58 protein-coding genes and 1 riboswitch (2 of these 59 running past the window's edge) are annotated in these 55,573 nt (G+C 73.0%); of the genes, 23 read left to right on the top strand and 35 right to left on the bottom strand.

Going from position 1 to position 55,573, the window contains the following annotated elements; all coding sequences use genetic code 11:
- The 4 genes from G443_RS09650 to G443_RS09635 form a co-directional block, all read right to left on the bottom strand.
- Nucleotides 1-1,273, bottom strand: partial view of a xanthine dehydrogenase family protein molybdopterin-binding subunit gene (locus G443_RS09650; RefSeq protein WP_026418408.1) — the 5' portion only. 839 nt of this gene lie to the left of the window's left edge; the window shows 1,273 of its 2,112 coding nt (coding positions 1-1,273); the start codon lies at nucleotides 1,271-1,273; its stop codon lies beyond the left edge, outside the window.
- The gene (locus G443_RS09645; RefSeq protein ID WP_026418409.1) at nucleotides 1,270-2,262 is read right to left on the bottom strand and encodes an FAD binding domain-containing protein; all 993 of its coding nucleotides are present in this window, start codon (nucleotides 2,260-2,262) and stop codon (nucleotides 1,270-1,272) included. Before G443_RS09645 ends, G443_RS09650 begins: the two co-directional genes overlap by 4 nt.
- Nucleotides 2,259-2,774, bottom strand: a complete 516-nt coding sequence (locus G443_RS09640; RefSeq protein WP_026418410.1) for a 2Fe-2S iron-sulfur cluster-binding protein — start codon at nucleotides 2,772-2,774, stop codon at nucleotides 2,259-2,261. Before G443_RS09640 ends, G443_RS09645 begins: the two co-directional genes overlap by 4 nt.
- Before the next feature lie 400 nt (nucleotides 2,775-3,174).
- Nucleotides 3,175-4,152, bottom strand: coding sequence for a helix-turn-helix transcriptional regulator (locus tag G443_RS09635; protein ID WP_026418411.1), 978 nt, complete (start codon nucleotides 4,150-4,152; stop codon nucleotides 3,175-3,177).
- A gap of 75 nt (nucleotides 4,153-4,227) precedes the next feature.
- Between G443_RS09635 and G443_RS09630 the strand changes: the two genes are divergently transcribed.
- On the top strand, nucleotides 4,228-4,575 hold the full coding sequence (locus G443_RS09630) for a YybH family protein (protein ID WP_026418412.1): 348 nt from the start codon (nucleotides 4,228-4,230) through the stop codon (nucleotides 4,573-4,575).
- Nucleotides 4,576-4,693: 118 nt separating this feature from the next.
- Here the strand turns inward: G443_RS09630 and G443_RS09625 are convergent, their stop codons facing one another.
- From G443_RS09625 to G443_RS09600, 6 genes are all read right to left on the bottom strand, one after another.
- Entirely contained in the window at nucleotides 4,694-5,551 is an 858-nt protein-coding gene (locus G443_RS09625) for a phosphogluconate dehydrogenase C-terminal domain-containing protein (RefSeq protein WP_026418413.1), read from the bottom strand.
- Nucleotides 5,551-6,345, bottom strand: a complete 795-nt coding sequence (locus G443_RS09620; RefSeq protein WP_026418414.1) for a sugar phosphate isomerase/epimerase family protein — start codon at nucleotides 6,343-6,345, stop codon at nucleotides 5,551-5,553. The genes G443_RS09625 and G443_RS09620 overlap by 1 nt, the downstream gene beginning before the upstream one ends.
- A gap of 37 nt (nucleotides 6,346-6,382) precedes the next feature.
- Nucleotides 6,383-7,174, bottom strand: coding sequence for a triose-phosphate isomerase family protein (locus tag G443_RS09615; RefSeq protein ID WP_026418415.1), 792 nt, complete (start codon nucleotides 7,172-7,174; stop codon nucleotides 6,383-6,385).
- The gene (locus G443_RS09610) at nucleotides 7,175-7,645 is read right to left on the bottom strand and encodes a ribose-5-phosphate isomerase (protein WP_026418416.1); all 471 of its coding nucleotides are present in this window, start codon (nucleotides 7,643-7,645) and stop codon (nucleotides 7,175-7,177) included.
- A 39-nt stretch (nucleotides 7,646-7,684) separates the two neighbouring features.
- Complete coding sequence (locus G443_RS09605; RefSeq protein ID WP_026418417.1) at nucleotides 7,685-9,406, bottom strand: dihydroxyacetone kinase family protein; 1,722 nt, start codon at nucleotides 9,404-9,406, stop codon at nucleotides 7,685-7,687.
- Nucleotides 9,407-9,479: 73 nt separating this feature from the next.
- A complete protein-coding gene (locus tag G443_RS09600) occupies nucleotides 9,480-10,859 on the bottom strand; it encodes an MFS transporter (RefSeq protein ID WP_035275495.1) in 1,380 nt (459 codons plus the stop codon).
- Nucleotides 10,860-11,183: 324 nt separating this feature from the next.
- Here G443_RS09600 and G443_RS09595 point away from each other — a divergent pair, with 324 nt between their 5' ends.
- The gene (locus G443_RS09595) at nucleotides 11,184-11,972 is read left to right on the top strand and encodes an HpcH/HpaI aldolase family protein (protein ID WP_016699718.1); all 789 of its coding nucleotides are present in this window, start codon (nucleotides 11,184-11,186) and stop codon (nucleotides 11,970-11,972) included.
- Nucleotides 11,973-12,042: 70 nt separating this feature from the next.
- Nucleotides 12,043-12,798, top strand: coding sequence for a FadR/GntR family transcriptional regulator (locus G443_RS09590; protein ID WP_016699719.1), 756 nt, complete (start codon nucleotides 12,043-12,045; stop codon nucleotides 12,796-12,798).
- A gap of 54 nt (nucleotides 12,799-12,852) precedes the next feature.
- On the opposite strand, the gene G443_RS09585 is transcribed toward G443_RS09590, so the two are convergent.
- Nucleotides 12,853-15,114, bottom strand: a complete 2,262-nt coding sequence (locus G443_RS09585) for an MMPL family transporter (RefSeq protein WP_035291818.1) — start codon at nucleotides 15,112-15,114, stop codon at nucleotides 12,853-12,855.
- A 254-nt stretch (nucleotides 15,115-15,368) separates the two neighbouring features.
- On the opposite strand from G443_RS09585, the gene G443_RS09580 reads away from it, so the two are divergent.
- A complete protein-coding gene (locus tag G443_RS09580) occupies nucleotides 15,369-16,103 on the top strand; it encodes a TetR/AcrR family transcriptional regulator (protein ID WP_016699721.1) in 735 nt (244 codons plus the stop codon).
- 313 nt (nucleotides 16,104-16,416) lie between these two features.
- Here the strand turns inward: G443_RS09580 and G443_RS09575 are convergent, their stop codons facing one another.
- A complete protein-coding gene (locus tag G443_RS09575; protein WP_016699722.1) occupies nucleotides 16,417-16,845 on the bottom strand; it encodes a hypothetical protein in 429 nt (142 codons plus the stop codon).
- 297 nt (nucleotides 16,846-17,142) lie between these two features.
- On the opposite strand from G443_RS09575, the gene G443_RS09570 reads away from it, so the two are divergent.
- Nucleotides 17,143-18,039 carry a helix-turn-helix domain-containing protein gene (locus tag G443_RS09570; protein ID WP_155886089.1) on the top strand — a complete coding sequence of 299 codons (897 nt, stop codon included), beginning with the start codon at nucleotides 17,143-17,145 and terminating at the stop codon, nucleotides 18,037-18,039.
- The gene (locus tag G443_RS09565) at nucleotides 17,990-18,208 is read left to right on the top strand and encodes a DUF397 domain-containing protein (RefSeq protein WP_016699724.1); all 219 of its coding nucleotides are present in this window, start codon (nucleotides 17,990-17,992) and stop codon (nucleotides 18,206-18,208) included. The genes G443_RS09570 and G443_RS09565 overlap by 50 nt, the downstream gene beginning before the upstream one ends.
- A gap of 229 nt (nucleotides 18,209-18,437) precedes the next feature.
- Here the strand turns inward: G443_RS09565 and G443_RS09560 are convergent, their stop codons facing one another.
- The 10 genes from G443_RS09560 to G443_RS09515 all read right to left on the bottom strand — a co-directional run bounded on the left by G443_RS09560 (nucleotide 18,438) and on the right by G443_RS09515 (nucleotide 28,506).
- A complete protein-coding gene (locus G443_RS09560; protein ID WP_026418419.1) occupies nucleotides 18,438-19,277 on the bottom strand; it encodes an alpha/beta fold hydrolase in 840 nt (279 codons plus the stop codon).
- 118 nt (nucleotides 19,278-19,395) lie between these two features.
- Nucleotides 19,396-21,135, bottom strand: coding sequence for a class I adenylate-forming enzyme family protein (locus G443_RS09555; RefSeq protein WP_026418420.1), 1,740 nt, complete (start codon nucleotides 21,133-21,135; stop codon nucleotides 19,396-19,398).
- A gap of 109 nt (nucleotides 21,136-21,244) precedes the next feature.
- A complete protein-coding gene (locus G443_RS09550) occupies nucleotides 21,245-22,222 on the bottom strand; it encodes a zinc-binding dehydrogenase (RefSeq protein WP_026418421.1) in 978 nt (325 codons plus the stop codon).
- A 79-nt stretch (nucleotides 22,223-22,301) separates the two neighbouring features.
- Nucleotides 22,302-23,150 (bottom strand): ABC transporter ATP-binding protein, encoded by an 849-nt coding sequence (locus G443_RS09545; protein ID WP_026418422.1) that lies wholly within the window; start codon nucleotides 23,148-23,150, stop codon nucleotides 22,302-22,304.
- Between the two features lie 27 nt (nucleotides 23,151-23,177).
- Nucleotides 23,178-23,957, bottom strand: a complete 780-nt coding sequence (locus G443_RS09540; RefSeq protein WP_026418423.1) for an ABC transporter permease — start codon at nucleotides 23,955-23,957, stop codon at nucleotides 23,178-23,180.
- Complete coding sequence (locus G443_RS09535; RefSeq protein WP_026418424.1) at nucleotides 23,954-24,796, bottom strand: ABC transporter permease; 843 nt, start codon at nucleotides 24,794-24,796, stop codon at nucleotides 23,954-23,956. Before G443_RS09535 ends, G443_RS09540 begins: the two co-directional genes overlap by 4 nt.
- A complete protein-coding gene (locus tag G443_RS09530) occupies nucleotides 24,793-25,809 on the bottom strand; it encodes an ABC transporter substrate-binding protein (protein ID WP_051313820.1) in 1,017 nt (338 codons plus the stop codon). Before G443_RS09530 ends, G443_RS09535 begins: the two co-directional genes overlap by 4 nt.
- Before the next feature lie 65 nt (nucleotides 25,810-25,874).
- The gene (locus G443_RS09525) at nucleotides 25,875-26,747 is read right to left on the bottom strand and encodes a VOC family protein (protein ID WP_051313821.1); all 873 of its coding nucleotides are present in this window, start codon (nucleotides 26,745-26,747) and stop codon (nucleotides 25,875-25,877) included.
- Nucleotides 26,748-26,988: 241 nt separating this feature from the next.
- Nucleotides 26,989-27,100: riboswitch (SAM riboswitch) on the bottom strand.
- Nucleotides 27,101-27,207: 107 nt separating this feature from the next.
- On the bottom strand, nucleotides 27,208-27,672 hold the full coding sequence (locus G443_RS09520; RefSeq protein WP_211237500.1) for a PaaI family thioesterase: 465 nt from the start codon (nucleotides 27,670-27,672) through the stop codon (nucleotides 27,208-27,210).
- Nucleotides 27,673-27,951: 279 nt separating this feature from the next.
- Nucleotides 27,952-28,506: a hypothetical protein gene (locus tag G443_RS09515; protein ID WP_051313843.1), complete on the bottom strand. Its 555-nt coding sequence runs from the start codon at nucleotides 28,504-28,506 to the stop codon at nucleotides 27,952-27,954.
- A gap of 315 nt (nucleotides 28,507-28,821) precedes the next feature.
- Between G443_RS09515 and G443_RS09510 the strand changes: the two genes are divergently transcribed.
- Together G443_RS09510 and G443_RS09505 are read left to right on the top strand one after the other, a co-directional pair.
- Nucleotides 28,822-29,781, top strand: a complete 960-nt coding sequence (locus G443_RS09510; RefSeq protein WP_245588751.1) for a FecCD family ABC transporter permease — start codon at nucleotides 28,822-28,824, stop codon at nucleotides 29,779-29,781.
- Nucleotides 29,778-30,887 (top strand): FecCD family ABC transporter permease, encoded by a 1,110-nt coding sequence (locus G443_RS09505; RefSeq protein WP_026418428.1) that lies wholly within the window; start codon nucleotides 29,778-29,780, stop codon nucleotides 30,885-30,887. The genes G443_RS09510 and G443_RS09505 overlap by 4 nt, the downstream gene beginning before the upstream one ends.
- Nucleotides 30,888-30,949: 62 nt before the next feature.
- Here G443_RS09505 and G443_RS09500 read toward each other — a convergent pair whose 3' ends face one another.
- Both G443_RS09500 and G443_RS09495 read right to left on the bottom strand, forming a co-directional pair.
- Nucleotides 30,950-31,999, bottom strand: coding sequence for an ABC transporter substrate-binding protein (locus G443_RS09500; protein WP_026418429.1), 1,050 nt, complete (start codon nucleotides 31,997-31,999; stop codon nucleotides 30,950-30,952).
- 146 nt (nucleotides 32,000-32,145) lie between these two features.
- On the bottom strand, nucleotides 32,146-33,006 hold the full coding sequence (locus G443_RS09495) for a (2Fe-2S)-binding protein (RefSeq protein WP_026418430.1): 861 nt from the start codon (nucleotides 33,004-33,006) through the stop codon (nucleotides 32,146-32,148).
- Nucleotides 33,007-33,398: 392 nt separating this feature from the next.
- Between G443_RS09495 and G443_RS09490 the strand changes: the two genes are divergently transcribed.
- A complete protein-coding gene (locus G443_RS09490) occupies nucleotides 33,399-33,656 on the top strand; it encodes a hypothetical protein (protein WP_026418431.1) in 258 nt (85 codons plus the stop codon).
- A gap of 132 nt (nucleotides 33,657-33,788) precedes the next feature.
- On the opposite strand, the gene G443_RS09485 is transcribed toward G443_RS09490, so the two are convergent.
- A complete protein-coding gene (locus G443_RS09485) occupies nucleotides 33,789-33,944 on the bottom strand; it encodes a hypothetical protein (protein ID WP_155886090.1) in 156 nt (51 codons plus the stop codon).
- 418 nt (nucleotides 33,945-34,362) lie between these two features.
- Complete coding sequence (locus tag G443_RS09480; RefSeq protein WP_051313822.1) at nucleotides 34,363-34,692, bottom strand: hypothetical protein; 330 nt, start codon at nucleotides 34,690-34,692, stop codon at nucleotides 34,363-34,365.
- Nucleotides 34,693-34,938: 246 nt separating this feature from the next.
- Between G443_RS09480 and G443_RS09475 the strand changes: the two genes are divergently transcribed.
- From G443_RS09475 to G443_RS09465, 3 genes are all read left to right on the top strand, one after another.
- Nucleotides 34,939-35,496, top strand: a complete 558-nt coding sequence (locus G443_RS09475; protein WP_016700496.1) for an AbrB family transcriptional regulator — start codon at nucleotides 34,939-34,941, stop codon at nucleotides 35,494-35,496.
- Nucleotides 35,493-36,038: an AbrB family transcriptional regulator gene (locus tag G443_RS09470; RefSeq protein WP_051313823.1), complete on the top strand. Its 546-nt coding sequence runs from the start codon at nucleotides 35,493-35,495 to the stop codon at nucleotides 36,036-36,038. The genes G443_RS09475 and G443_RS09470 overlap by 4 nt, the downstream gene beginning before the upstream one ends.
- A gap of 100 nt (nucleotides 36,039-36,138) precedes the next feature.
- Nucleotides 36,139-36,936: a Rossmann-fold NAD(P)-binding domain-containing protein gene (locus G443_RS09465; protein WP_051313824.1), complete on the top strand. Its 798-nt coding sequence runs from the start codon at nucleotides 36,139-36,141 to the stop codon at nucleotides 36,934-36,936.
- A 66-nt stretch (nucleotides 36,937-37,002) separates the two neighbouring features.
- Here G443_RS09465 and G443_RS09460 read toward each other — a convergent pair whose 3' ends face one another.
- The 4 genes from G443_RS09460 to G443_RS09445 all read right to left on the bottom strand — a co-directional run bounded on the left by G443_RS09460 (nucleotide 37,003) and on the right by G443_RS09445 (nucleotide 39,958).
- Nucleotides 37,003-38,205: a nitric oxide synthase oxygenase gene (locus G443_RS09460; protein ID WP_081715356.1), complete on the bottom strand. Its 1,203-nt coding sequence runs from the start codon at nucleotides 38,203-38,205 to the stop codon at nucleotides 37,003-37,005.
- Nucleotides 38,206-38,399: 194 nt separating this feature from the next.
- Entirely contained in the window at nucleotides 38,400-38,798 is a 399-nt protein-coding gene (locus G443_RS09455; RefSeq protein ID WP_026418432.1) for a PPOX class F420-dependent oxidoreductase, read from the bottom strand.
- Between the two features lie 216 nt (nucleotides 38,799-39,014).
- Nucleotides 39,015-39,770, bottom strand: a complete 756-nt coding sequence (locus G443_RS25435) for a peptidoglycan recognition protein family protein (protein ID WP_026418433.1) — start codon at nucleotides 39,768-39,770, stop codon at nucleotides 39,015-39,017.
- The gene (locus G443_RS09445) at nucleotides 39,767-39,958 is read right to left on the bottom strand and encodes a twin-arginine translocation signal domain-containing protein (protein ID WP_155886091.1); all 192 of its coding nucleotides are present in this window, start codon (nucleotides 39,956-39,958) and stop codon (nucleotides 39,767-39,769) included. Before G443_RS09445 ends, G443_RS25435 begins: the two co-directional genes overlap by 4 nt.
- Nucleotides 39,959-40,460: 502 nt before the next feature.
- On the opposite strand from G443_RS09445, the gene G443_RS09440 reads away from it, so the two are divergent.
- A complete protein-coding gene (locus G443_RS09440) occupies nucleotides 40,461-41,960 on the top strand; it encodes an MFS transporter (RefSeq protein WP_051313825.1) in 1,500 nt (499 codons plus the stop codon).
- Nucleotides 41,961-42,137: 177 nt separating this feature from the next.
- Nucleotides 42,138-42,884, top strand: coding sequence for a hypothetical protein (locus G443_RS09435; RefSeq protein ID WP_026418435.1), 747 nt, complete (start codon nucleotides 42,138-42,140; stop codon nucleotides 42,882-42,884).
- A gap of 37 nt (nucleotides 42,885-42,921) precedes the next feature.
- Here G443_RS09435 and G443_RS09430 read toward each other — a convergent pair whose 3' ends face one another.
- The gene (locus G443_RS09430; protein ID WP_026418436.1) at nucleotides 42,922-43,959 is read right to left on the bottom strand and encodes an NAD(P)-dependent alcohol dehydrogenase; all 1,038 of its coding nucleotides are present in this window, start codon (nucleotides 43,957-43,959) and stop codon (nucleotides 42,922-42,924) included.
- A 271-nt stretch (nucleotides 43,960-44,230) separates the two neighbouring features.
- Between G443_RS09430 and G443_RS09425 the strand changes: the two genes are divergently transcribed.
- Both G443_RS09425 and G443_RS09420 read left to right on the top strand, forming a co-directional pair.
- Nucleotides 44,231-44,557 carry a hypothetical protein gene (locus tag G443_RS09425; protein ID WP_253860198.1) on the top strand — a complete coding sequence of 109 codons (327 nt, stop codon included), beginning with the start codon at nucleotides 44,231-44,233 and terminating at the stop codon, nucleotides 44,555-44,557.
- Complete coding sequence (locus G443_RS09420) at nucleotides 44,452-45,258, top strand: iron-containing redox enzyme family protein (protein WP_253860197.1); 807 nt, start codon at nucleotides 44,452-44,454, stop codon at nucleotides 45,256-45,258. The genes G443_RS09425 and G443_RS09420 overlap by 106 nt, the downstream gene beginning before the upstream one ends.
- A gap of 314 nt (nucleotides 45,259-45,572) precedes the next feature.
- On the opposite strand, the gene G443_RS09415 is transcribed toward G443_RS09420, so the two are convergent.
- Complete coding sequence (locus G443_RS09415) at nucleotides 45,573-45,818, bottom strand: CDGSH iron-sulfur domain-containing protein (RefSeq protein WP_030106531.1); 246 nt, start codon at nucleotides 45,816-45,818, stop codon at nucleotides 45,573-45,575.
- Nucleotides 45,819-46,021: 203 nt separating this feature from the next.
- Nucleotides 46,022-46,699 carry an MBL fold metallo-hydrolase gene (locus G443_RS09410; RefSeq protein ID WP_026418439.1) on the bottom strand — a complete coding sequence of 226 codons (678 nt, stop codon included), beginning with the start codon at nucleotides 46,697-46,699 and terminating at the stop codon, nucleotides 46,022-46,024.
- A 267-nt stretch (nucleotides 46,700-46,966) separates the two neighbouring features.
- Here G443_RS09410 and G443_RS09405 point away from each other — a divergent pair, with 267 nt between their 5' ends.
- Nucleotides 46,967-48,289, top strand: coding sequence for an acyltransferase family protein (locus tag G443_RS09405; RefSeq protein ID WP_245588752.1), 1,323 nt, complete (start codon nucleotides 46,967-46,969; stop codon nucleotides 48,287-48,289).
- Nucleotides 48,290-48,557: 268 nt separating this feature from the next.
- Nucleotides 48,558-48,938, top strand: coding sequence for a VOC family protein (locus tag G443_RS09400; protein WP_026418440.1), 381 nt, complete (start codon nucleotides 48,558-48,560; stop codon nucleotides 48,936-48,938).
- Nucleotides 48,939-49,165: 227 nt separating this feature from the next.
- Here the strand turns inward: G443_RS09400 and G443_RS09395 are convergent, their stop codons facing one another.
- The gene (locus tag G443_RS09395; protein WP_051313826.1) at nucleotides 49,166-49,966 is read right to left on the bottom strand and encodes a maleylpyruvate isomerase family mycothiol-dependent enzyme; all 801 of its coding nucleotides are present in this window, start codon (nucleotides 49,964-49,966) and stop codon (nucleotides 49,166-49,168) included.
- A 500-nt stretch (nucleotides 49,967-50,466) separates the two neighbouring features.
- On the opposite strand from G443_RS09395, the gene uvrA reads away from it, so the two are divergent.
- Nucleotides 50,467-53,343, top strand: coding sequence for an excinuclease ABC subunit UvrA (gene uvrA, locus G443_RS09390; RefSeq protein ID WP_026418441.1), 2,877 nt, complete (start codon nucleotides 50,467-50,469; stop codon nucleotides 53,341-53,343).
- 117 nt (nucleotides 53,344-53,460) lie between these two features.
- Here uvrA and G443_RS09385 read toward each other — a convergent pair whose 3' ends face one another.
- Nucleotides 53,461-53,820 (bottom strand): DUF1844 domain-containing protein, encoded by a 360-nt coding sequence (locus G443_RS09385; protein WP_051313845.1) that lies wholly within the window; start codon nucleotides 53,818-53,820, stop codon nucleotides 53,461-53,463.
- 246 nt (nucleotides 53,821-54,066) lie between these two features.
- Between G443_RS09385 and infC the strand changes: the two genes are divergently transcribed.
- The 4 genes from infC to G443_RS09365 all read left to right on the top strand — a co-directional run.
- Nucleotides 54,067-54,660, top strand: coding sequence for a translation initiation factor IF-3 (infC, locus tag G443_RS09380; protein WP_081715358.1), 594 nt, complete (start codon nucleotides 54,067-54,069; stop codon nucleotides 54,658-54,660).
- A 103-nt stretch (nucleotides 54,661-54,763) separates the two neighbouring features.
- Entirely contained in the window at nucleotides 54,764-54,958 is a 195-nt protein-coding gene (gene rpmI, locus G443_RS09375) for a 50S ribosomal protein L35 (RefSeq protein WP_026418443.1), read from the top strand.
- A gap of 134 nt (nucleotides 54,959-55,092) precedes the next feature.
- Nucleotides 55,093-55,476, top strand: a complete 384-nt coding sequence (rplT, locus tag G443_RS09370) for a 50S ribosomal protein L20 (protein WP_016700250.1) — start codon at nucleotides 55,093-55,095, stop codon at nucleotides 55,474-55,476.
- 62 nt (nucleotides 55,477-55,538) lie between these two features.
- On the top strand, nucleotides 55,539-55,573 hold the 5' end (the start) of the coding sequence (locus G443_RS09365) for a TrmH family RNA methyltransferase (RefSeq protein WP_081715370.1). The gene runs 787 nt beyond the window's last position; the window shows 35 of its 822 coding nt (coding positions 1-35); it begins with the start codon at nucleotides 55,539-55,541; its stop codon lies beyond the right edge, outside the window.

Genomic DNA, 55,573 nt, shown 5'->3' with positions numbered 1-55,573 from the left:
GGCCCTGCCCGGCGGGCGGGCGGTCGGCCCAGCCGAACCGGGTGGCGCCCTCCCGCAGGCACCGCGCCAGGTGCCGGGTGGAGAAGGGCAGTCCGCTCTCCGGGTCGGCGTCGGGTTCGTTGCGGATCCGCAGTTCCACGGGGTCCATGCCCAACGCGACGGCCAGTTCGTCCATCGCGGACTCCAGGGCGAACATGCCCGGCGCCTCCCCGGGTGCGCGCATGATCACCGGTGCCGGGACGTCGAGCGGGACGAGGCGGTGGGTGGTCCGGCGGTGCTCGGCGGCGTACATGGTGCGGGTGGCGACGGCGGTCTGCTCCGCGAACTCCTTGAACCGCGCGGTGTGTTCGACGACGTCGTGGGCGATGGCCGTCAGCCGTCCCCGCCGGTCGGCGCCCAACCGCACCCGTTGGATGGTGGGGGTGCGGTGCCCGGCGTTGCCGAACATCTGCTGCCGGGTGAGCGCGCACTTCACCGGGCGTCCGGGGACGAGGCGGGCGGCGAGCGCGGTGAGCACGTGGTGGGCCTTCGGGGAGGCCTTGGAGCCGAACGCGCCACCCACGTGCGGCGAGTGGATCCACAACTGCTCGGGGTCCAGGTCGAGCAGTGGGGCGAGGACCTTCCGGATGGGGGACACCCCCTGGTTGGAGTCGTACATGGCGACCGCGCCGAGGTCCGCGGCGCCGGGCCAGCGGACGACGGTGGTGTGCGGCTCCATCGGCACGTGGTGCTGGACGGGTGTCCGGTAGGTCTGGTCGACGGTGGCGGCCGCGTCGGCGAGCGCCCCGTCGACGTCGCCGTGCGAGGTGTCGGTGTCGAAGCTCGGGTTGACGTGGTCGGGTCGGTAGCGCTCCGGGTGGTCGGCGCGGAGCACCACGTCGTGCCATTCCCGCTGGTACTCGACCTTCACGAGGCTCGCCGCGTGCCTGGCCACCTCGGGCGTCCCGGCGATGACGGCCCCGACGAACTGGCCGTGGTGGCGCACCTCGTCGTCCTGCAACACCCACAGTTCCAGGTCGTCTCGGGAAGCCAACCGGGGCGCGTTGAGGTGGGTGAGGACCGCCACCACCCCGGGCACGGCCTCCGCCTCCTCGGTGTCGACCCACCGCACCCGGCCCCGGGCGATCGTCGACCGCACCGGGAACAGGAACAGCGGGTCCTCGACAGGCTGTTCGTAGGCGTAGGGGGCCCGGCCGGCCACCTTCGCCGGGCCGTCGAGCCGTTCCCGGGGCCGCCCCGACTCGGCGGGGGCCGGCGGGGGCGTGCCGGTCATCGCGCTCCCTCCTCGGCGAGGCCGGTCAGCACGGAGACCAGCGCCTCGCGGGCCATCGTCGTCTTGAACGCGGATCCCGGGAGTGGTTCGGCCTCGGCGAGTTCGGCCTCGGCGGCGGCCCGGAACGACGCCGGCCGTGCGTCGGCGCCCCGGAGGGTTTCCTCGGCGCGGGTGGCCCGCCACGGTTTGTGGGCCACGCCGCCGAGGGCGATGCGCACGTCCCGGACGACGCCGTCGGTGACCGTCAGCGCGGCGGCGACGGAGACCAGCGCGAACGCGTAGGAGGCCCGGTCGCGGACCTTGCGGTAGGCCGACCGGGTGGTGGGCGGCAACCGGGGCAGGTCGACGGCGGTGATGAGTTCGCCGTGTTCGAGGACGGTGTCCCGCCGCGGTTCGTCGCCGGGGAGCCGGTGGAAGGCGGTGAGGGGGACTCCCCGATCCCCGTGGGCACCGGTGAGCCGGACGGTGGCGTCCAGCGCGGCCAGTGGCACCGCCATGTCCGAGGGGTGGACGGCGACGCAGTGTTCGGAGGCGCCGAGGATGGCGTGGTGGCGTTGCCAGCCGGCCAGCGCCGAACAGCCGGAGCCCGGTTCCCGTTTGTTGCACGGGGTCGCCGGGTTCTGGAAGTAGGCGCAGCGGGTGCGCTGGAGCAGGTTGCCTCCGGTGGTGGCGAGGTTGCGCAGCTGCCAGGACGCGCCGGCGAGGAGGGCGGCGGCCAGCATCGGGTAGTCGCGGCGGATGGTGGGGTGCGCGGCGAGGTCGCTGTTGCGGACCCCGGCTCCCACCCGGACGCCGCCGTCGGGCAGCGGGTCGATGTCGTCGAACGGGAGCCGGGACACGTCGACGAGCAGGCTGGGGGAGGTGATGCCCAGCCGGAGGTGGTCGACGAGGTTGGTGCCGCCGGCCAGGTAGGTGGCGTCCGGTCGGGACGTGGCGGTGCGCACGGCGTCCTCGACGTCGGTGGCCCGGTGGTAGTCGAAGGGGATCACGGCGCCTCCTCCGCCAGGGTCTGGCGCACGGCGGCGACGATGTTGACGTAGGCGCCGCAGCGGCAGAGGTTCCCGCTGAGCCGTTCCCGGATCTCCTCGTCGGTCAGTTGGACGGGGCCGGTGAGTTCGCCGGTGACGTGGCTGGGACGGCCGTCCGTGGCCTCGGCGAGCATGCCGACGACGGAGCAGACCTGGCCGGGGGTGCAGTAGCCGCACTGGAAGGCGTCCTGGTCGAGGAAGGCCCGCTGCACGGGGTGGAGCGTGTCGCCGGGGGCGAGGCCGTCGGCGGTGGTGACCTCGGCGCCGTCGTGCGAGACGGCCAGGGCGAGACAGCTGGTGATCCGCCGGCCGTCCAGCAGGACGGTGCACGAACCGCACTGCCCGTGGTCGCAGCCCTTCTTGGGGGAGGTGTTTCCGAGCCGGTCGCGGAGCGCGTCCAGCAGGGACGTGCGGGTGTCCACCCGCAGCGTGTGCGTGGTGCCGTCGACTCGCAGCCTGATCTCGGCTTCCATCCGCCACCCCACCTCCGCCGCTGTGCGCCGCCGAGCCCACGGTAGGGCGGGTGGGCCGGCGTCGCCCGGTGGAAGGGCCGCGCTCCTCCATGCGCTGGCGCCGGGTCGTGGTCGGGCGGGTGGACGATTACCCGCTCGGACCGGGACGGGGTGCCGCCACGGCGCCGTGGTGCTCGGGGGTGGTGCCCGTGGACGGCCTGGACTCCTAGGTGGCCTCGGTGGAGGTCGTCGATGCCCAGCGCTGCTCGATCGCGCGTCGAGACCCTCCACCACCGGGTGAGTGCGCGCCGCGTTCGGCCGGGACGCGGGCGACGTCCGTTCCAGGCCGGGAGGGTGCCGTGGGGGCGTTCGAGCTGACCGGCGGGGGTTGCGCACGTTCGGGCGGCGAGGCCGGCGGTGCTCAGGACGGCGTGGCGTAGCGGGCGGCGAGGGTGGCGGCCCGGTCTCGCAGGGAGGTCCGCAACCACTGGGGCTCCAGGGCTTCCGCGTCGGCGGCGAGCCGCCACAAGGCCCACTCGGCGTGCCTGGCGTCCTGGAAGGACACCTCCAGTCGAGGCCAGCCGTCCGGGCCGGTGTCCTCGGAGTGGACGGCCACCGCGGTGCCCACCAACTCGGCGCGCCGCGCCGGGTTCACCCGTACCAGCACGGTGATCTGCTGCCCGCCGGCGCGGAACCGCCTGCCGCGTTCCCGCCAGACCCCGGCCAGGTCGACCCGGTCCGGTCGCCGCGCCGGTTCGGGGAGCGCCTCGGCGGCCAGGACCCGGGACAGCCGGTAGGTGCGGTCCGCGCCGGACCTGGTGGCCAGCAGGTACACCTGGTCCCGGGCGGTGACCAGGCCGATCGGGTCCACCGTGCGCCACGCCGGGGGCTGCTCCGCCGCCGCGTAGTGGATGCGCAGCCTGCTCCCGGCGAACACCGCCCGCCGGACCTCGGCCACCACCGGGGTGGGCACCACCTCCTCGGCGACGAGCCGGCGTTCGAGGAGATCGGTCTCCGGGTCGACGAGCAGCCGTTGGACCGCGCCGGCCGCGCTGGCCCGGGAACCCTCGGGGAGCGCGTCGACCACCTTGCGCATCGCCGAGGCGAGCGCCGGCCCGAGGCCGAAGGCCTGCGCGCCGCGCCGCGATCCGACGACCAGCAGGGCGAGCGCCTCGTCGTGGTTCAGCCCGGTGAGTTCGGTCCGGAAACCGGGCAGCAGGGCGAAACCGCCGTGCCGGCCGCGTTCGGCGTAGATCGGGACCCCGGCGGTGGACAGCGCCTCGACGTCGCGCAGCACGGTGCGGGTGGACACCTCGAGTTCCCGGGCCAGCGCGGACGCGGACAGCCGGCCGTGTTGCCGCAGCAACAGCACCAGCGATACCAACCGGTCGGCGCGCACCCGGGAAACCTACTGGAAAGCACGACAGGAGGTGTCGTGTTTCGCTGCGAGGCTGTTCCCATGACAAGCAGGGCAGTGGCCACCGAACCGAACGACCTGGGCAGGTACTTCATCGAGCGCGGCAACGTGGGGGACGTCGACGGGTTGGTGGCGTTGTACGAGCCGGATGCCGTGCTGGCGTTCCCGCCGGGCACCGTCTCGAAGGGGCACGCGGAGATCCGCGAGGTGTACGAGCGGTTCGTCGCGGCCGCCCCGGAGCTCGAGCCGGGCCGGCAACACCCCGCGCTGGTGAGCGGGGATCTGGCGCTCACGGTCTCGACGCTGACCACCGGTGAGATGGCGGTGGAGGTCGCGCGTCGCCAGGAGGACGGGACGTGGCTGTGGGTGGTGGACCAGCCGGTGCTCCTGCCGGACAACGGGTGACCTGACGACGCGGTGGAGCCCCCGCGGTGACGCGGGGGCTCCCCGAGGACGGCGGCTGGCCGCGTCGATCGACTACCCGGGGGCAGCGGTCGACCCGTGGTGAGCGCGGGGGCCTGGCTCAGCGGTTGATCTGCTTGATCCGCAGCATCCTGGCGATGACCTTGTCCAGCTCGTCGTCCTGGAAGACCTTCTTCCAGTCGTCCTTGATGATGGTCTCCCGGCCGTAGTCCATCGCGATCAGGCAGGCCTCGGAGAACGGGTTCGATCCCTTGAGGGTGTTCGCCAACGCCACCTGGGTGTGGCCGTAGAGCATCGCCTTGGCGGCGGGCTCCGGGACGCCGACGGTGGTGACCGTCTCCTCCAACGCCTCCTTGAGCAGGGAGCCGATCATGCAGGCGATGGTCTCGACCAGGGTGGGTTCGAGGACGGCCAGCTGCTTCACCGTCACCCAGTGCACGTCCACGACCGGGGCGTACATGGTGCGGATGACCGTCTCGGCGACGTCCCGACGTTCGGTGTCGTCGGACTCGATGGCCGCGACGACCTCCTGCGGGGCGGCGATGCCGCCGAAGGTGTCCGCCCACTCCTCCTTGGTGGTGCGCTCCAGGAACACCGAGGGGTGGCAGGGGTGGGCCACGGCGTAGTGCAGGTCGTCCCGCTGGGCCAGCAGTTTGGCGTAGGCGGCGGCCGGGTCGAGGGTCAGCAGGATCGCGCCAGGGCGCATCACCGGCACCAGCGCTTCGGACACCGTGCCCAGGACGATGTCGGGCACGGCCAGGATGACGACGTCGCTCTCCTTCGCGGCGTCGACGCCGTCGATGACCTCGCGGCCCTTGCCGGCCAGCAGTTCCCGCCCGGCCGGGGAGTTCTCGCTGTAGAGGACGCGGAAGTCGCTCCGCTCCAGGTTCGCCGAGACCCGCAGGCCCATCTTGCCGGCGGCGCCGATGACCGCGACGGTCAGCTGCTCGGTAGCCATCACTCGCTCCTCAGGAATTCGATGTTGTGCCGCGTCCACTGGTCCTCCAGCCGGGCCGTCTCCTCGAAGGTGCCCTGCCACGGCAGCCAGTGCTCGACGATCTGGTTGATGTTCTTCTCGGCGGGTCGGACCCGGCCGATCATGTGGTGGTAGTCGAGGAGACCGGTGCCGAGCGGGCAGCCGGTGAGGGAGAAACCGACCCAGCCCGGTGACCGGGTGAAGGTGAAGTCCTTGACGTGGATGTTCACCACCCGGTCGGCGGTGCGGTCGACGACGTCGGTGGGCTGTTCGAGGCGGGCGACGCTGTTGGCCGGGTCCAGGCACACCCCCAGCCGGGGGTTGTTCACCGCGTTCACCACCCGCAGCAGGTCGGTTGTCGAGACCTGTTCGTAGGTCTCCAGGCCGAGGGTGACGCCGCGTTCCTCGAAGGCCGGGAGCGCGGAGCCCAGCGCGGCCACCGCCTCCTCGACGGTCGGCCGGTGGTCGGCGGTGTTCAGCATGGACCGCACGAAGGTCGCTCCGAGGGCCTCGGCGATGTCCAGGTACCGCAGCAGGTGTTCCGGCCGCACTCCCCGGGTGCCCAGTTCGAGTCGGACGCCGAGGTCGTCGGCGACCCGGCGGAGCTCGGTGAGCTGCCCGGGGGACAGCCCCTCGACCGGGGGGTGGTCGCAGATCTGGAAGACGTCGCCGCCCAGTTCCCTGGTCTCCGCCACCGCCTCGGCGAGGGTGACCGGCGTGGGCGCGGCCTCGGACAGCCGCCAGAAGTAGGCGTAGGTGCTCAGTCCCACCGCCATCGCGTGCTCCTTTCCACGGGCGGGGCCGTGCTGGTGCTCATCGGGCCCGTGCCCCCGCGCCGTGCAGGGCCAGGGCCTCGTCGAGGATCGCGGCGACGGCGTCGGGGTCGTGGGCGAAGCGACCGAGGAACAGCCCGCCGACCTCGGTGCCGAGGTCGGTGAGCAGACCGGGGCCGGCGCTGCCGCCGTAGATCACCCGGCTGCCGGCCCGGCAGGCGTCCTCGGCGAGCCGTTCGCGCAGGGCGGCGCACACCGTCGCGATGTGGTCGGTGGAGGCGGGTTCGGGGGCTCCGATCGCCCAGTGCGGTTCGTAGGCCACCACCACCCGGCCCGGTGCGCCGTCCTGGTCGGCGGCGGCGAGCAGCCCGCCCAGTTCGGTGACGCAGCGGCGGGCGGCCTCGGCGGGGGAGACCCGGTCGGGTTCCCCGACGCACAGCACGGGGGTCAGGCCGTTGCGCAGGGCGGCGGCGGTCTTGGCGGCGACGACCTGGTCGTCCTCGCCGAACAGGCGCCGCCGTTCGGCGTGTCCGACCTCGGCGTAGCGGCAGCCCAGTTCCCGCAACAAGGTCCCGCTGGTCTCGCCGGTGTAGGCGCCGGAGTCGGCCCAGGACAGGTCCTGCGCGCCCACGCCGACCCCGGTGCCGGCGAAGGCCGCCAGCACGGGCGGGATCAGCGGGGTGGCGGGCAGCGCGAACATCTCGACGAGGCCGCTGGTCACGGCCTGGTGGGTGCGGGCGAGGTCGGCGACCCGACGGCTCCAGTCCAGGGTCCTGGCCTGCCCGAAGTACATCTTCAGGCTCACCCCGACCGTGACCGCGCTGGCGTCCACTCAGGCCGTCCCGGTGTTCTCGTAGTCGCCGATCACCGCGACCTTCGCCGCCGAGGCGGACGACTGGTCGAAGCGGTAGGTCAGCCACTCCCTGGCCAGTCGCCGCGCCAGTTCCAGGCCGACGACCCGTTGGCCGAAGGTGAGGATCTGCGCGTCGTTGCTGAGCACGGACCGTTCCACGGAGAAGCTGTCGTGCGCGGTCACGGCCCGCACGCCCTTCACCTTGTTCGCGGCGATCGCGACGCCCAGCCCGGTGCCGCAGACCAGCAGGGCCCGGTCGGCCTCCCCGGCGGCCACCAGTTCGGCGGCGGCGATCGCCACGCTCGGGTAGGGGGTGTGGCTGTCGGCGTCCACGCCGACGTCCCGCACGGAGGCGACGAGGTCGTTGGCCTCCAGGTCCTTCCGCAGCGCTTCCTTGTACTCGTAGCCGGCGTCGTCGGAACCGACGACGATCCGCAGCCTGTCGCTCATCAGCGTCTCCTTCCTGCCCCTCGGGCTCGTCTGGTGGCTCTAGTCGGGGAGCACGTCGCGGACGGCCCGCACGATCAGGGCCAGTGACACCGCGCCCGCGTCGGGCGTGCCCACGCTGCGTTCGGCCAGCGGCCGGGCCCGGCCCATCCGGGGGACCAGGTCGGCCGTGCCCTCGGCCGCCCGTCCGGCCGCCTCGGCGGCGGCCTCCCACGCGGCACCGAGGGCGTCCCCGGCCTCGACCCGGCTGGACAGGGTCTCGGCGAAGGGCACCAGGACGTCGACCATCGTCTTGTCACCGACGACCGCCCCGCCCAGGCGCATGACGTCCTCCGACGCGGCGCGGACCCCGGCGGCGACCGCCTGCGCGGAGGGCCGCTGCTCGTCGCCGACCACGGCGGCCAGCGACCGCAGGGCCACGCCCCACAATGCGCCGGAGGTGCCGCCGGCCTCGTCGGCCCAGGCGTCGGCCGCCCTGGCCAGCAGCGTCCCGGCCCCCGCGTCCCTCGCGGCGGCCTCCTCCGCCGCCCGCAGGCCACCGGCCGCTCCCCGGCGCATCCCGATGCCGTGGTCCCCGTCACCGGCCACCGCGTCGATGCGCCCCAACTCCTCGGCGTGTTCCTCGACGGTGTCCCGCACGGCGGCCAGGGCGGCCAGCGCGGTGCGGGCCGAGGCCCGGGACTCCTCGCTGGCGGGCGGGACGACGTCCTGGGCCAGGTCGGGGATCTCGTCGTCGTCCGCGCCCTCGACCCTGGGCACCGAGCCCTTGCGGTGGGCGGGGCTGTCGGCCGGGGCCGTCCACAGCGGTTCCAGCTCGTCGGTCAACCAGAACAGGGTGAGGGAGGCTCCGGCCATGTCGAAGCTGGTGACGAGTTCGCCGACCTCCGGGTCGACGACCTCCAGGCCGGCCCGGTCGAGCAGCTGGGCGACCCGCCGGTAGACGACGAACAGCTCCTCGTACTTCACCGAACCCAGGCCGGAGAGGATGACGCCGACGCGCTGTCCCCTGGGGGTGTCGACGCCTGGGGGGAGTTCGGCGAGCAGGGTGGAGACGAACAGTTCGGCGAGCTCGTCGGCGGTCGGCATCGGCTGCTCGCCGATACCCGGTTCCCCGTGGATGCCCAGTCCGACGGCCATCCGGCCGGCGGGAACCGTGAACAGCGGTTCGGTGGAGCCGGGCAGGGTGCAGCCGTCGAAGGCCACCCCGAAGGACCGCGTGCGGTCGTTGGCCAGCCGCGCCAGCCGGGCCACCTCCGCGAGGGGGAGGCCGGCGTCGGCCGCGGCCGAGGCGACCTTGAACACGGCGAGGTCGCCGGCGACGCCACGTCGGCGGTCCCGGTCCCGTGCCGGGGCGCTGGAGACGTCATCGGTGACCGGTACCGCCTCGCAGGGAATGCCCTCGTCGAGCAGCCGCTGCCTGGCCTGGCCGAAGTGCAGGACGTCCCCGGCGTAGTTGCCGAAGGACAGCAGCACCCCGCCGCCGCTGTCGGCGGCCCTGGCCACGGCGTGCACCTGCTGGGCGGACGGGGAGGCGAAGACGTTGCCCACGGCGGCGCCGTGCGCCATGCCCTGTCCCACCAGGCCGGCGAAGGCCGGGTAGTGGCCGGAGCCGCCACCGACGACGACGGCCACGTTCCCCGGGACCCGGGGGGTGGCGCGGATGACGCCGCCGGGGACGCGGCGCACCCAACGGCGGTGGGCGGCCACGAAGCCCTCCAGGGACTCCTCGGCGAAGTCGGACGGGTCGTTGAACAGTCGAGTCATCTGCTGGCGGCCTCCGGACCGCGGGGAACGAGAGGCGGGCGGGCGGTGGCCGGCCCCGCCCGGCTCGGGTCGGTCAGTGCCCGCCGGCGCGGGTCGAGGTGGGGGCGTCGTCGTCCACGGTTCCGTCGACCACGGGGTCCACGGCGCCCCGCCTGCTCAGGGCCACCATCAGCACGCCGGAGAGCACCATCAGCCCGCCGACCACGAACATGGGGACGACGTAGGAGCCGGTGAGGTCGTTGAGGAAACCGGTCACGTAGCTGGCGGCGAAGCCCGCGATGTTGCCCAGGGTGTTGATCAGCGCGATGCCGGCGGCCGCGGCCGCCCCGGTGAGGAACCGGGAGGGCACGGTCCAGAAGTTCGGCAGCGCCGCGAAGATCGCGCAGGCGGTGACGGTGATCACCGCGACGGTGGCGGCCGGGGAGTTCATGAACAACGCCAGCGGGATGCTGAGACCACCGACGACGGCGGGGACCGCGATGTGCCAGGTCTGGACGCCCCTCCTGGTGGCGTCCCGCGACCACAGGTAGAGGACGACGGCCGCCGGCAGGTAGGGGATCGCGGTGATCAGGCCCCGCTGGAAGACGTCGAAGGTCGTGCCGAACTGCTCCTCGAACCCGCTGATGATGGTGGGCAGGAAGAACGCCAGGGCGTAGAGGCCGTAGATGAAGCCGAAGTAGATGACGGCCAGCACCCACACCCGGCCGTTGGTGAACGCCGCCTTCATGCTGTGGCCCTGGCCGTCACCACCGGCGGACTTGGCCTTCGCTTCCTTGTCGAGGGCGGTGGTCAGCCACGTCTGCTCCTCCTTGGTCAGCCACTTCGCGTCGGCCGGCCGGTCGGGCAGGTAGAACCAGGTGATCACGCCGACGATGACGGCGGGCAGCGCGACGCAGAGGAACATGAAGCGCCAGCCCTCCAGGCCGAAGAACACGCCGTGCTGCTCGATGAGCGCTCCGGCCAGCGGCGCGCCGATGACCGTGGTCAGCGGCTGGGCCAGGTAGAACAGGGCGAGGATCTTGCCGCGGTGCTTGGTCGGCACCCAGAGGCTCAGGAAGAGGATCGCGCCGGGGAAGAAGCCCGCCTCGGCGACACCGAGCAGGAACCGCAGCACGTACAGCTGCTCGGCGTTCTGCACCCAGGTGAACAGCAGCGCGACGACGCCCCAGCTGACCATGATGCGGGCGAGCCAGCGCCGCGCGCCCACCTTGTGCAGGGCGATGTTGCTCGGGACCTCCAACACGATGTAGCCGATGAAGAAGACGCCGGAGGCGAAGCCGAACTGGGCCGCTGTCAGGGCCAGGTCGTCGTTCATCCCGTTGGGCCCGGCGAAGGAGATCGCCGTCCGGTCCAGGTAGTTGATGAAGAACATCAGGGCGACGAACGGCACGAGTCGGACGGCGACCTTGCGGATCGCCGAGCGCTCGACGGACGCGGTTGAGGCGGTGTCCACGCTGACTCCTCGGATTCACCGAACTCCCACGTTCGGCGGTGAACTCTGCCCGCTGCTGATCCTCCATCTGGGCTAGACGCAGCAGCGCGGAACGGCTGAGCACACGTTAGCCCTTCTTCGGAAATTGGTCACCGGTTGACCACCTTGAATTTTCACCGGATCGGTTTAGTAGGCCGTGACGGTGAGTCACGTCACTTTCGCCGGCTCCCGGCGGCGACCGGTCAACTGGTTGGTTGCCCTTCCGGGCGAGCGGTGGTTTGCTGGGCCGCGCCGCACGGCACGACCCGCTGACCAGCCCAACGACGGAGCTAAGGTGGCCCGCTCATGACCCTCGACGTGATCGACAGGGCGCGGGCCGGGCAGGTGGCCCTGGGCACCTTCGTCTTCGAGTTCGACTCCAACGGCATCGGTCGCCTCGCCGCTGGCGCGGGCGCGGAGTTCGTCGTCTTCGACGCCGAGCACACCGGCTGGGGCTGGGAGACCATCGGCCGCCTGCTGGCCACGACCCGCCCGGCCGGGATCCCCGCCTGGGTCCGGGTGCCCTCCGCCGAGGACCGCAGCGCGGTGAGCCGCGCGCTCGACCTCGGCGCGCGGGGGGTGATGGCGCCGATGGTGGAGTCCGAGGAGGCGGCGCGCCGCCTGGTGGCCTGGTCGGCCTACCCGCCGCGCGGTGTGCGGGGCGCGGCCTTCGGCATCGCGCACGACGACTACGTCGCCGGCGACTTCCTCGACACGATCGCCAGGGCGAACGACGACACCGTCGTGATCGCGCAGATCGAGACCGTGGCCGGGTTGGAGGAGGTCGAGCGGATCGCCGCCGTCGACGGCCTGGACGTGCTGTGGGTGGGTCACTTCGACCTGACGAACTCGATGGGGATCCCCGGGCGGTTCGACCACCCCGACTACCTGGCGGCCCTCGACCGGGTCGCCTCGGCCGCCGCCGACCACGGCAAGCTCGCCGGTTTCATGCCCACCAGCGTTCCCCAGGCCACCGACCTCGTCGAGCGCGGTTTCCGGCTGCTCGCCTACGGCGGTGACCTGTGGATCTACCAGAAGGCACTCGCCACCGACCTCGGAGCGATCCGCTCCGCGACCGATTCAGGAAGGACGTGAGTGGTGTGATCGACGCCGTCACCACCACGCTGCTCCCCCGCCGACCCGCCCGGTCAGGACGGGGCCGGCCATGACGCCCGAGACGACGCAGCCACGGTTCGAGGAGCTGCTGCGGCCGGTGGCCCGCGAGTCCACCGTCAGCGAGGTCGCGAAGCGGCTGCTGGACCAGCTCGCCGAAGGCCGCCTCGCGCCCGGAACCCGGTTGCCCTCCGAGCGGGTGTTGGCCGAGGCCCTCGACGTCGGGCGGTCCACCGTGCGCGGTGCACTCTCCGCGCTGGACATCCTCGGGATCATCGAGATCAAGCCGGGGTCCGGTTCCTACGTGCGGCAGACGACCTCCGACCTGTTGCCCCAGACCATCAACTGGGGGTTGATGCTCGGTCAGCCCCGGACCCACGACCTGGTGGAGGTGCGCCAGTTCCTGGAGGTCATCACCGCCCAGCTGGCCGCCACCAGGGCGTTGGACGAGGACATCGACCGCCTGGAGAAGCACCTGCGGCGGATGGAGGAGGCCGTCGACGACGTGCCCACCTTCGTCGAGGCCGACGTGGCCTTCCACCTCGAGACCGCCGAGATCGCCAGGAACTCCGTCCTCAGCGACATCCTGCACAGCGTGCGGTCCCTGCTCCAGGTGTGGGTGGCCCGCGCGGTGCGGGCCGACGGCACCACCGCCACCACCCTCGCCGAGCACACCGCCGTCTTCGAGGCCATCCGGTCCCGCGACCCGGAGGCGGCCGGCGCGGCGATGCGGGCGCACATGGACTCGGCCAGCGGTCGGCTGCGGCGATCGTTGGTGAGCCCGGAGGCGGGCGCGGAAGCCAGCTGAGCGGCTCGGGGGCCGGTCGGCCGTGACGACCGACCCCCGGCACCTGCTGCCGGGTCAGACCGACTCGCGCAGCCCGATCCGGTCGTGCAGCCGCCGCAGCGGCGCGGGCGCCCACCAGTTGGCCCGGCCCGCCAGTCGCATGAACGCCGGGACCAGCACCGCCCGGATCAGGGTGGTGTCCACCAGGATCGCGACGGCGACCCCCACCCCCAGCATCTGGATGTACATCACGCCGGCCGAGGCGTAGGCGGCGAAGGACGCGGCGAGGATCAACCCGGCGGCGGTGATCAGCGGGGCGCTGCGCTGCATGCCCACCGCAACGGCCGCGTCGTTGTCCCCGGTGCGGTCGTACTCCTCCTTGATCCGGGACAGCATGAACACCTCGTAGTCCATCGACAGCCCGTAGGCCACGCAGAACATCAGGATCGGGATGCTCGGTTCCAGCGAACCGGTGGCGGTGAACCCGAGCGCCCCGGCCAGGTTGCCCTCCTGGAACACCCACACCAGGGCACCGAACATCACCGACAGGCTCAGCAGGTTCAGCACCGTCGCCTTCACCGGGAGCAGCAGACTGCCGGTCATCAGGAACAGGATCGCGAAGGTGACCAGCAGGATCAGCGCGAGCACGAGCGGAAGCCGCTCGACCACGGTGGACCGGTAGTCGGCGAGTTCGGCCGGGTAGCCGCCGACCAGCACCTCCGAGGGGGCGGGCACGTCGCGAACCCGCTCGACCAGCCCGGTCGCGTCCTCCTCCAGCCCCTCCAGGTCGGGTACCGCCGACAACCAGGTGGCGTCCTCGCCGGCGAAGCGTTCCGGCTCGGCCTGGTCGGTGGCCACCAACTGGCCGTCCTCGTGGGAGCCGGCGAGGGAATCGACCCTGGCCACCCCGGGCACCTCGGACAGGCGCGCCGCGTAGTCGGCGAGTTCCGGTCCCCCGGCGGCCAGCGGGCCGGCGTCGGGCAGCACGACCTGGAGCGCGTCGACCTCCTCGGCGGCGAACTCCGAGCGCACCACCTCCTGGACCTGCCGGCTCCCGGTCTCCGGGGGCAGGATCCGATCGTCGGGGAGGCCGAAGCGGAGGCCGAGCGCGGGGGCGCCCAGGGCGAGGAGCGCGACGACGGCCACGCCGCCGAAGAGCACCGGTCGCCGCATGACCGCGGTCGCCGCCCGGTACCAGCGGCCGGCGGTTCCGGGCAGGGCGGCCTCGGGGCCGACCGGGGCCGGTGCCGTCCTCGCCCGTCCGGCGACCCGGTGCCCGAGGGAGGCGAGCACCGCCGGCAGCACGACGAGGGCGCCGACCAGCCCGCCGGCGACGATCGCGACGCCCGCGTAGGCGAAGGACCGGAGGAAGTCGAAGGGCAGGACCAGCAGGACCACCAGCGAGGCCGCGACGGTCACCCCGCTGAACACGACCGTCCGGCCCGCCGTGTCCAGCGTCCGCGCCGTCGCCTCGGAGACGGAGGCCCCGGCGCCCAGCTCCTCGCGGAAGCGGTGGATCACGATCAGCCCGTAGTCGACGCCCAGGCCGAGCCCCATCGCGAGGGTCAGGTTCAGGGCGAAGGTGGAGACCTCGCTGAACAGCAGCGGAATCCGTAGGAGCGACAGGGCCACCAGCATGGCCAGCACCCCGACGGCCAGGGGCAGCAGCGCCACCAGCGCGCTGCGCAGCACCAGTACGAGCAGCACGAAGACGAGCGGGAAGATGATGAGTTCGGCGCGGACGAAGTCCGACCTGGCCTCGGCGCCCGCGTCGCGGAACACCTGTTCCCCGCCGCCGATGCGGACGGAGGCCAGGTCGTCGTCACGGTCGAAGCGTTCGGTGAGCCCGGGGAGCACGGTGGAACGCACGTGATCGGCGTCGCCGGGGATCCGGGCGACCACGAGCGCGTGCCGCCCGTCGCGGCTGGCCAGGGTGTTCGCCCCGCCTCGGGTCCAGTAGGAGTAGGCCTCGGCGACGCCGTCGTGGTCGGCGAGTTCGCCGGTCAGGTCCAGGCCGTACTCCCGCATCTCGGCGGTGGAGACGTCCCCGGACTCGGGGGTGACCAGCAGGATGAGGTCGGGGCTGCCGGTGTCGAAGCGCTCGGCCAGCACCCGGCCGGCCTGGTCGGACTCCGAGCCGGGGGCCTCGAACCTCGACAGGGCGAAGGACCCGACGGCGGTGGCGCCGAGCACGCCGCTGAGCACGGTCAACGCGAGGCTCGCCCACAGCACCCGGCGCCGGTGGTGGGCGAGCCACCGTCCCAACCGGTGGAGCGGGCCAGGTGCGGGATTCGTCGGGTGACGGCGGGGAGCGGGGGTGTCGAGCGCGGTGCTCACCGGCGACCTCCCCGCTGGAACCCGGTGGTGGAGGACGGGCGTGGTCCTCGGTGCGCGTCGGGAGCCGCCTCGGTGCGGAGTGGGGTGGCGGGCTCGGCTGAACGGCCGCCGCCGTCGTGGTGGGGCACGGGCTTCGGTCCTCCGGTTAGGCTGGAAGCAGACCACGAATGCGAATCAAGACTCGTATTTGTGGGGGTGGACGCAAATTACAAGCGATCACTCGTGTTTGCAAGTCGTCGTGCGCGAGGAGGGACATGCCACGGGATCGAGCCGCCCGGCCGGCCGGTGACGCGGGGGCCGAGCGCGGCGCCGGGACGGCGGGCCGGGCCGAGGCCGGCGGGGTGCGCCGGCAGGCCAGGGGGCTGGCGCGGATGGCCGCCATCCTCGACGCGGCCGAGGAGGTCATCTCCGAGGTCGGCTACGCGGAGGCGACGACCAACGCGATCGCCGCCAGGGCCGGCGTCTCACCCGGCACCCTGTACCAGTTCTTCCGGAACAAGGACCAGGTGGTCGAGGAGCTGGCCGTGCGCTACGGCGAACGCCTCCGGGAGTTCTGGGCCGCCAGGACGACGCCGGAGTCGGCCGGGCGTCCGCTGCCCGAACTGGTGGACGGCCTGCTCGACGCGGTCCTCGCCTTCAAGGTCTCCCAGCCCGCCTTCTGGCCCCTGTTCTACGGTTCCGCGCTCCCCGACCAGCTCGCCGCCGTCGCCGCGGGGCTCCAGCAGGGCACGGTGGAGCGGATCGCGGGCTTCTTCGGCGACCGGTGCCCCGAGCTCACCAGGGAGCGGCGCGAGCTGCTGGCGACGATGACGGTGGGCACGGTGCGCACCATGATGCCGATGCTCCTCGGCGCGGACGAGGCGAGGCGCCGGGAACTCCTCACCGAGATCAAGGCGATGCTGGTCCGCTACCTGGGTCCGGCGATCGGCGTCGAGGGGCGGGCGGCCGTCGGCGACCCGGCGGGGGAACGCGCGACCGCCACCGACTGACGGGGCTACCGCGTCGCCCCCGCCCGTGAGCACGTCCGCCGGAGTGGGTTCGTCGGCGCGCCCCTGGGGCGAGGGACGGTCCGGGGGAGCGCCTCCGTTCCGGCCCCGGCGATGCGGGGGCGTGGGAGTCCACCCCTAACGCGAGCACGCGGGTCAGGGGCACGGCGGGAACGGGTGGTGCCGCCCGGTTCTCCCCGGCGGCACCCGCCGGTGCGTGGGCCCGGTCGGCCTCCGCCGACCCGGGCCGCGTCGAGCGCGGGCCGTGCCCGCTGGCGCGGACCGACGCGGGGCCGCGTCATCCGCCCCGGTGACCTCAGGGCAGGCGTTCCCGGATGATCTCCGCCCCCGCCGTCAGCAGTTCGGCGAGGGATGACGCGGCGGCCGAGTCGAAACCGATCCGCCAGTCGGGAGCCCGCTGCCCGACCAGGTGCACGATCACCCCGTCGTCATGCCGGGCTGGGGAGAGCGCGAGCAGGCACGAGTCCCCGTGCTGGCGGAGGACCGCGAAGTGCTCGGTGTCCCGGGACCTGATCGCCGCCGCGATCGCCCGCGCGGTGTCGCGGGAGACGCCGATGGTGCCCAGGGTGGTGGAGGCGAGGCGGACGATCACCACCGTCCGGTACTCGTCCAGCTCCACCTGGGCGGTCGAGCACTGTTGCCGGTCCAGGTCCCAGCCGAGGACGCGGTGGTACCACTGGTGCCTGATGTGGGCGGGGGCGGGCGAGAGGTCGAGGGTCGTCATTCCTGGCTGCTCCGTCCACTGGGAGGTCTCGGCTTCGCGGGACGCGCCCGGAGCCCCGGTGCTCGTGCCCGTCGCCCGTCCCTCCGACCCCGGGGCCCCGGGCGGTCAGGGCTCGACGCACCATGGGCGGACGCGGAGTCGGCTCCCTGCCCGCGCGCCCGGGACACGGGCCGACCGCGGTCCCCTCCGAAGGTCGAGAGACGAGCGTATTGCCAATACTTTCGCGTATTGACAATACGAGCAACTCCCTGAACGGGCGTATTGGTGCCGGTGGCGCCCCTCTTTAGGGTGATCGACATGGCAAGCACCCCCTATCGAGCACAGGCGCGGGCGCTGGGCGCCGAACTGCGCCAGCTCCGTGCCGCGGCACGGTTGACCGCGAAGGCGGTGGGCGAGGCCGTCGGCTTGTCGCAGCCCACCATCAGCCAGACGGAAACGGGCAAGAGGCTGGCCTCTCCGGAAGAGGTCGCCTCCATCCTGACCGTGCTCGGGGTGACGGGGTCGAATCGCGATCGGCTGATTCAGATGGCCCGCGACGCCCAACAACCCCGATGGCTCGCGGTCGGCGTTCCCGGACTTCCGGCTCAGGTGACGGCGATGATCGAATTCGAGCGCACCGCGGTGTCGGCCACCTCGGTCTCCGCCCTTCTGATGCCAGGGTTACTCCAAACAGAGGACTACATTCGCTCGATCATGGCCGCCTACGGTCATCCACCGAGTGAAAGGGAGTTCCGCGTCCATCTCAGGCTCAGCCGGCAGCGCGTTCTCACCGACGGTTCTCTCCAGTTCACCGCCCTCATCGACGAGGCCATCCTTCACCGGCCAGTAGGGGGAACCGAAGTGCTGGCGGGTCAACTCCGCCATCTCGTTCGGATGTCCGAGTTTCCCAACATCACCGTTCAGGTGGTTCCCGTGGGCGCTGGATACACCGCACTGCTCGAAGGATCTTTCGTGGTGCTCGAATTTCCCAAAGCGGCTCCCGTCGTGCACCTCGAACACGGGAACTCCGGAGTGTTTCTCGACGGTCAGGACGACCAAGCCGAAGTGGACGAGTTCCGCTCCTGGGCCGCTAGTCTCCAGCAGTCGGCGGTCAGTCCCTCGGATTCGCGAATACTGATCGGCGAACTGATCGAAAGGATGGAGCATGCACCACACCGTGCCACCCCGGACCCCGCTGGCGCCGGGCTGGAGTGACTGGCGCAAGTCCCGGCGGAGCGGCGGGCAGTCCGACTGCGTCGAAGTCGCCAACGGCCCCGGGGTCGTCGGTATCCGGGACACCAAGAACCGTTCGGGCGGCGTTCTCGTCGTGGACCGCGACAGCTTCGCCGCTCTGGTGGGCGCGATGAAGTCCGGGAGGCTCTGACAGGCGCGCACCGCGGCCGGCCCCCGGGGTGCTCCGGGGGCCGTGCCGAGCACCGCCCGCGCGGTGCCCCCGGTGCGGGAGGCGGACCGGCGGTCGGGCGGGTGTTCCCTCCCATTCCGGTCGGCGCTCGGAGGCGGCGGTCCCCGCCGGCGCGGGGGAACGGTCCCGCCGGCCGCGACCCCGCCCCCCGCCCGCCCCGCAGGCCGGATGCCCCACGCGGCGGCGGCCGTCACGCCCGCAGGAAGTCGAGCAACGCGGCGTTCACCTCGGCCGCGTGCGTCCACAGCAGGCCGTGCGGGGCGCCCTCCACCTCGACGTAGCGCGCCCGGGGCAGCAGCGAGTGGAAGGGGCGCGCGGTGGCGTCGATGGGCAGCACCCGGTCCGCCGTCCCGTGCACGATCAGCGCCGGCACGTCGACGCTGGGGATGTCCGAGCGGAAGTCCGTCACCCAGGTGTCGATGGCCTCGACCGAGGAGTAGGGCGAAGCCTGGGTCGCCGTGACCCAGTTGGCCCGCAACACCTCGTCGCTGACCCGATGACCCCGGTTCTCGTCGACGTTGTAGAAGTTCTGGTAGAACTCGGCGAAGTGCGCGTAGCGGTCCCGGACGGCGCCCTCCCGGATGCCGTCGAAGACGGACTGGTCCACCCCGTCCGGGTTCTCCGGCGTCCTGAGCAGGAACGGCGGCAGCCCCGAGAGGAACGCGGCGCGGGCCACGCGCTCGGACCCGTAGCTGCCCAGGTACCTGGCCACCTCACCGCTGCCCATCGAGAAGCCCACCAGGGTCACCTCGCGGAGGCCGAGGACGTGCAGCAAGCCGTTCAGGTCGGCCGCGAAGGTGTCGTAGTCGCACCCCGAGGTCGGCTTGCTCGACCTGCCGAAGCCCCGCCGGTCGTAGGCGATGACCCGGTGCCCGGCAGCCAGCAGCGGAGGGACCTGTTTCTCCCAGGACTGGCTGTCCAACGGGTACCCGTGGATGAGCACCACCGGCTTCCCGTCCTCCGGACCGTGGTCCTCGTAGTAGAGGTCGACGGTGGTGCTGTTCTCCTCGGCGACGGTCACGAAGGTCATGGCGACTGCCCTCCCGGCACGCGTGCTCGGTCCAGCCACCCGGGTACCCCGCCCGGCGACCGGCACTCCCGCGACCCGGGGTGACATCCCCGGCCCCGTCCCCGGGGCTGTCGGCCGGTCACGCGGTGGGTGGCGCGTACCGTTCCTCGGCCATCCGCACCAGCGCCGCCCGGTCCACCTTGCCGGTGGCCCCCAGCGGCAGCGCGTCCAGGAACCAGACCCGGCGGGGATGGGCGTAGGGCGCGCCGCGTTCCAGGGTGTGCCGGCGGATCTCCTCCTCCGTGATGCCCTCCGCGCGCACGAACGCCACCGGGACCTGGCCCTTCACCGGATGCGGGACGGGCACCACCGCGACCTGGGTGACCTCGGGCAGCGCGAGCACCAGCCGCTCCACCTCGGTGGGGTACACGTTCTCGCCCCCCACCTGCATCATCTCGTCCCGGCGCCCCACCACGTAGTGGTAGCCGTCCACGTCCCGCCAGGCGAGGTCACCGGTCCGCAACCACCCGTCCGGGGTGATGCGGCTGGCGGTCACCTCCGGCAGCCGGTGGTAACCGAGGGCCACGCCCGGGCTGCGGACCCAGATCTCCCCGACCTCACCCGTGCGCACCATGAAGTCCGTGCCGGCGTCGGTGCCGGCCCCGTCCCTGCCCGGCACCCCCACCAACCGCACCTCGGCTCCCGGCACGGGAATCCCCGCGCTGCCGGTGCGGATCGCGTCCCTCGGCGTCGCCAGCACCTGCGGGCCGCCCTCGGTCAGACCGTAGGCCTCGACGACGGGCACCCCGAGCCCCGCGGTGATCCGGCGGCTGAACTCCTCGCTCAACGGTGCCGACCCGCAGACCACGAACCGGAGTGAGCTCAGGTCCCGGCCGAGGTGGGAGCCGCTGGCCAGCAGCATCTCGTAGGTGGCGGGAACACCGGTGGTGTAGGTGCAGCGGTGCCGTTCCACCTCGGCGGGGATGCTGCGGGGGTCGGGGTCGGTGTTGACCACCATCGTCGCGCCCGACAGCAGCGCCGGCTTGACCACGCAGATCATCGCGTTCTTGTGGTACAGGGGGGCGGTGATCAGCCCCTTCTGGTCGGGGCCCAACCGCCAGAAGTCCCGGTTCGCCCTGGCGTTCCACAGCTGCCCGCCGTGGGTCAGCAGGCACCCCTTCGGGCGACCCGTCGACCCCGAGGTGTAGGGCTGCATGCACACCTCGTCCGGCCCCACCGCGACGGGGTTCACCCCGTCGTCCAACTCGGCCATCGTCAGGGTCGTCACCGTCTCGTCCGCGCCGAGGTAGCCGGCGGCGACCAGGCCGTCGCCGTCCCCGACGCCCAACCCGAGGTCGGCGGGCGCCGGCGGATCGGCCAGCTCCCGGACCGACCAGCCGTCGGTGCCGTGCGACCCGACGAGCAGGGGCCGGCCGGTGGTGGCGCCGGCGCCGCTCTCCGCCACGAGCTCCGTGGCCCGGTCCACCAGCGTGTCCTGGGCCACGACCACCAGCGGTTCCGAGTCGGCGATGACGTGCGCCAGCGCGGGCGCACCGGCCCGCGTGTTCAGCGGCACCGCCACCGCGCCGAGCCGGATCGCGGCGAACAAGGTCTCCAGGTAGCGGTGGTCGTTGTGGAACAACAGCGCGACCCGGCTCGCCCGGACGACGCCGAGCCGGGCGAGCAGGTCCTGCGTTCGCCGTACCCGCCGGTCGAACTCGCGGTAGGTGAGACTCGTCTCGCCCTGCTCGACGGCCACCGCGTCCGGCGTCGACAGCACGGCGTCCGACATCAGGCGCCAACCGAGGTTGTGCTCGACGGCGGCCGGCCGCCCGCTCAGCGCGGCCCGGGGGTCACCGGTGTCCCGTGTGCCCTTCATCGCGTGGTCGGCGCGCCCGCCGCCGGGCGGGGCGCCGCACCTCCCTCCCCAGGAGTGGTGACCGACCGAGTGGCCGGGACCGGTGAACCAGGACCTGTCCGCCCGCGGGTCACGGCGTGACGATGACCTTGCCGAAGACGAGCCGTTCCTCCAGCAGCCGCTCCGCCTCGGACACCCGGTCCAACGGCAGGACCGAGTCGATGACGGGGTCCAGGGTCCCGGCGGCCACGGAGTCCAGCAGGCCCTGGAGGTCGGCCCTGCTCCACGCGTTGCTGCCCAGGATGTCCAGTTCGCGGACCCACACGTAGGGCTGGAACTGGCTGACCTCGTACCCGCTGGTCGCGCCGCAGGTCACCACGCGACCACCGGGACGGGTGGCGCGGATCGAACCGGCCCAGGTGTCCGCCCCCGTGTAGTCGACCATCACGTCGACCCCGCGCTTGCCGGTCTCCCGCCAGATGCGGGCGCTGAAGTCCTCCTCGCGGGAGTTGATCAGCACGTCCGCCCCCAGCTCGGCGAGCCGGTCCAGCTTCTCCCGCGAACTGGCGCAGGCGATCACCCGAGCGCCGATCGCCTTGGCGATCAGCACCACGCCGGTGCCCACGCCACCGGCGGCGCCCAGCACGGCGACCGTCTCCCCCGGCTGGAGCTTCGCCCTGGTCACGATCATCCGTTGGGCGGTGCCGTAGGCGATCGGCAGCGCCGCGGCCTGCTCGAAGCTCACCCCGTCGGGCAGCGGGAGCAGGTTCGCCGCCGGGACCACCGCGTACTCGGCGAGGCCGCCGGGCAGGTCCTCGCCCAACGCCTTGCCGTGCACCAGCGGGTCGACCAGCACGCGGGTGCCCTCGGCCGGACCGGTGGTGTCCGGGCCGTAACCGGCGACCTCGCCGGCGATGTCCCCACCCGAGATGTGCGGCAACGGCAGCTGCCCGCCCGCCGTGCCGTTGCGGACGAAGACGTCCAGGTGGTTCAGGCCGCAGGCGCGGACGCGGATCAGCGCCTCACCCGGGCCGGGCTCCGGGGCCGGGTGCTCCCGCACGACCCGGCACTCCGGGCCACCCCGGTCCACGATCAAAGCCGCCTTCATCCGACGTTCTCCGTTCCTCGTCGTGCGATATTCAACAGGTCTGGTGCGGGTCCGCCACGCGGCGGGCCCGCCCCTCATCTCAGGAGGCGGAGCCGACCCGCTCCGCGTCCTCCCCGGCGGATCCCGGCGCGGGCGCCGCTGTCGACGCCACTCCCGGGGGGCTACCCGCCTCGTCCCGGCGGATGCGCCGGTACACGTGCGTCCGCAGCTCCCCGAACTCGGCGAGCCGCTTGGTGGCGACCTGGTCGCGTGGCGAGGGCAGGTCGACCTCGACCAGCTCCCGCACCGAGGTGGGGGAGGGGCCCAGCACCGCGATCCGGTCGCTCAGGTACACCGACTCGTCGATGTCGTGGGTGACGAACACGATGGTGATGTCGTGCGCCTCCCGGATCCGGAGGACGAGGTCCTCCAGGTCGGCCCTGGTCTGGGCGTCGACCGAGGCGAACGGCTCGTCCATCACCAGGATCTTCGGCCGGTAGGCCAGCGCCCGGGCGATCGCCACCCGCTGCTGCATACCGCCGGACAGCTGCCAGGGGTAGTGGTCGCCGAAGCCGGCCAACCCCACCTCGGCCAGGGCCTCGTCGGCGCGACGCTCGCGCTCGGCCCTGGGGACCCGCCGGGCCCGCAGCGGCAGCATGATGTTCTTCCGGACGGTCGACCACGGCATCAGGGACCGGCCGTACTCCTGGAACACGAGGGCCATGTCCGCCGGTGGTCCCGTCACCGGCCGGCCGTCCAACAGGACCTCGCCCGAGGTGGGGCGCAGCAGTCCCGTCATGCACTTCAGCAGCGTGGTCTTCCCGCAGCCGGAGGGGCCCACCACGGTCAGGAACTCACCGGGTCGGACGGTGAGGCTGACCTCGCCGATGGCCGGTGTCGCCCCGGCACCCGAGCCGTAGGTCTTGCTCACCGAACGCAGTTCGAGCACGAGAAACTCCCTTCCTCCGCCGTGGCCTCAGCGGGCCGAGGCGGTGTCGGCACGGGCGCCGGCGTGCCACCGCAGCAGCCGCCGCTCGACCAGGGTGAACACCAGGTTGACCAGGTAGCCCAGCACGCCGAGCAGGATGATGCCCGTCCACATGTCGAGGATGCGGAAGCCGCGCTGGGCGTCGAGCACGAAGAAGCCGATGCCGCTGGTGCTCGCCACCATCTCGCTGGTGACCATCAGGATCAGGGCCAGCGACAGGCTGGTCCTGGCACCGGCCATGATCTGCGGGGCCGCCGAGGGCAGGACCACCGACAGCAGCCTCCTGGCCCCGCTGACCTGGTACATCCGGGCGGTGTCCGCCAACGTGTGGTCCAGGCCGCGCACCCCGTCGATGGTGTTGAGCAGCACCGGCCACAGGCACACCAACGCGATGATCGCGACCTTCATCAGGTCGCCGATGCCGAAGACCAGCAGCGCGAACGGCAACAGGGCGGTCGCCGGGATCGCGCGCAGGAACTCCACGATCGGCTCCGTGGCGCGCCGCCACGACGCGGACAGCCCCAGCAGCAGGCCCAGCCCCACCCCGGCGACGACCGCGATGCCGAAACCGGCGCCCAGCCGCCACAGGCTGGGCACGGCGTCGGTGACGAACCGGTCGAACAGCCACACCTCGACGAAGCGGTCCATGATGTCCCGCAGCGACGGGAAGTAGTAGGACTCGGTGCCCAGCGAGCCGAACCACCACGCGGCCAGCACCGCCGCCGTCGTCACCACGGGCAGTAGCACCCGCACCCACCGGCCGGTCACGCGACGGCCTCCCGGTGGGAGGGATGCCAGTGCAGCACCCGGCGCTCCACGGCGCGGAACGCCGCGTTCAGGCCCCAGCCGAGCAGGCCGGTGGCGATGATGAGCGCGTACATGCGGTCGGGGGCGCCCGCGGAGCGAGCGAGGTTGATCGCGCCGCCCAGCCCGGGGACGCCGATGACGAGTTCCGCCGTGACCGCCAGGATCAACGCCGTCGCCGACGCGATCCGCAGGCCCGTGGCCAGGTAGGGCACCGCCGCCGGCAGCACGATCCACCGCAGCACGCCGAACCGGCCCAGCCGGAACGCCCGCCCGGTGTCCCGGGCCACCGGATCGGTGTCGCGGACGCCGTAGATCACCGGGATCAGCAGCTGCCAGAAGGCCGCGAAGGCCGCGAGGAACACCTTGCTGGCCGCGCCCGTGCCGATCGCGAGCACGACGAGCGGGATCAGGGCCACCGACGGGATCGGCCGGAGGAACTCCACGATCGGCCGGACCGCCGTGTACAGCAGGGGAACCGTCCCCAGCGCCAGCCCCACCGGCACCGCCAACAACACGGCGATGCCCAGCCCGGCGCCCCAGCCCTGGAGCGTCTGGCCGACCGACACCCAGAACGAGGGGTCGACGACCTGCCCGGCGAGGGCGACGAACATCTCGCTGGCCGGTGGGAAGTAGCGCGTGGGCAGCACTCCGAGCCGCGAGACCAGCTCGGCGAGCAGGAGCACGCCGAGCACCGTCACCGCGGGCAGCGCCGCGCCGGGCAGCCGGGGTCGTCCCGACCGCCCGTCGCGGGTGCCGGGGCCCGCGTGCTCGGGGCGGGTGGTGGTCGTGGGTGGTGTCATCGGCCCGTTTCCGAGGTGTTGGCGCCCGGGGCCACCAAATCGTCGGCGTTGGGCTGCTCACTGATCAGCCCGTACCGCTCGGTCAGCTCCAGGTAGGTGCGCAGCGAGTCCACGTCCATGCCCGGCTGGAACACCGGGAGCAGCATGTCCTGGGCCTGTTCGGCCGGGATGCCGAGGCTTTCGGTCAGGACCCGCCTCGTCTCGTCCGGGTTGTCGGTGGCGAACTCCTTGGCCCGGTCCATCGCCCGGGAGAACCTCTCGATGACCTCGGTGTTCTCGGCGGCGTACTGCCGGTTCGTCACCAGGTAGCCCAGTTGGGCGTCGGGCGTGGCCTCCACGAAGTTGGACAGCACCGGGCGGGCGCCGTCCTCCTCTGCCAGGCTCAGGTGCGGTTCCAGCTGCCAGATGGCGTCGACCTCGCCGGCGAACAGGGCCGCGTTCATGTCCGGGTAGGGCATCTCGACGAAGTCGAGGCCGGAGACGTCCACACCCCTGTTCTCCAACGCGGCCTTGATCGTCACCTCGCCGATGTTGTTCAGCCCGTTGACCGCGATCGTCGTGCCCGCCAGGTCCGCCGCGTCCTGGATGGGGCTGTCACCGGCCACCAGGATCCGGGAGATGTCCTGGTCCGGGTCGCTCCCCGTCCCGGTGGTGTTGGTGACGGCCTGGAGCGGCAGCCCCTCGCCGGCGGCGACGGCCAGCGACACGGTGTTGGAGTGCCCGAACTGGTAGTCGCCTCGGACGACGCCGGGGATGATCGCCCCGCCGCTGTCCGCCAACGTGATGTCGACGTCCAGGTCCTCCTCCTCGAAGAAGCCCTGTTCCTCGGCGAGGTAGATGGAGGCGGCGTCCGGGGTGGGGATGGTGGCCACCGACAGGGAGGTCGGGCCGTCGCCGTCCCCGGCCGTGTCCCCGCCGCCGCAGGCCGCCGCGAGCAGGGCCGTCGCGAGAACGCCGGCGATACCCAGCCGGGCACGGCCCGAACGGGGGTGGCGCTGTGGTCGCATCGTCATCTGGAACCTCTCGAAGGGCGTCACGCCGGAGGGGCGTGGTGGGTGGTCGGGTGCCCGGGCCGGGGTCAGCGGTCCCGGGACGGCGCCGGCTGGCGGATCGTCAACCGGGTGTGCTCGCCGAAGAGGGCCGGTGGGAGGGTGAGCAGGACGGCGGGGGAGGCCGGGTCGGCCTCGACGGCCCGCCACGCCGCACCGGCCGAGGCCAGCGCCCGCCGAGTCCTGCCGAGGTCGGTGCTGGTCAGCTCGACCGAGGCGAGTCCAACGCTCCGGTGCGCCGAGGCGTCCTCGACGGTGTGGGCCGGTGCCCCCGTCAACCGGGGCAGCGAGTCGGCGTACCAGCGGGCCGGGGCCGAGCCCGGTCCCGGCATGCCGATGGTCAGCTCGCCGACGCCGTGCACCACGTTGGGGTGCTCGGGTGGTTCGCCGCTGGTGGGTGAGGCTCCGTCCCACCGGATGAGGAACGGGTAGGGGCCGTCCATCCCGACACGCTCGGGGAAGAACAGCTCCCAGGACACCCGCTCACCGCCCGGGGTGGTGCGGCTCATCGACAGCCGGTGCGGCTCCGCGCGCTCCGGGGCGGCCAGCGACCCACCGTCCACGGGGGTGTTGGGGGGCAGCCGCAGCGCGTACCCGACCCAGCCGCCGCCGTCGCGGGACAACGCGCGGACCGTGCTCCGACCCAGGTCGCTCGCGGAGGCCTCCTCCGGATCGGTGACGGAGATCAGCTCCAGGTACTGCCCGTCGAGCACGACCAGGGCGTTCTCGGTGCCGTGCCCCGGGTGCCGGCCGCCGGGCCGGGCGTCGAAGCCCAGCGACCGGAGGTACTCGGTGGCGGAGGGCAGGTCGGCGACCGCGAGCACGAGGTGGTCGAGCACCACGGGCCCGGGCAGCGGGGAGGGCAGTCGAAGAGCGAACGGGGTGGCGTTGTCACCGGACATGGTGGGGCTCCAGGGCGGCCGTCGGGGTCAGCTGGGTGCACCATCGCCTCCCGGCGCCGTGACGGCCCGGGAGACGCCACCGACGGGGTCCGTCGGTGGCGGCTCTACCTCAGGGAGCTGCAGACGAGACCGAAGTCCACGTAGATGCGGCCGTAGAGGAGGTCCCCGACCGTCGCGGCGGCGATCGCCCGCGGGTCCGAGTGCTTCATCCGTTCCTCCACTGGCCGGGCGCTTCCGCCCTGGTCCGCACTTGCCACGACTGCTCGGGTGACCTGGTCGCTCACCCGGGGCACCCCACCGCGGCGGAGGGTTGCCGGCCAGCGAGCCGGGGCTTGGCGCTGGCACTCGTGACCACCAACGACACTAGCCACGAGATGCTTGATCCAACAACTTTCTATGACGCCGCTCACGGGTGCCGGCCGCCTTCGGCCGTCCCCTCGAGCGGCGTCGGTCCCGCTCGTCAGGAGCTGGCGCTCGCGGTGTGGTAGAGGCCGCGTCCACTGGCGACAAGCCGCCCTTGGCCGTCGTGCACGCGGGCCTCCGCCACGGCCAAGGTCCTGCCGAAGCGGACCACCTCGCCGACGGCGGTGAGGTCCTCGCCCCGCGACGCCGCCCGGTGGTAGTCCACCCGCATGTCCACGGTCGGGACGCCCCGCCCGAGGCGGGACACCAGCGCCCAGTCGGCCGTGAGGTCGACGATGGTGGCCAGGATGCCGCCGTGCGTGTAGCCGGCGTCCGGGTCGGCGACCCATTCGGGCCGCCAGGCGAAGGCCAACTCGATCCGGTCCTCGCCCACCGACAACACCCGGAGCCCCAGCCACTCGTGGAACGGGCCCTGCCGGAGCAGGCGTTCCACCTCGGTGGGGTCCGTGGTCGGGCCGGTGCGTCGCGGGTGTTCGGAGGCCGTGTCGGCGCGGTCGGTCATGCGGCTCCTTCCAGGCGGCACGACGGGCGTCCCCGACCTGTGGGGCACCCGAGTTCGGGTCCACCACAGCAGACCGGGCGGGGGGTGGGTGGCGGCTATGAGCGACGCCTCCCGGCGGCGCCACCCGCCGTGATCGCGGGACGTCGCCGCGTCACCCGGAGGCGGGCGGGACGCCCGGGCCACTCACGGACCCGTCGGGCGGTGCCCCGGGACAACGCCCCGGGGAGCCCGCCGCATTCCCGCGCCCGTCCCGGGGGGCGGGAACGGTGCCGGCCGCGCCTACCGCCGCCGTTCCTGGGCCGTGGCCGTGCCGAACACCCGGGTGACCGCGGCCTCGCGCAGCCGCTCCAGCCGCGCCGCCTGGTCCAGCGACCGCCGCAGCAGCGCGTCGAGTCGCTCCGTCCCGGGCCCCGCCCCGGCCGGACCCGCGTCCTCGGCCACCGCGCGCAACGTCCGCCACGCGCTCGCCAGGGACGTCACCACCAGCAGCAGACCTTCCAGTTCCACCACCGTGCTCAACGGCGAGCGCCCGCGCAGCTGCCCGTTGAGCTTCAACCGGCCCGCCTTCTCGGCGGCCCACAGCGCCCAGGTCTTGTAGTGCGCGACCTCCACGTCCAGCAGTCGCATGGCGTCCGCCAACCGAGCGCGGTCCTCCGCCATCTCGTCGGCCAGCCGGTCCAGTTCCGGTCCGTCGGGGGAGGACACCTCGGCCTTCGCCAGCCGCCGGGCCAGCTCCACGGCGGCGGTCGCCCCGGCGAGGTGGTCGTTCAGGTAGATGGCCAGCAGCCTGGACCGCTGGTCCGGCGGTGCCGGCTGATCGCTCCGCTCGGTCATGGTCCCCTCCCGAGGGCCGGTGGCCCTGACGAACACGTGGCACCAGGGGGCTACCCGGTGCCGGTGCGCTCATACCGTCGGTGGCGGGGCAGGGGGTCGCCGAGTCGAGCCCGGGCGGCCGCCGACCACCCTGCGTAGTGAGGTTAGCCTTCCCTCAGCGTTCCCGGTGGATGTTCTCGCGAGCCCCCGGGGCGGACGGGAGGATCGGGTGCGCGGCGCGGAACACCGGCGGACAGGGCCGGGACGGCGGTGACGGTGTCGAGGAACCCGGCGACGCCCCGGAGCCGTGCCCGCCGCTCGTGGTCGCGAGCGGTCGTGATCCCGACCGCCGTGGTGCTCCTCGCCGTGTTGGCCAGCCTCGCCGTCGGGTCGGAGGCGCTCGCCGCCCGCGAGGTGTTCCTGGCGTTGTTCGTCGACGACGGCGGGCGGGCCAGGGTGATCGTCCACGAACTCCGCGTACCCCGGACCCTGCTCGCCGCGTCCGTCGGCGCCGCCCTGGGGATCGCGGGCGCGTTGATGCAGTCGCTCACCCGCAACCCGCTGGCCGATCCCGGCATCCTCGGCGTCAACGCTGGCGCGGCCGCAGGGGTCGCCGGCGCCGTCGTGCTGCTCGGGCTGCGCGACTACTCCTCCTACGTGTGGTTCGCCTTCCTGGGGGCGGGGGTGACCGCCGTCCTCGTCTACGCCATCGGCACCGCCGGAGCCAGTCCGGTCCGGCTCGCGCTGGCGGGCACCGCGATCGGCGCCGCCCTCACCGCCGCCACCCAGTCCCTGGTCCTGCTGCGGCCCGACGCCTTCGACGAGTTCCGGTTCTGGGCGGTCGGTGACCTCGCCGGCCGGGACCCGGCGGTCGTCCGCACGATGATCCCGTTCCTGCTCGTGGGGCTCGTCCTCGCGCTCGCGGTGGCGTCGCCGCTCAACACCCTGGTCCTCGGCGACGACGTCAGCCGGGCACTCGGCTCCAGGGCGGGGGCCACCCGGGCCGTCGTCGCCCTGGCCGTGCTGCTGCTCAGCGGGGCCGCGACGGCCGCCGCCGGACCGATCGCCTTCGTGGGGTTGGTCGTGCCGCACATCGCCCGATCGCTCCTCGGCAGTGACCACCGGTGGTCACTGCCGGGAGCCGGCCTGCTGGGCGCCGCCCTGGTGCTCGTCGCCGACGTGCTGGGACGGGTGGTGCTGCCGCACGGCGAGCTCCAGGTCGGCCTCGTGGTGACCGTCGTGGGCGCGCCCTTCTTCATCGCGCTGGTCCGACACCGGAGGATGCCCCGCCTGTGAGCACCAGGACCCCGGCCGCCTCGGCCTCCCGCCGTGCCGACCGACCCGACCTGACCGGAACGGTGCTGGCCAGTCCGAGCGGGCGGTTCGCCGTACGGGTGGTCGCACGGAACGTGCTGGTCGGTGCCGTGCTGGCCGGTGCGGTGGTCCTCGCGGCGCTCGCCTCGCTCGGCTACGGCGAGGCCGGCTACGGCCTGGCCGAGGTGGTGCGTGTGCTGGGAGGCGCGCCGGGACCGGCGGGCGCGGAGTTCGTCATCCTGACCTTGCGGCTGCCCCGGGTGCTGGCGGCCGTGCTGGTGGGCCTCGCGCTCGGAGTCAGCGGGGCCGTGGTGCAGTCCCTCACCCGCAACCCGCTGGGCAGCCCGGACGTGCTGGGCTTCACCACGGGAGCGGCGACCGGGGGGATCCTGCACATCACGCTCGTCGGTGGCACCGCGCTCGCCGTCGCCGGTGGCGCGGTGCTCGGTGGCGTGACGACGGCCCTCACGGTGTACCTGCTCGCCCACCGGGGTGGGGCGAGCGGTGCCCGGATCGTCCTCGTGGGCATCGGGGTGGCCGCGATCCTGGCCTCCGTCAACTCCTACCTGCTCATCCGGGCCGAGCTCGACGACGCCCACCGCGCCGCCGTGTGGCTCACCGGGAGCCTCAACGGCCGCACCTGGGACCAGGTGGCCATCGTCGCGGTCGCGGCCGTGCTGCTCGTCCCGGTGGCGGCCGCGCTGTCGCGGCGGATGAGCCTGGTCGAGATGGGCGACGACGCGAGCAAGGGGCTGGGGGTCCCGGTGGAGGCGACCCGGCGCGCGCTGTTGGCGGTGGCCGTGGTGCTCGCCGCGACCGCCGTGGCGGTCGCCGGGCCGGTGGCCTTCGTCGCGCTCGCCGCTCCGCACCTGGCCCGGCTGGTCACGCGGTCCTCCGGGCCCTCGGTGCTGACGGCGGGGCTGGTCGGGGCGTTGCTGCTGACGGGCGGCGACCTGGCGGTCCGCTGGGTCTTCGCGCCCGTCGAACTCCCGGTCGGACTGGCGACCGGCGCGCTCGGCGGCGTCTACCTGACCTGGCTGCTGGCCTGGCGGTGGCGGCGGGAGGGGCGGCGGGGCGGCCGGCGCTGACCGGGCCGCCCCACCCGGCGGCGAGCCGGTCCAGCTCGGCCGGCCGGGGCACCGGCCGCGCCTCAGGCGAGGCGCTCGAGCACGTCCACCAGGTCGTCGATGACCCGGTGGGCGGCCGAGGTGCTGGCGCCGTCCCACCAGGTCGTCCGCGGCACCTCGAAGACGTTGCCGGCGCGCACCGCCGGCAGCCGTTCCCACAGGGTGCTCTCCGTGTAGGTGGTGAAGGTCGTGCTGACCTGGCCGCCCTCGAACGCCCCGCCGCCACCGAAGTAGATGATGGCGTCCGCGTCGTCCAGCCGGGAGACCTGTTCCAGGGAGACCGACGTGTAGGTCTCCCCCTCCGCCCCGGTGCTCGACTCGGTCCTGCGGACGCCGCAGTCGGTCAACACCTGGGACGAGAAGATCACCGAGTCGGTGACGATGCGCAGTTCGTCCGTGGTGAAGCGCAGCAGCGCGATCCTCGTCGTCCCGAGCACGTCGGCGTGGTCGAGGGCGACCCGGGCGGCGCGGTCCTCGTACTCGCGCACCCTCTCCTCCTGGGCCTCGGCGTGCCCGAGCAGGTCCGCGACCGCGCGGCAGCTCCGCCGCCACTCCACGCCGTCCCGCGAGTTCTCGTAGGCGACGACGGCCGTCAGCTCGGAGAGGGTCGCGTAGTGCTCCTCAAGGGACGCGATGTTGCCGATCACGAGGTCGGGCCGGAGCTGGGAGATGACCTCCAGGTTCACCTGGTTGAAGCCCAGGTGCTCGAAGTCCCGGTCGCCGCCGGGCAGGTACTCGGGGACGGCGACGTCCCCGTCGAGGGTGGCGGAGGCCACGAGGGGCGCGTCGTGCTCGAGCGCGACCTGCAGGGCCGTCACCGTGTCCAGGGTGATCACCCGTTGGGGCGAGAGCGGTATGTCGGTGCTCCCGAGCGGGTGGTCGACCCGACGGGTGCCCCCGGCGCCGTCGTCGCCCTCGGCCGGGGACGAGGAGGCCCCGCAGGCGCTCACCCCCCACACCAGGCCGGCGGCCCCGACACCGCCGAGGAACCTCCGGCGGGACAGCTGCCCCCACGCCGTTCTCGGCCGGATCCGGTGGGGCGCGAACGGGGGAGCGGTGCGTGTCGTGGGCACGGGAGGACCTCCGGTGGTCGGTGTGGTGAACGGCCCCGCGCCGTCGGCGGGTGCGGACGGGCCGAGGGGCTGAGGTGGAGCGGGAAGCGCGGTGGGATGTCGTGACGGCGCACGGGCGCGGGAGCCCCTGCCGGCGATTCGCCCGATCAGGAGCCGAAGGCGACGGCCAGCCTCGGTCGGCGGAGCTCGTCACGTTCGAGGGGGCAGGTCACGCAGTAGCCGTGGTCGGCGTCGGCCTTGTAGTCGAAGCAGCAGGTGCCACGGACCGCCCAGAGCCCCTCGCACACGGTCGGGGGGAAGTCGATCATCCTGGGCATGGCGCGGCGGGGCGCTCCCGCCTCGATCACGGCGGCGGCGAGCCGGCTGGCCCGTGCCCACGCCCCCGTCATGTCCCTGCCCAGCCGGCGGGCCGGGTTGAGCATGTAGAAGTGCAGGCAGTCGATCACGTAACCCCACAGGGTGCGGACGCCGACCCGGGTGTGCCTGGCCAGGTCCTCGATCACCGGGCCGCAGGTGGCGACGAGCCCGGCGGCGGCGAACCGGTCGAGCGCGTCCTCGTCGGGCACGACGGCCGCGACGTCCGGGTGGCCGGCCGGCGCACCGCCGGGCAGCACCGCCACCCGTGGCGCGGCCACCAGGGGGGTCCCCGTCGCCCCGTCGGCGAGGACCGGGAACCACACCCCGTCCGGCCGGAGTTCGACGGCCCGCCCGGTCAGGTACACCCCCGCCGAGACCACGAACACGAGTTCGCGGAACAGGGACCGCATGTACCGCATCGCCGCCGGCTGCACCTGCGGGGGGAGGTTCCCGTCCGCGCGCAGCGCGTCGAAGACCGCGCGGACCTCGCCCGCCGCGAACTCCTCCGCGCTGAACCAGCGGCGCGCGGGCTCCGGGGCATCGTCCGGGCCGGGAGTCGGCGCGCTCCCGAACGCGGGCAGCGGGGCGAAGGTGAGCGGTGCGCAGGCGTCGAGCAGCCCTCGCACGGGTCCAGCCAGGTCGGTCGGCATGATCGTCCTCACGCTGTGACGCGGAGCGTCGGTCTTAGGTGAGGCTACCTTAATTTGCTCGTCCGGTTGAGCGCGCACTGGGCCGGGCGGTGCGGGCGGCACGGTGCCGGTGGGGGTTCTCGTCAGGCGGATCGGTGACCCGCCTCGTCACGTGCGGTACCCGAGGTGTCACCTGTTGGTCATGTTCGCGTGCTGGTGCGCGCCCAGGGGTCGGGCCATGATGGGAGGAGTTCCACGGTGGGCGGCGCGGTGGCCACCGTGCGAGGCGGTCCGCCCATCGGGTGGTCGGAGCGGCGCACGGCTGGCGAACCAGACCGTCGTGCACTAGATGTAGTGATGTACTGTTTGTTCGACACCAGATGTGCCCATGAGACAAGGGGTGTGAGGTTCAGATGAGAGTCACGCTGGATCCACACGCCGCGCCGAGGGTCGCCACCGACAGCGCTCTGGTGGTGCGCCTCCGGTTGCGCACCGAGTTGGCCGGGCTCTCGGCCAGGTACCGGGGACGGGACGCCCTGGAGGTCGAGCAGGCGGTCCGGGAGGTGTGGCGCCGTGTCGCCGGTGCGGAGATCGGCCCCGCCCAGTTGGCCGACGTCACCTCCGAGATCCAGCGCGGCGAGGCACCCGACGTCGTCATCTCCGCGAGCTGACCGGGCGGGGTGCCGGAACCGGCTGCCACCGCCCCTCGCGGTGCGGTGGTGGGACTCGCCCGAGACGAGCCCTGTCGCCGGGAGGCGTGAACCCCGGCGGCCTCCCGCGTTCGCCTCCCCCGTGGCCCGCGTTCAGCGCGTGGAGCCCTCCTGGGAGCCCCACTGCGCCGACTGCGTGATCCACTGCACCCTGCTGGGCGCCTCGTCGGGCACGCCGTGTTCGTCCTCGACCCAGATCCACACCTCTGGTGGATCACCGTCGGTGAGATCCCAACGCGCGGTGACCATGCTGTCCTCCTCCGACTTCCTCCACGACCCCACCACGGGGTCGTCCCACTGGGATGTCGTGGACGGCGCCGGCCACGCTCCCGTCGAGCACCGCGCCCGGTGCTCGGGCACGCTCCCGGCGGGCGGCGGACGCGGATGTGATCAGGACGAACCGTAGCGGCTCCACCCCGCGCGTCGCCGGCTCGATACCAGCTCGTCACCGACATTCCCGCCTGTGGGGGAAGGACCCGGTACCCCGGCATCCCCCGAACGGGCGGTCGTTCGCGCGACGGCTGCCGGGCGGTCCGCCGGTCGCCCCGAGAGGGCAGCAGCCTACGCTCGAGCGCCGGCCCGCTCACCGCCAGCCCGGGGACGAGCACGCTCGGTGTCCGTCCGCCGGGCCACTGGCCCCCGCGCCGCGCGCCGGCCTCCGGGCTCCTCAGCCGGTGGGCGGCCTGGCGGCCCCGCCGCCGGGCGAGGCGGTTCCTTCCTCCTGGGCCTGGGACCACAGTTCCCGCAGCATCGCGTCGAACCCGGGATCGGCGGCGACCGTCCTGGCGAGCGCGGAAGCGAGGTCCGCGATCCGCCCCTCGTCCTCGGGATCGGCGGCCGCCGCGTCCAACGACCCGGTCGCCCGGTCGTCGTCGCCGAAGCGAGCCCTGACCAGCCGGGCCAGGGCGGTCACGGCACTCTGGCCGCCGTCCGTCAGCCCACCCGTGGCCCGGTGAGCCACCGCGCTGGCCACGGATGCCAGATCCGGGTCGGTCACGTGAACTCCTTCATGGCTGTCGCCGCCCGGCGGCCCGCCGGAGCGACCGCCTCCTCGAGGGTAGCAATTCGGACACTCCGGATGCGCTGGTCAGCGGTGGGCGCGCGACCGGTGACCCTGCGTTTCGGGGTGTGCCATCTCACCGCCCTCACCCCGGATGCCAGGTGATTGCCGTGACACTCTTTCGGCTGACTAACCATCGGTCGGCGCTGGGGCCGGCCTCCAACTCGAAGGGGTGGTGCCGGGGTGGCCGGGGCGGACGAGGACACGGGTGCCGACGGCACCGGCGGTCGGGGAAGGGCACGCAGGCTCGCGGAGTCCGCGCGGTTCCTGGTGGGTGGAGCCGCCGGCGCGGCCCTGCTCGTGTTGTTGAACGTCCCGGCGGGCGCGCTGTTCGGCGCGGTGCTCGGCAGCGCCATGGTGAACGCGCGATGGCCGGGCAGGCAGGTCACGCGGTCGGTCCGGGTGGTCGGGCTGGTGCTGCTCGGCTGCGTGGTCGGCGCGCGGGTCGACGCGGAGAGCCTGAGCGCGCTGCTGGGCGTCCTGCTACCGGCGGCCATCGGGGTCCTCGTCCTCCTCCTCGTGGACGTCGGGCTCGCCCTGCTGCTGTCGCGGGGCTTCGGCCTCGACGTCCGGACAGCCCTGTTCGCCTGCGCCCCCGGCGGGTTCGGCGAGATGGTGGCCGCCGCGCAGGAGGTCGGGGCGAAGGTGGGGGTCGTCGTCGCCATCCACCTCGTCCGGGTGTTGATCGTCGTGCTCGGCGTGCTGCCGCTGCTCATCCTCGTCCTGGGAGTGCCCTCATGACCGTGCTCGCGCTCGTGGTCTGCGGCGCGGCCGGCGCCGGCCTGGCCAAGCTGCTGCGCATCCCGCTGTGGCCGCTCATCGGCGCCATCATCGGAGCGGCGGCCTTCCACACCCTCACCGGGGAACCCGCGCAGATCCCCCGGGGCATCGAGATCGCCGCCCAGGTCGTCATCGGTACCACGGTCGGTTCACAGCTGGGCAAGGACGTGTTCTCGGTGTTCCGCACCGTCCTCGTGCCCGGTCTCGTTGCCGTCCTGGTCATCATCGGGGTCGGGGTCGGGCTCGGTCTGCTGCTCAACGTGGTGTTCGGGGTGGACATCCTCGTCTCGATGTTCGGTATGGTGCCGGGCGGCGTCGGCGAGCTGGTGGCCACGGTGACCAGCCTCGGCGGCGACAGTTCGGTGGTCGCCGGCATGCACCTGGTCCGGCTGATGGTGGTGCTCAGCGCTCTGCCGCTGCTGATGACCCTGCTCGAACGCTGGTTCGGGCGGCGCGGTGGCGGGCGCGAGGGCACCGCCGACGGCGAGGGACCCACCGGCTGACACCGAGCCCGCCAGCGGGCCGGCTCGCCCGCCCGCGACCTCGCCCGGACGCCAGGACGGCACCCGCGCCGGGGCACCGGCGAACCCCTGGGGAGGACCCGTGATCCAACTCGTCGCCGCGCCAGGGCGGCTCGCCACCGCCGTGGACCTGGCTCTCGACCGCGACCGGTACGACGCGGCCTCCGCCGCGCTGGCCCCGGAACGGGCTTCCGCCCGGGAGCTGGAGGGAGCCGACACCGTGCTCCTGGTGCCCCCGGCCGGGGAGACGTCGGACGACGACGGCGGCGCCGGCGTCCTGACGGCCGTGGTGGACGCGGCCCTCGCGGCCGGGGTCCGCCACGTGGTCTACCTGAGCGTGGCCGGTGCGCCGCTGTCGCCGCTGCGTTTCCACGCGGCCGTGGAGGAACGCCTCGACGCCAGCCCACTGGCCCACACGGTCCTTCGGCTCGGGATCGCGGCCGACGTGCTGGCACCGCTCATCCGGCGGGCCTCGGTGACGGGCGAACTGGTCACGCCGGCGAGGGCCGGGCGACTGGCGGCAGGAAGCCGCCGGGACTACGCGGAGGCGGCCGTCGTGGTGGCCGCCCAGTGCCCGGAGCACCGGGTCGTCGGGGAACTCACCGGCGCGTCCGCGTTCACCATGGACGACGTCGCCACCGAGATCGGTGCCGTCGCCGGGCGGAAAGTGGCGCACCGCCACGGCGAGGTGGCGGACGTCCTCGCGCTGCTGGCCGAGGAGGAGCTGCCGCCGGGCCCGGCGCAGGCGCTGGCGCGGCTGCTGGCCCTGCTGCCCTCCCAGGCGCTCGGCGTCGTCTCCCCGCACCTCGCTGGCCTGCTGCCGCGACCGCCGGCGACGCTGCGGGAGATCGTGCGGGACCTGCTCGTCGGACGTGCCTGACAGCGGAATGAGGGCGGCCGGCCGGGAACGCCGTCCGACCGCCCCGCCGGGGCGGCTCAGGGCTGCTCAGGGCGCCTCGGCCACGCTGGGTGGGCGGGAGCCCAGGTACTGCCACAGCAGGGGCGGGGCCACCCCGTCCTCGGCGGACCGCTGGCCGGTCACCGGGCACCCGGGTCCGGTGCCCCGCAGCCCACGCTCCGAGGCCGCGTCGTCGACCACGAACTCCGGTCGCAGGTGGTCGGTGTCGTAGTAGCGGTGGAAGACCGGGGTGAGCGCGCCCGACATGGGGGGCACGATCCAGCTCCAGTCGGCGGGGCATCGGCGTCCCGCCTTCTCCTCCTTCTCCACGTGCTTGAGGAAGCGGCGGGACTCGGTGTGGTGGTCGGTGATCGTGACGCCGTGCCGCTCGAACGAGTGGAGGACGGCCCGGTTGACCTCGACCAGCGCGCGGTCGCGCCACAGCGTCCGCTCACCGCCGGTGTCCAGGCCCAACCGCTCGGCCACCTCGGGGAGCACGTCGTAGCGGTCGTGGTCGGCGAGGTTGCGGGCCCCGATCTCGGTGCCCATGTACCAGCCGTTGAACGGTGCGGTGGGGTAGGAGACGCCTCCGATCGACATCCGCATGTTGCTGATCGCGGGGACGGCGTGCCACCGCAGTCCGAGTTCGGCGAACCAGGGCAGCTCGGGGTGGCTCAGCGGTACCTCCGCCACCGCGTCCCGGGGGACGGGCGCGAGCACCGGCCCCTCCCCGGGGGTCTCCACCAGCAGTGGGAGCACGTCGAACGGGCCCTTCGGCTCCGGTGGGCGCCACCCGCGTTCGATCAACGAGGTGGTGAAGTCCACGTACCGGGGATCTCCCAGCACGGAGCCGTCGGAGAGCCGGTACCCCGCGTACCGCACGAGCTGCTCGTTCCAGATGAGCGGCGCGGGCGAGTCCGGGCGGTCGGGCGCGAAGACCGTCATGACGGGCCGGAGCCGCCCGCCGTTGTAGGCGGTGTGGAGGTGGCGTACGCACTGCTCGGCGATGTCCGCCGCCCGGTGGACCGAACGCATGTCCCGAACGCGGAGGCTGCGCCAGTACAGCCGCCCGATGCAGCGGGCGCTGTTGCGCCAGGCGACGCGGGCGCCGAACGCCAGTTCCGCCGAGGTGTGGTGGTAGGAGCCGGTGAGTTCGATCTCCGTCCGCACCCACCGGATCCGGGGTTCGACGGGACCGGCGTCGGGGTTCTCCCCGTGGAAGAGGCGCAGGAACTCCTCCGCCTCGTCCATGTCGACCGGGGCCGCCGGGGTCGGCGCCTCCACTCCCGTGGCGAGGTGCCCCGGTAATTGCCATGCGCCGTTGTCGGAAGTCACCTCAGGGAACCTATCGGTGAAATCCCCCGATCGCGAACACCCGACCGGGGATTACCTGCCGAGTTCGTTCACGGCGTGTGACAGCGGGAGGAGGCCCGGGACATCGTCCCTCACTCGACGTTCCACGCGTGCCAGTGGTCGATCTCCATCCACGCGCTGACCCGCGCCCGGTCCCGAACCGGATAGGCGTCCCCGCCGTAGTGCCGGGAGAGCCGGTCGATGTCGGCCAGGGTCGGGTCGTCCACCAGCTCGACGACGCGGCCACGCAGGCTGACGTGCCGGTACCAGCTCTCGCTGTCGAGCACGGTGAGCGAGACCGCCGGATCGGCGCGGAGGTGGCGCAGCCTACTGCGGCCGGCGTCCATGTTGAGCAACACCCGGCCCTTCTCCCACAGGTACCAGGTGGCCACCGAGACGGGGCCACCCTCCGGGCGCACGGTGGCCATCACGGCCGGTTGCGGTTTCTCGAGGAAGTCGACGAGGTGCTGGGGCAGTGGCGGTTTCGGCATCGAACGCCCTTCCGGTGCTCCCGCGTGGCGACGGCGGGGAGTCCCTGTTGACGGAACGTGGTCGTGACGCGCCCCGCGCGGGACGCGCCACGTGATCGATACCCCGTTCCGCCCGTGCCCGGCGAGAGCGACCGGCTGATGTCACCCGAAAGGCTGAGTGGCTGGTGGTGCCCGGGCCGGGACCGTCGGCTCACCCCCTCGGGGGGCCGCTGGCGATCAGAGCGGCGCGGTCCACGCCGCGTTCCAGGTCGCGGGACCGACGACGCCGTCGGCGGTCAACCCCTTCTCCCGCTGGAAGGCGAGGCAGACGTCCTTGGACGCCTGGCCGTAGGCCCCGTCCACCGTGATCGACCACCCGCGTTCGCTCATCCGCCCCTGCCAGGTGGACACGCTGGCGTGTCGGGTGATCGGCGGATACCTGAAGTACACCCCGGGCCAGCCCGGCGGGTTGCCCGGCCCACCGCCGCCTCCGCCCGGGTCGAGCGAACCGTCGCCGACCATTCCGTAGAGGATCTCGCCCGGGCACGACGTCGCGACGTGGTCCCGGTGGCCGGTGATGCCGTTCGCCGCGTTCCCGGTCGCCCGCAGCGTCTCGATCGCCGACCTGATCCCATTCACGAGTGCCGTGGGAACCGAGTCCGAGGAACCGATCAACGCGCAGACCGCGTACCAGTCCTGGTTTCCCGAATTCGATCCGTTGGCGGCGGTGCGGGTGTTCGTCCCCCGACCCGTGAAAACGTGGTCGTGCACGCACACCAGGTACGTGTAGGCGATGTCGGCCCACCCGTTCCCGTCCATGTGCTGGTTCTGGATACCGCGCACCTGGGCGGCGCAGTCGGCGTGGTCCTGCCTGGCCACCGAGCCGGCACCGACGTAGTGCACGGCCACGCCGCCGTTCTGCGGGGTGATGTTGGTGGATCTGTTCGTCCAGGCCCGGGCACCCCAGCCCGAGCGGCTCACGAAAGTCGTCACGGCTGGTACTCCCTGTCGCAGTCGACCCCGGCGTCGAGGGGTTCGCCGGTGGACGGGTCCGCCGTGGCGGCGGCACCCCGGTCCACGGCGATCGCGGTGGCGGGGACGAGCGCCAGTCCGGCCGTGGCGACGGCCGCGAGACCGGCCGCCCCCAGGAATCTTCGACGGTTCGTCGTATTCTCGGACACCACTGATCCTCCCCAGTGAAACAACTTGGATCTGGGTTGCGAGTAATGTGACTGACGTGTGGAACGGCGTTCGCGCACTATTCCGCGTTCTTTTCCGCCGTTATTCCTCGAAATGCTCCCGGAAGCAACGAAAGCGTACCCCGGCCTTCTGGGGCGATCAATGCTCGACTGGCGATGTCAGCATGTTTGTGAGAAACCTACAAGATCTCGGGTTCGTCGGTCGTCGACGACACCGCTCGGCGCTGGGCCGTCCGCCGTCGTGCGTTCTGCTCACCCGATCGTCCGAACGGTCCAGTGGACGCCCGCCCGCGGTGCGACTGGGGGGCTGGCGGGGCCGACCGAGCCGCACGGCGGGGCCGGGGCCGGACGGCGCCCCGTCTCGCCCCGCCCACCGGCCACCGGCCTCCCCGCGCCCGCTGCTCCGGGATCGGAGCGCACCACGGCAGGGCGGGGCCGACCGGCCCCGGGGTAGGTGCGTCCCCGGCCGGGGTAGTTCCGAAGGGTGCGACCAGAGCCGAGCCGCACCGGCGGCACCGACGAGCCCGACCCCCGACGCTGGCGAGCACTGGGCATCACCCTCGGCGCGGGCTTCATGGGGCTGCTCGACGTCAGCATCGTCAACGTCGCCCTGCCCTCCATCCAACGGGGGTTGGCGGCCTCCCCGGCCGACGTCCAGTGGGTCGTCTCCGGGTACGCCCTCACCTTCGGCCTCACCCTCGTCGCGGGCGGCCGGCTCGGCGACGCCGTCGGACGCCGGCGGATGTTCCTCATCGCCATCAGCGCCTTCGCGGTCACGAGCGCCCTCGCGGGCGCGGCGCACCACATCGCCGTGCTCGTCGCGGCCCGACTCCTCCAGGGAGCCGCCGCCGGACTGCTGACCCCGCAGAACACGGGCCTCATCCAGGACCTCTTCCGGGGACCGGAACGCGGTCGGGCCTTCGGGATGTTCGGGGCGACCGTGGGGATCTCCACCGCGGTGGGACCTGTCCTCGGCGGGGTCATCATCGGTCTCTTCGGCGCCGACACCGGATGGCGCTGGGTGTTCTACGTCAACGTGCCCATCGCCCTGCTCACGCTGGTGGCCGCGCTGCGCCTGCTGCCGAGGCACACCGGCCGCGGCGCGGTGGGACGGCGGCTCGACCTCGTCGGCGCCGCGCTGCTCGGCGTCGCGGTGTTCACGTTCCTCCTGCCGCTGGTCCAGGCCGAGGACGGCGGCCTGGCCCGCCTCTGGTGGCTCTTCGCCGTCTCGGCTCTCGCCCTCCTGCTCTTCCTCCGGTGGGAGCGGCGGGTCGCCGCCGCCGGCCGGCTCCCGCTGCTGGACCTCCGGCTGTTCACCGGAACCCCCGGCTACGCCACCGGCGTCGCCCTGGCCACCGTGTACTTCTGCGGCTTCAGCGGCATCTGGCTGGTGCTGGCGGTCTTCTTCCAGACCGGCCTCGGCTACTCGGCGCTGGAGTCGGGGCTCGCCGTCACCCCCTTCGCCCTCGGCTCGGCCGTGACCGCCGTGGTGGCGGGCCGACTCGTGCCCACCTGGGGGCGCCGCCTCACCGTGACGGGCCTGGTCCTGGTCGCGCTCGGCCTCGGCGCCGTCGCCCTGATCGCCCCGCTCGCCCCCACCGACCACCTGGCCCTGGCGATGGCGGGTCCCCTGCTGGTGGCCGGCATCGGGGGAGGTGCGGTGATCTCACCCAACACCACGCTCACCCTCGAATGCGTCCCCGGCACCCTCGCCGGGGTTGCCGGGGGAGTGCTCCAGACCGGGCAGCGCATCGGCACGGCCATCGGGACGGCGGTGCTCTCGGCCGCCCTGCACGGCGCCGTGGGCACGGCGCGGGGCGGATGGCCGGTCGCGCTGTCCGTGGCGATGCTGTGCGCGGTCGCCTTCGTCCTGGCCGCACTGGTCCTCGCGGTGACGGAACTCCGGCAGCGCCGCCACCGCGCGTCCCCGACCGGCGGCCACCCCGAGGCGTGGCGGACGGACCCGCGACCGGGAACCACCTGAGGCCGACCGGTGGGGGCACGGCCCAGCCGACCCACGGGCGACCACGACGACCGGCGGAACGAAACGGCCGTGTCCGCGCGATCGTCCCGGCGGTCATCCCCACCGGAAGGCGACCGCGCGGCACCGCGGCCGACAATTCGCTGGACAGGAGGGTGCCCGGCTCCGCATCCTCGCGGGATGGACCTGCGCACGGTGACCATGGTGGAGCGCCCCGACCTCGAGAACGAGTTGTGGGAACTCGACAGTGGCTGGCCCGCCTTCATCGACCACGACCCCGTCACCGCGCTGCTCGACCTGGCCGTGGACCGGTTCCCGGAGTTCCAGCTCGTCGTGCTCGACGGTGACGAGGTGGTGGCCAAGGTCCACAGCGTGCCGTTCCACTGGTCGGACCGCGACCCGGACGAACTCGGCCCCGGCGGCTGGGACTGGGTGCTCACCACGGCGTTCCTCCAGGACCGCGAGGGGATCACCCCGAACGCGGTCAGCGCCCTGGAGATCTCCGTGCGGATCGACCTCCAGGGCAGGGGCCTCGCCGCGCGCGTCCTGGCGCTGCTCGCCGACAACTGCCGGCGGCTGCGGTTCGGCGACCTAGTCGCGCCCGTCCGGCCCACCCACAAGCACCAGCGGCCCCGGCAGCCGATGGGCGAGTACGCACGGGAAACCCGGGACGACGGCCTGCCCGCCGACCCGTGGCTGCGGGTGCACGCCAGGGCCGGGGGTCGTCTGCTCCGCCCCTGCCCCGCCTCCATGACCATCGCCGGCAGCCTCGAGCAGTGGCGTGAGTGGACGGACCTCCCCCTGACCAGCAGCGGCCCCGTGGAGGTGCCCGGAGCGCTGGTCCCGGTCGTGGTCGACGTCGACGCCGACCACGCCGTTTACGTCGAGCCGAACGTCTGGGTGCACCACGCACTCGACCAGCGGTGACCACCCACCAACGGACCCCGACGCCGGCCCGGCCACGTCACCCACCCGGCACGATCACCCCTCGACCCCGGATGCGCCGAGCCCGCAGCCGCTCGTACACGGCCGGCGCCTCCTCCAACCCGTACCGTTCGACCTCGGCCTCAACCTGACCCGACCGCGCGAGGTCCAGCACCTCCAGCAGCTCCCCCCGACTGCCCCAGTACGGCGCGGTGACCGTCGTCTCGAACGGCAGGGTCCCGAACCCCACCTCCACGGACCCGCCCTCCACACCGACGAGCACCACGTCGCTCTCCACGCCGGCGCAGGCGGCGGCGATCGCGGCGGTCGCGGGCAGACCGACGAAGTCGAGCACCACGTCGGCGCCGCCCCCGGTCAGTTCGCGCACCGCCTCCGGCGCCCGCTGGTCGGAAGGGAAGACCACGTGCGCCCCCACCTCGCGGGCGAGTGCCATCTTCTCCTCACTGACGTCGAGCGCCACCACCCGCGCGGACGTCGTGGCGCGCAGGATCTGGATGCCCAGGTGCCCCAGACCACCGGCCCCGATCACCACCGCCGTGCTCCCGGGCACCAGCTTCGACGCCGACCGCGCGATGGCGTGGTACGGGGTGAGGCCGGCATCGGTCAGCGGCACCGCGCGCACCGGATCGAGGTCCCCGATCGGGACCAGGTGCCGGGGATCGTCCACCAACAGGTACTCGGCCAGCGCGCCGGGCGCGCCGAGACCAGGAGGTCGGATGCCCAACCGGTCCGCGCGCAGGCAGTAGTTCTCCTTCCCGACCGTGCACTTCCGGCAGGTGCCGCACCCCCACGGGCCGTACACCACGCAGGACTCGCCTTCGGTCACCCACTCCACGCCCGGTCCGACCGCCGCCACCACCCCGGCGCCCTCATGGCCCAGGGTCAACGGGAGCGGGTAGGGGTACTCGCTGGCCGACCAGTCCATGACGGTGATGTCCGAATGGCACACGCCGGCGGCGGTGACCCGCAGCAGCACCTCCCCGGGCCCGGGCTCGGGCGTCGGGACGTCGACCACCACCGGGGGAGCACCGATCTCCGTGTACTGAACCGCTCTCATCGCGACGACCTCCTCGGGGGCGACCACGCCGCTCGACCGCCCTTGCGCTGCTGGCCGGGTGTGGGATACCCGAGCCCTCCCGCCTCAACCGCGCCAGCCAGGAAGGGCAGACCCGCACCAGCCCGGGTCATCCCGTCCCGGGTCGGGTTGGGGCGCCGCCGCCCGGGTACCCCGAGCGGCGGAAGGGCCCGTTCGACGACGACGCGCCCCTCCCCGTTCCCGCCGCGCGTGGGAGCGAGCGAGGGGACGCCCGGGAACGCCAGGAGGAGACATGCGCCTTCCCCCAGCCAGGGGACCACTGAGCGCCGCGGTCATCGAGGTTCTGCGCCAGTCCCCCGCCGAGCGGGTCTCCCTTCCCCCACGGGGCGCCGCCACCGACGAACCGTGGCACGACGACGACCTCCAGCTCGCGTTGTGGGTCTGCTACGAGCTCCACTACCGGGGCTTCGAGGACGTGGACGACGGATGGGAGTGGAACCCCGCACTGCTGGGGTGGCGCGCGGGAGTCGAACGGGACTGGGAAACCGCCCTGCTCCCCTTCGCCCCCTTCTCGGAGCCCCCGCCCCCAGGGACGTCCCCGCCGCCCTCCGCCAGCTGATCGCCGACTCCGACGGCCCACCGCTGGCCAGCTTCCTCCAGCGGGAGGCCACCCTCGAGCAGTTCCGCGAGTTCCTCATCCACCGGTCGGTCTACCACCTGAAGGAGGCGGACCCGCACAGTTGGGCCCTGCCGCGCCTGGACGGCCGCACCAAGGGTGCCCTGGTGGAGATCCAGGCGGACGAGTACGGCGGGGGGCACCCCGAGCGGATCCACGCCGAGCTGTTCAGGGTCACGATGCGTGAACTGGGCCTGTCCGACGCCTACGGCGCCTACGTCGACGAGGCGCCCGCCGTGATGCTCGCGGCGAGCAACCTGATGCACCTGTTCGGCCTCCACCGGCGCTGGCTCGGCGCCACCCTCGGCCACCTCGCCGCGTTCGAGATGACCTCGACCCTGCCGAACCGCCGGATCGGGGGCGGCCTGCGCAGGCTGGGCGGCTCGCCGGAGGCGGTCGAGTACTTCGACGAGCACGTGGAGGCGGACGCCGTGCACGAGCAGGTCGCGGCGAACGACCTGTGCGGGAGCCATGCTCTCGCCCGGCCGGACGCCGCTGGGGACACCCTCTTCGGCGCCGCCTGTTACCTGCGGCTGGAGGCGGAGTTCGGCGAGTTCGCCCTCAGCCGGTGGCGGCAGGGCGTCTCGACGCTGCGCTCGGCCTCGGGTGTGGGTCCGTCCGCACCGGTCGCCGTTCACCCCTGACCCCGGGCCCGCACCGGGGCGCCCGGCGGAGCGACCGCTGGCTGACCAGCAGATCCCGTGGTGAGCCGCTCGCCCAGCGGCGGACCGGGAGGCCACGGCCGGGACGCGCCCCTTCCCGGCTGACGGGGCGCACGAGGCGCCCGGCCCGTGGAGCGCGCCAGGCTCCCGGCCGCGCCGTTCGCGGCCCCACCCAGCCGGTGGCCAGAACCGTGACCAGCGCGCCGCGCCCGCCCCGGGCACGAACCCGTCAGACGGCGGGCCGCTGGCCCGTCAGGGGGAGTTGGGGTCGAGCACGCGGCGGGCGCGGCCGCCGGTCACCGACCCGGCGGCCGTTCGCGGTCCCCCGAGGCGCGGAACCGGGTCGAGTCGTGGGTGCCGTCGCAGAACGGCTTGATCGCCGACCGCCCACACCGGCACAACGCCACGGTCCGCCTGCCGGGTTCGATCCGTTCCCCCTCGGGGGTGAGCAACTCGTAGTCACCCCTGAGCAGCAACGGCCCGTCCACGCACGGCGTCACCGTCGCGGCGGGTCGTGGCCTCCTCGGCGCATCAGACGTCATGGCCGGGGAGTACCCGGTCTCGCGGCCGTCATCCCCGTCGCGCGCGGAGCGGCGGAACCCGCGCCGAGGACCGCGCTCGTGGAGCTCGGTCGGCCGGTGACCCCGACGACGCACCTCGTGATCCGGTTCGGACGTCCCGAATTCGGTCGGGGGACGAGTGGGCCACGCGGCCCGCTACCGGGCTGGCAGGAGGCGGGCCGGACTCACCAGCCCCGTTCCCTCCACTCCCCGAGTTTGGGGCGTTCCGCGCCGAGGGTGGTGTCGTCCCCGTGCCCCGGGTACACCCAGGTGTCGTCCGGCAGTACGTCGAAGATCCGCTGTTCGACGTCGGTGATCAGGGACCGGAAGTCGGCGGGCGACTGCGTCTTGCCGACCCCGCCCGGGAAGAGGGAGTCGCCGGTGAACAGGTGCGGGTGCCCCTCGGGGTCGCGGTAGAGCAGGGCGATCGATCCGGGCGTGTGGCCTCGGAGGTGGATGACCTCCAGCTCACACCGGCCGACGGGCAGGGTGTCCCCGTGCTCCAACAGGACGTCGGGCGGCACCGGCAGGTCAGCGGCGTCCTCCGGGTGCACGGCGGTGTCGACGCCGTAGGCCCCGGCCACCGCTCCCAGCGCCCGCCAGTGGTCGCGGTGCCGGTGGGTGGTGACGATGGTGCGCAGCCGTGCCCGGTCGTCGTCGTGGCCGATGAGGTCGGAGAGCCGCTCCGGGTCGTCGGCCGCGTCGATCAGGACGGCGTCACCGCTCTCCCGGCACCGGAGCAGGTAGGCGTTGTTGTCCATCGGGCCCACCGACACCTTGGTGATGACCAGGGCGGCGAGGGTGCGCACGGACTCGGCGCCCCCCGGTTCGACGTGACCCGTGTAGTCCTCTGAGCGCTCCACGAAGCCAAGCCTAGCCACCGGCGTATTCCCGGCTGGCGGCGCGGCCACGTCGCGGGATCGGTCACAGCGCGTGGCCGGCGCACCGAGAGACGCCGCACATGCCCGGCTGTCTTCCTGGAAAGGATCATCCTCGGTCCGTACCGTTAACTCGGTGTGAGCGGTGACCGTCACAGCCCGTCGCCGCATCCGTTCCGTTCCACGGCAGCCGGGGCGCCACCCGTGCCCGTCGGCCGCCCCGACCCCAGGGGGCCCGTGCAGTACACCGGAGTGAAGACGACCAGGTCGCCGCGCCGCATCAGTTGGGATGTGCTGCGGGTCATCGCCGTGCTCGCGGTGGTGTTCCAACACGCGACCCACCAGGTCACCATCAACCACCCGGAGTTGGGCGACCCGCCCTTCCGGTTCTCGTTGCAGATCGGCGCGGCCACGCTGCTGACGATCTCGGCGTTCTTCGTCTGCGAGACGGTGCGCAGGGGCAACACCCCGCGGTGGTGGTGGAACCGGGTCGCCCGGCTGTTGCCGGCCTACGTGGTCGCGGTGCTGTTCACCTGGGCGGCCTTCGCCGCGCTCGCGCCGGCCGACTGGTACGTCCCCACGCCGTGGGACGTGGCCGGCAACCTGCTGCTCCTCCAGTCGTGGCTGCCGTCGGTGCACTACGTCGACGGCGCCTACTGGACGCTGCCCGTGCAGCTGATGGCCTTCACCGCCGCGGCGCTCCTCTGGCCCCGGGGGCGGTGGAACACCTGGCACGCGCCGGCCCTCATCTGGGCCGTCGTGCTCGTCCCCCTCGGGTTGCGCCTCCTCTACACGCCGGACAGCCCGCAGTGGTTCCGGTTGCTCTTCGACGGTCTCGGCCTCCACCGGGCGCACCTGTTCGCGGCGGGCGCCGCGATCTGGTTCTGGAGCCGTCGCCGGTTGGGTGGCTGGCACCTGACGGCGCTGCTGGGCGTGCTGTTGGTCGCCCACGAGGCGCACTCGGCGGACCTGGCGTCCACCGTCGCCTTCGGTGTGCTGCTGGTGTTGATCTCCCTGGCGGCCGGCGGCCCGGACTGGGACAACCCCGTCCTGATGACCTTCGCCAGGCCCATCCGCTGGATCGGCGGCATCTCCTTCGGCGTCTACCTGCTCAACCAGGAGGTCGGCTACCTGCTGTCCAGCGTGCTGCTGACCAGCGGTGTCACCAGCTCCTGGGTGCGGCTGGCCGCGGTGGTGGCCCAGGCCATCCTGCTGGGTTGGCTCCTGACCAAGCTCGTGGAACGTCCCGCGCACCGCTGGCTGACCCGCCGGTTGCCCGAACTGCTGCGCTCCTGGCGGGGTTCCTCCGGTCCCGCCCCGGTGCCGGCGGCGGAGGCCCCCGCGTCCGGCGGGCGCGCCGAGGCCGAGGGCTCCCGAACGGACCACCCGGGCAACGGGCTCGGTGGCGAGCACGAGCGACCGGGGCGGGGTGAGCCCACCCGGTCGGTTGACGACCTGGTGGAATCCGCCGTCACCCAGCGGGACGGAGCTGGGTCGCGACGGGCCGACGAGGGCGCGGGGCGGGCGGAGTCGGTGGGGCAGCGACCGGCTGGCCCGGGGTCGGACCGGGGCTGATCCCGGCCGACCCGCCGACCGCGGCCGCGAGGAGTGCCGCGTCGACCAGGGCCCGGGCGTGGTCGAGGACGGCTCACACCGGCCAGGCCGGCTCGGGTCGTGCCCTGGGACGTCGCGGCCCGGGCCGGCGCTGTGACCGGGAAGGGGCTCGAAATCCTCTCGCCGGCGCCGGGTCGAGTTGTTACGGTCGGCGCGAGATCATCCCGCCTCGGGGAGCCACGCACCCAACGCGGCCCCTCCGCCCCCCGTCTCGAGAGCAGGTCCCGCCATGGCGTGTCGTATCAGCGAGATCGTCCTCGGTTGCCGCGATCCCGAGCTGCTGGCGCGGTTCTGGTGCGAGGTCCTGGACTTCGTCGTGCTCGACCGCGAGGACGGCGACATGGTGGAGATCGGGCCGCGCGAGGGTTTCGGCGGTCCGCAGCCGACGATCATCCTCAGCCGCCGGGACGAGCCGGAGCCGGGGAAGGCCCGGCTGCACATCGACGTCAACGCCACCGACCGCGACCAGGACGCCGAGCTCGAACGGCTGCTGGGGCTCGGTGCCCGTCCGGCTGATGTCGGCCAGACCGGCGAGGAGCCGTGGCATGTCCTGGCCGATCCGGAGGGCAACGAGTTCTGCCTGCTCAGGGCCCGCCTGGACCCGGTGTGATCCCTCGGCCGCACGGGCCTCCCCGACGCACCGCGGGTGCCCGCCGGCCCTGACCCGCCGTGATCGTTCTCGGGCAGGGCGCCAGGCGGAGCGGGTCCCGAGCGTCGGGGTTCCGAGGGGGGGGGAGCGCACCGGGACGAGGGCGCGACGTCGCCGATGGCCGCGCAGCGCGGACCACCGCTCCTCGTGCCAGCGCGAGCGGGGGCCGGGCAGGTGGGCGTGAGCGCTCAGAACCAGGAGGGCAGCGCCGGCAGCCGCCCGGTGAGGCCTCGGCCCTCCGACCGGCCCGCCAGCCAGGCGAGCATCTCGGGCAGGGGCCCCCAGACCTCCTGCGCGGGCAGGTCCTCCCGGCCCGGGACGTGCCAGCGGTGCCGGGAGCCGTCCGGCAGCCCGGCCACGACGACCAGCGGTTCCGTGTCCCGGTGGTGGGTGAGGCGGCGCATCACGTGTTCCACCAGCGCGACCGACGTCGCCTCGGGGACGTCCGGGAAGTCCAGGCCCGAGTCGAGGTCGACGAGGTGGATCCACACCTCGCACAACCGCAGCCAGGGCACCTCCTCGGCGGGGCGCGGCTGGTCGTCGTCATCGGTGAGCCGCACCGCCCACGCCTCCGGGGGCAGGTTCGCCACCGCGTGGGCGAACCGCTGGCTGGAGGCCAGGACATCCTCGACCAGGAGCCGCCAGGAGCGGTCGGCCCCCTCGACGATGTCGGCGTCGCGGTCGTCCAGGCTCGGGTAGGGGGTGTGCTCGACGCCGGTCCTGGCCCAGAGCAGGAGGTTGGAGGCGGCGTCCGCCTGCCGGGACAGGTGCGTGAGCACGTGTGCCCTCGTCCACCCCGGAACCCGACTGGGACCGGCCACCGCCGCGTCGTCGAGGTCCATGACGGTGCGCAGCAGGGCGCGGTCCGCTTCGGCCAACAACGCCCGACCCGCCGCCGCGCGGCGGGCGGCGCTGGCCTGGTCGTCGCCCGTCTGCGCCGCCGTCACCGTCCAGTAGCCGGCGGCCGGAGCCGAGGAGGATGCGTTCATCTCGCCCCCTACCGGGGTTGGTGCCCGCTTGTGGGGACCAGCCTAGACCCGCCGCGGGGGGCGTGGCCTCACACGAACAGGGGGTAGATCGCCCAGTTGGGTGACGGACCGTGACCGTCGTCTCGCGGCGTGGTGGACGCCAGCAGGAGTATCGTCCGACGAGGGGGCCCGGCTGGCCGGGGTCGACGCCGGCGGGCGACGCCTCGGTGGGGTCCGACGTGATCACCATGTGTGACCGCTGCCCGAGGTGGGCCGCGGGGGTCGGGCTCGCTCCGGCGGGTTCTGTCGGTGGCCGCGCCTAGCATGGGTGGGTCTGCCCCCTGCCTGGGTCCAGCCAGGCCGGACCGGTCGCCCAGCGACGCGGTCGGGGCCGCCGGGCCGATCGTGCTCGACGATGCCGAGGGACACGGGCAGACGACACGAACTCAGGACATCGCCGTACCCGTTCTCGAGGACGGCCGGCGGTTCTCACATCCATCATCAGGTGAAGGGACCACAGCGTGGCCGATCGCCTCGTCGTCCGCGGCGCTCGCGAGCACAATCTGAAGGGCGTCGACCTCGACCTGCCGAGGGACAGCCTCATCGTGTTCACCGGGTTGTCCGGCTCGGGCAAGTCCAGCCTGGCCTTCGACACGATCTTCGCCGAGGGCCAGCGGCGCTACGTGGAGTCACTGTCCGCCTACGCCCGCCAGTTCCTGGGGCAGATGGACAAGCCGGACGTGGACTTCATCGAGGGCCTCTCCCCCGCGGTGTCCATCGACCAGAAGTCCACGAGCCGGAACCCCCGTTCCACGGTCGGCACCATCACCGAGGTCTACGACTACCTCCGGCTGCTCTACGCGCGCGCCGGCAAGCCGCACTGCCCGACCTGCGGTGCGACGATCAGCCGGCAGACGCCGCAGCAGATCGTGGACCAGGTGCTCGACCTGGAGGAGGGCACCCGGTTCCAGGTGCTCGCGCCCGTCGTCCGGGGCCGCAAGGGCGAGTACGTCGACCTGTTCGCGGAGCTGCCCACCCAGGGTTACTCCCGGGTCCGCGTCGACGGGGTCGTGCACTCGCTGACCGACCCACCGACGTTGAAGAAGCAGGAGAAGCACGACATCGAGGTCGTCATCGACCGGCTGTCGGTGAAGCCCACCGCGAAGCAGCGGCTCACCGACTCGGTGGAGACCGCCCTGCGCCTGGCCGACGGGCTCGTGGTGCTGGACTTCGTCGACCGCCCGGCGCACGACCCGGACCGGGAGCGCCGGTTCTCGGAGCGGATGGCCTGCCCCAACGGGCACGCCCTTGCCGTGGATGACCTCGAACCCCGTTCCTTCTCCTTCAACGCGCCCTACGGGGCCTGCCCGACGTGCACCGGCATCGGCGTCCGCAAGGAGGTCGACCCGGAACTGGTGGTCCCCGACGAGGAGCGGTCGCTGGTCGACGGCGCGATCGCCCCCTGGTCCACCGGGCAGAGCGCCGAGTACTTCACCCGCCTGCTCGAGTCGCTCTCGGAGACCGTCGGCTTCCGGATGGACGTCCCGTGGCGGCGGTTGCCGGCCAAGGTCCAGAAGGCGGTGTTGCACGGCGTGGACGAGCAGGTCCACGTGCGCTACCGCAACCGGTACGGCAGGCAACGGTCCTACTACGCGGCCTTCGAGGGCGTGATCCCGTTCCTGGAGCGTCGACTGGAGCAGACCGAGTCGGACGCGGCCAGGGAGAAGTACGAGGGCTACATGCGGGAGGTGCCCTGCCCCGCGTGCAAGGGGTCGAGGCTCAAGCCCGAGATCCTCGCCGTGACCCTCGACAACGCGGAGTTCGGCGAGAAGTCGATCGCCGAGGTGTGCGCCCTGAGCGTGGCCGAGTCCACCCGTTTCCTCGCCGGGCTCACCCTCGGGCCCCGGGAGGAGATGATCGCGGGTCGGGTGCTCAAGGAGATCGCGGCCCGCCTCGGCTTCCTGCTCGACGTCGGCTTGGACTACCTCTCACTCGACCGGGCCGCCGGCACCCTCTCCGGCGGGGAGGCGCAGCGTATCCGGCTGGCCACCCAGATCGGTTCGGGGTTGGTCGGGGTGCTCTACGTCCTGGACGAGCCCTCCATCGGCCTGCACCAGCGGGACAACCACCGCCTGATCGACACGCTGACCCGGCTGCGGGACCTCGGCAACACGCTGATCGTGGTGGAGCACGACGAGGACACCATCCGCAACGCCGACTGGGTCGTGGACGTCGGGCCCGGGGCCGGGGAGCGCGGCGGCCGGGTGGTGCACTCCGGCAGGTACGAGGAGCTGCTGGAGAACACCGCCTCCCTCACGGGTGACTACCTGGCCGGTCGGCACACCATCGCGGTGCCGACCGAGCGGCGCCGGATCGACCGGCGGCGGAAGTTGACCGTGGTCGGCGCCAGGGAGCACAACCTGCGGGGGATCGACGTCTCGTTCCCCCTCGGGGCGCTGGTGTCGGTCACCGGGGTGTCCGGATCGGGCAAGTCCACCCTGGTGAACGACATCCTCGCGAGGGTGCTGGCCAACCGCCTCAACGGCGCCCGGATGGTTCCGGGGCGGCACACCCGCGTCAACGGGCTCGACCAGGTCGACAAGCTGGTCCAGGTCGACCAGTCCCCGATCGGGCGGACGCCGAGGTCCAACCCGGCCACCTACACCGGCGTCTTCGACCACATCCGGAAGCTGTTCGCCGCCACCACCGAGGCGAAGGTCCGGGGCTACCAGCCGGGCCGCTTCTCGTTCAACGTGAAGGGCGGCCGCTGCGAGGCGTGCGCCGGTGACGGCACGATCAAGATCGAGATGAACTTCCTGCCCGACGTCTACGTGCCCTGCGAGGTCTGCCGGGGCGCCCGGTACAACCGGGAGACGCTGGAGGTGCACTACAAGGGCAGGACCATCGCCGAGGTCCTCGACATGCCCATCGAGGAGGCCGCCGACTTCTTCGAACCCATCAAGGCGATCCACCGGCACCTGAGCACCCTTGTCGACGTGGGGCTCGGCTACGTGCGGCTGGGCCAGCCGGCCCCCACCCTCTCCGGCGGTGAGGCGCAGCGCGTCAAGCTGGCGAGCGAGCTCCAGAAGCGGTCGACCGGGCGAACCGTCTACGTGCTCGACGAACCGACGACCGGTCTGCACTTCGAGGACATCCGCAAGCTCCTCGGGGTGGTCAATGGACTGGTCGACAAGGGGAACACGGTGATCGTCATCGAGCACAACCTCGACGTCATCAAGACCTCGGACTGGATCGTCGACATGGGGCCCGAAGGGGGTTCCGGTGGTGGCACGGTGGTGGCGCAGGGCACCCCGGAGGAGGTGGCCGTGAACCCCGACAGCCACACGGCGACGTTCCTGCGGCAGGTCCTCGACGTCCGCGAACCGGCCGGCGTCTGAGGCGCGGGTGGCCGGCCGTGGTGGCGGCCGGCCACTCCGACCCCCGTCGTCTCGCCACCCGGGTGACGCGGCACCCGAGGCGGGGGCGCGCCGAGCGCCCCCTCGACGAGGAGCCGGTCAGCGCACCGGCCCGGTGTACTTCTCCCCGGGGCCCGCTCCGGGCGCGTCCGGGTGGGGGGACGTCTCGCGGAACGCCTTCTGCAGGGCCTGGAGCCCGTCGCGCATGGACGCGGCGTGCGGGCCCAGGTACTCGACCGAGGAGGTGACGAGCCCGGCCAGCGCGGTGATGAGGCGGCGGGCCTCGTCGAGGTCCCGCAGCTCGCTCCGCTCCGGGTCCTCGTCGGCCAGCCCGAGCCGTTCGGCGGCGGCGGACATCAGCATGACGGCGGCGCGGCTGATGACCTCGACGCTGGGGATCGTGGAGAGTTCGCGGACGTCCTGCTCGGCGTCCGAGTCTGCTGGCTGGTGCTCGTTCACGGCTGGTACCCTGACACGTGCGACCAGCCTCCGCGTCAGCGGGGGCGGCAAGTGGAGCACCGCTCCCACCCGGATCGCCGCGAGGTGGACGGGTCCGGTCCCCGGATCGCCGTCGGACGTCACGTCCGCACGGGATCCGGCTTCCCGCGTCGGACGCGGGAGCGTGCGCCGTGCGTGCGCGGACCGGTCGGAACGCGGGCCCCGAGTGTGTGAGCACCGGGGCTTTCTGGCGTTCACGGTGCGGCCATCGGCCCCGGCCGCAGACGTACGAAGAGCACGAACCGAGGAGGCCCCATCAGCGCCGACCCGCGCATCAACGACCGCATCCGCGTGCCGGAGGTCCGGTTGGTCGGACCCAACGGCGAGCAGGTCGGGATCGTCCGCATCGAGGACGCCCTCCGCCTGGCTGGTGAGTCGGATCTCGACCTCGTCGAGGTCGCACCGCAGGCACGCCCGCCGGTCTGCAAGCTCATGGACTACGGCAAGTTCAAGTACGAGAGCGCGCAGAAGGCACGCGAGTCGCGTCGCAACCAGCAGCTCACCGTGATCAAGGAGCAGAAGCTCCGGCCGAAGATCGACCCGCACGACTACGCGACCAAGAAGGGTCACGTGGCCCGGTTCCTCGGACAGGGGAACAAGGTCAAGGTGACCATCATGTTCCGCGGTCGTGAGCAGTCCCGGCCCGAGTTGGGTTTCCGACTGTTGCAGAGGTTGGCGGACGACGTGGCCGAGCTGGGCTTCGTGGAGGCGACTCCGAAGCAGGACGGCCGCAACATGATCATGGTGCTGGCCCCGCACAAGAACGCCAAGCCGACGCGTGCGAAGGGCGACTCGGAGTAACCGAGCGCGCCGGCACGCCCAGCGTGGTCCGGCAGCCCCCGGGCTGCCGGATCGCCGCTGACCCGCTCGGTCACCCGGGTGGGACGAACGATTGAGGACGGACATGCCGAAGCAGAAGACGCACAGCGGTGCATCGAAGCGTTTCCGGGTGACCGGTACCGGCAAGCTGCGCCGCGAGCGCGCTGGCCGCCGCCACCTCCTGGAGCGCAAGGAGACCCGGCTCACCCGCCGGTTGGAGGGCACCGCCGTCGTCGCCAAGAACGACGTGCCCAAGGTGAAGAAGCTCCTCGGTCTCTGAGACGGACCGGCGTGCTCCGCGCCACCTGACCCCGCCTCGGGCGGCGGACGGGACGGCGCGGCACCGCAACCAGCACTGACCCAGACCCCCAGGAGTGGCGTCATGCCGCTCCGAGAGATCGACAGGACGGAACCGTGGCACGCGTCAAGCGGGCGGTCAACGCCCAAAAGAAGCGCCGCACGACTCTCGAACTGGCCAGCGGTTACCGCGGCCAGCGGTCCCGGCTGTACCGCAAGGCCAAGGAGCAGGTGCTCCACTCGCTCAACTACGCCTACCGGGACCGGCGGGCGCGCAAGGGCGACTTCCGCAAGCTGTGGATCACCCGGATCAACGCGGCCGCTCGTCAGAACGGCCTGACCTACAACCGGCTGATCCAGGGCCTGAAGCTCGCCGATGTCCAGGTGGACCGGAAGATCCTGGCCGAGCTCGCCGTGAGCGACCCGGCCGCCTTCACCGCGCTGGTCGAGGTCGCCAAGGCCAACCTGCCCGCCACCCCGGCAGCCGAGGAAGCCGCCTGACCGGCAGGGACACCGGCGCCCGCCAGACGGGTGACATCGGACCACGACCCGGGGACGCTTCGATCCGGTACACGGAACGAACGCCCCGGGTCGTCGC

Origin of the sequence: Actinoalloteichus caeruleus DSM 43889 (assembly GCF_000429185.2) — a bacterium.
Taxonomy (GTDB): Bacteria; Actinomycetota; Actinomycetes; order Mycobacteriales; family Pseudonocardiaceae; genus Actinoalloteichus_B; species Actinoalloteichus_B caeruleus.
This window is presented reverse-complemented; position numbering and strand designations above follow the sequence as displayed.

Coding starts and splice junctions, on each gene's coding strand:
- G443_RS09640 (WP_026418410.1), bottom strand. CDS start 2,774: ATGGAAGCCGAGATCAGGCTGCGAGTCGACGGCACCACGCACACGCTG.
- G443_RS09625 (WP_026418413.1), bottom strand. CDS start 5,551: ATGGCTACCGAGCAGCTGACCGTCGCGGTCATCGGCGCCGCCGGCAAG.
- G443_RS09620 (WP_026418414.1), bottom strand. CDS start 6,345: ATGGCGGTGGGACTGAGCACCTACGCCTACTTCTGGCGGCTGTCCGAG.
- G443_RS09610 (WP_026418416.1), bottom strand. CDS start 7,645: ATGAGCGACAGGCTGCGGATCGTCGTCGGTTCCGACGACGCCGGCTAC.
- G443_RS09605 (WP_026418417.1), bottom strand. CDS start 9,406: ATGACTCGACTGTTCAACGACCCGTCCGACTTCGCCGAGGAGTCCCTG.
- G443_RS09595 (WP_016699718.1), top strand. CDS start 11,184: ATGACCCTCGACGTGATCGACAGGGCGCGGGCCGGGCAGGTGGCCCTG.
- G443_RS09590 (WP_016699719.1), top strand. CDS start 12,043: ATGACGCCCGAGACGACGCAGCCACGGTTCGAGGAGCTGCTGCGGCCG.
- G443_RS09580 (WP_016699721.1), top strand. CDS start 15,369: ATGCCACGGGATCGAGCCGCCCGGCCGGCCGGTGACGCGGGGGCCGAG.
- G443_RS09575 (WP_016699722.1), bottom strand. CDS start 16,845: ATGACGACCCTCGACCTCTCGCCCGCCCCCGCCCACATCAGGCACCAG.
- G443_RS09570 (WP_155886089.1), top strand. CDS start 17,143: ATGGCAAGCACCCCCTATCGAGCACAGGCGCGGGCGCTGGGCGCCGAA.
- G443_RS09565 (WP_016699724.1), top strand. CDS start 17,990: ATGCACCACACCGTGCCACCCCGGACCCCGCTGGCGCCGGGCTGGAGT.
- G443_RS09560 (WP_026418419.1), bottom strand. CDS start 19,277: ATGACCTTCGTGACCGTCGCCGAGGAGAACAGCACCACCGTCGACCTC.
- G443_RS09555 (WP_026418420.1), bottom strand. CDS start 21,135: ATGAAGGGCACACGGGACACCGGTGACCCCCGGGCCGCGCTGAGCGGG.
- G443_RS09550 (WP_026418421.1), bottom strand. CDS start 22,222: ATGAAGGCGGCTTTGATCGTGGACCGGGGTGGCCCGGAGTGCCGGGTC.
- G443_RS09535 (WP_026418424.1), bottom strand. CDS start 24,796: ATGACACCACCCACGACCACCACCCGCCCCGAGCACGCGGGCCCCGGC.
- G443_RS09530 (WP_051313820.1), bottom strand. CDS start 25,809: ATGACGATGCGACCACAGCGCCACCCCCGTTCGGGCCGTGCCCGGCTG.
- G443_RS09525 (WP_051313821.1), bottom strand. CDS start 26,747: ATGTCCGGTGACAACGCCACCCCGTTCGCTCTTCGACTGCCCTCCCCG.
- G443_RS09520 (WP_211237500.1), bottom strand. CDS start 27,672: ATGACCGACCGCGCCGACACGGCCTCCGAACACCCGCGACGCACCGGC.
- G443_RS09515 (WP_051313843.1), bottom strand. CDS start 28,506: ATGACCGAGCGGAGCGATCAGCCGGCACCGCCGGACCAGCGGTCCAGG.
- G443_RS09495 (WP_026418430.1), bottom strand. CDS start 33,006: ATGCCGACCGACCTGGCTGGACCCGTGCGAGGGCTGCTCGACGCCTGC.
- G443_RS09490 (WP_026418431.1), top strand. CDS start 33,399: ATGAGAGTCACGCTGGATCCACACGCCGCGCCGAGGGTCGCCACCGAC.
- G443_RS09485 (WP_155886090.1), bottom strand. CDS start 33,944: ATGGTCACCGCGCGTTGGGATCTCACCGACGGTGATCCACCAGAGGTG.
- G443_RS09470 (WP_051313823.1), top strand. CDS start 35,493: ATGACCGTGCTCGCGCTCGTGGTCTGCGGCGCGGCCGGCGCCGGCCTG.
- G443_RS09460 (WP_081715356.1), bottom strand. CDS start 38,205: ATGGACGAGGCGGAGGAGTTCCTGCGCCTCTTCCACGGGGAGAACCCC.
- G443_RS09455 (WP_026418432.1), bottom strand. CDS start 38,798: ATGCCGAAACCGCCACTGCCCCAGCACCTCGTCGACTTCCTCGAGAAA.
- G443_RS09435 (WP_026418435.1), top strand. CDS start 42,138: ATGGACCTGCGCACGGTGACCATGGTGGAGCGCCCCGACCTCGAGAAC.
- G443_RS09430 (WP_026418436.1), bottom strand. CDS start 43,959: ATGAGAGCGGTTCAGTACACGGAGATCGGTGCTCCCCCGGTGGTGGTC.
- G443_RS09425 (WP_253860198.1), top strand. CDS start 44,231: ATGCGCCTTCCCCCAGCCAGGGGACCACTGAGCGCCGCGGTCATCGAG.
- G443_RS09415 (WP_030106531.1), bottom strand. CDS start 45,818: ATGACGTCTGATGCGCCGAGGAGGCCACGACCCGCCGCGACGGTGACG.
- G443_RS09400 (WP_026418440.1), top strand. CDS start 48,558: ATGGCGTGTCGTATCAGCGAGATCGTCCTCGGTTGCCGCGATCCCGAG.
- G443_RS09395 (WP_051313826.1), bottom strand. CDS start 49,966: ATGAACGCATCCTCCTCGGCTCCGGCCGCCGGCTACTGGACGGTGACG.
- rpmI (WP_026418443.1), top strand. CDS start 54,764: ATGCCGAAGCAGAAGACGCACAGCGGTGCATCGAAGCGTTTCCGGGTG.